Annotated in this window: 47 protein-coding genes and 3 tRNA genes (1 of these 50 cut by a window edge); 23 read left to right on the top strand and 27 right to left on the bottom strand. The window is 70.8% G+C overall.

What is annotated here, in order from left to right:
• Together IE239_RS14895 and IE239_RS14890 are read right to left on the bottom strand one after the other, a co-directional pair.
• Positions 1-1,386: the 5' portion of an amidase gene (locus IE239_RS14895; protein ID WP_190149780.1), read on the bottom strand. Its footprint begins 48 nt before the window's first position; only the first 1,386 of its 1,434 coding nucleotides appear in the window; it begins with the start codon at positions 1,384-1,386; the stop codon falls past the left edge of the window.
• 114 nt (positions 1,387-1,500) lie between these two features.
• Positions 1,501-2,274: an SDR family NAD(P)-dependent oxidoreductase gene (locus IE239_RS14890; protein ID WP_190149779.1), complete on the bottom strand. Its 774-nt coding sequence runs from the start codon at positions 2,272-2,274 to the stop codon at positions 1,501-1,503.
• Positions 2,275-2,582: 308 nt separating this feature from the next.
• Here IE239_RS14890 and IE239_RS14885 point away from each other — a divergent pair, with 308 nt between their 5' ends.
• On the top strand, positions 2,583-3,227 hold the full coding sequence (locus IE239_RS14885) for a TetR/AcrR family transcriptional regulator (protein WP_190149778.1): 645 nt from the start codon (positions 2,583-2,585) through the stop codon (positions 3,225-3,227).
• 89 nt (positions 3,228-3,316) lie between these two features.
• Here IE239_RS14885 and IE239_RS14880 read toward each other — a convergent pair whose 3' ends face one another.
• Positions 3,317-3,979: a TetR/AcrR family transcriptional regulator gene (locus tag IE239_RS14880; protein ID WP_190149777.1), complete on the bottom strand. Its 663-nt coding sequence runs from the start codon at positions 3,977-3,979 to the stop codon at positions 3,317-3,319.
• 111 nt (positions 3,980-4,090) lie between these two features.
• On the opposite strand from IE239_RS14880, the gene IE239_RS14875 reads away from it, so the two are divergent.
• Entirely contained in the window at positions 4,091-5,293 is a 1,203-nt protein-coding gene (locus IE239_RS14875; protein ID WP_190149776.1) for an FAD-dependent oxidoreductase, read from the top strand.
• Positions 5,294-5,739: 446 nt separating this feature from the next.
• Here IE239_RS14875 and IE239_RS14870 read toward each other — a convergent pair whose 3' ends face one another.
• The 4 genes from IE239_RS14870 to IE239_RS14855 form a co-directional block, all read right to left on the bottom strand.
• Positions 5,740-6,126, bottom strand: a complete 387-nt coding sequence (locus IE239_RS14870) for a helix-turn-helix domain-containing protein (RefSeq protein ID WP_190149775.1) — start codon at positions 6,124-6,126, stop codon at positions 5,740-5,742.
• On the bottom strand, positions 6,123-7,142 hold the full coding sequence (locus tag IE239_RS14865) for a carbon-nitrogen hydrolase family protein (RefSeq protein WP_190149774.1): 1,020 nt from the start codon (positions 7,140-7,142) through the stop codon (positions 6,123-6,125). Before IE239_RS14865 ends, IE239_RS14870 begins: the two co-directional genes overlap by 4 nt.
• A gap of 20 nt (positions 7,143-7,162) precedes the next feature.
• On the bottom strand, positions 7,163-8,530 hold the full coding sequence (locus tag IE239_RS14860; protein WP_190149773.1) for an amidase family protein: 1,368 nt from the start codon (positions 8,528-8,530) through the stop codon (positions 7,163-7,165).
• A gap of 216 nt (positions 8,531-8,746) precedes the next feature.
• Positions 8,747-9,010, bottom strand: a complete 264-nt coding sequence (locus tag IE239_RS14855) for a fibronectin type III-like domain-contianing protein (protein WP_229878099.1) — start codon at positions 9,008-9,010, stop codon at positions 8,747-8,749.
• Between IE239_RS14855 and IE239_RS14850 the strand changes: the two genes are divergently transcribed.
• The 6 genes from IE239_RS14850 (at position 8,922) to IE239_RS14825 (ending at position 14,294) form a co-directional block, all read left to right on the top strand.
• On the top strand, positions 8,922-9,398 hold the full coding sequence (locus IE239_RS14850) for a TetR family transcriptional regulator C-terminal domain-containing protein (protein ID WP_190149948.1): 477 nt from the start codon (positions 8,922-8,924) through the stop codon (positions 9,396-9,398). The genes IE239_RS14855 and IE239_RS14850 overlap by 89 nt on opposite strands.
• A 241-nt stretch (positions 9,399-9,639) precedes the next feature.
• Positions 9,640-10,962: an ABC transporter substrate-binding protein gene (locus tag IE239_RS14845; RefSeq protein ID WP_190149771.1), complete on the top strand. Its 1,323-nt coding sequence runs from the start codon at positions 9,640-9,642 to the stop codon at positions 10,960-10,962.
• Positions 10,959-11,687 (top strand): ABC transporter ATP-binding protein, encoded by a 729-nt coding sequence (locus tag IE239_RS14840; protein WP_190149770.1) that lies wholly within the window; start codon positions 10,959-10,961, stop codon positions 11,685-11,687. Before IE239_RS14845 ends, IE239_RS14840 begins: the two co-directional genes overlap by 4 nt.
• Positions 11,684-12,412, top strand: coding sequence for an ABC transporter ATP-binding protein (locus IE239_RS14835; protein WP_190149769.1), 729 nt, complete (start codon positions 11,684-11,686; stop codon positions 12,410-12,412). The genes IE239_RS14840 and IE239_RS14835 overlap by 4 nt, the downstream gene beginning before the upstream one ends.
• Positions 12,409-13,281, top strand: a complete 873-nt coding sequence (locus IE239_RS14830; RefSeq protein WP_190149768.1) for a branched-chain amino acid ABC transporter permease — start codon at positions 12,409-12,411, stop codon at positions 13,279-13,281. Before IE239_RS14835 ends, IE239_RS14830 begins: the two co-directional genes overlap by 4 nt.
• The gene (locus tag IE239_RS14825; protein ID WP_190149767.1) at positions 13,278-14,294 is read left to right on the top strand and encodes a branched-chain amino acid ABC transporter permease; all 1,017 of its coding nucleotides are present in this window, start codon (positions 13,278-13,280) and stop codon (positions 14,292-14,294) included. The genes IE239_RS14830 and IE239_RS14825 overlap by 4 nt, the downstream gene beginning before the upstream one ends.
• Before the next feature lie 1,139 nt (positions 14,295-15,433).
• On the opposite strand, the gene IE239_RS14820 is transcribed toward IE239_RS14825, so the two are convergent.
• Positions 15,434-16,135 (bottom strand): response regulator, encoded by a 702-nt coding sequence (locus IE239_RS14820; protein ID WP_190149766.1) that lies wholly within the window; start codon positions 16,133-16,135, stop codon positions 15,434-15,436.
• On the bottom strand, positions 16,132-17,415 hold the full coding sequence (locus IE239_RS14815; protein ID WP_190149938.1) for a sensor histidine kinase: 1,284 nt from the start codon (positions 17,413-17,415) through the stop codon (positions 16,132-16,134). The genes IE239_RS14820 and IE239_RS14815 overlap by 4 nt, the downstream gene beginning before the upstream one ends.
• A gap of 228 nt (positions 17,416-17,643) precedes the next feature.
• Between IE239_RS14815 and IE239_RS14810 the strand changes: the two genes are divergently transcribed.
• The 3 genes from IE239_RS14810 (at position 17,644) to IE239_RS42065 (ending at position 19,907) form a co-directional block, all read left to right on the top strand.
• Entirely contained in the window at positions 17,644-18,930 is a 1,287-nt protein-coding gene (locus tag IE239_RS14810; protein ID WP_190149765.1) for an alpha/beta hydrolase family protein, read from the top strand.
• A gap of 36 nt (positions 18,931-18,966) precedes the next feature.
• The gene (locus IE239_RS14805; RefSeq protein ID WP_373308102.1) at positions 18,967-19,233 is read left to right on the top strand and encodes an enoyl-CoA hydratase/isomerase family protein; all 267 of its coding nucleotides are present in this window, start codon (positions 18,967-18,969) and stop codon (positions 19,231-19,233) included.
• Between the two features lie 170 nt (positions 19,234-19,403).
• Positions 19,404-19,907 carry a hypothetical protein gene (locus IE239_RS42065; protein ID WP_229878098.1) on the top strand — a complete coding sequence of 168 codons (504 nt, stop codon included), beginning with the start codon at positions 19,404-19,406 and terminating at the stop codon, positions 19,905-19,907.
• 818 nt (positions 19,908-20,725) lie between these two features.
• On the opposite strand, the gene IE239_RS14795 is transcribed toward IE239_RS42065, so the two are convergent.
• The 4 genes from IE239_RS14795 to IE239_RS14785 all read right to left on the bottom strand — a co-directional run bounded on the left by IE239_RS14795 (position 20,726) and on the right by IE239_RS14785 (position 23,790).
• A complete protein-coding gene (locus IE239_RS14795; RefSeq protein WP_373308101.1) occupies positions 20,726-22,405 on the bottom strand; it encodes an MFS transporter in 1,680 nt (559 codons plus the stop codon).
• A gap of 161 nt (positions 22,406-22,566) precedes the next feature.
• The gene (locus tag IE239_RS42060) at positions 22,567-22,764 is read right to left on the bottom strand and encodes a hypothetical protein (RefSeq protein WP_229878097.1); all 198 of its coding nucleotides are present in this window, start codon (positions 22,762-22,764) and stop codon (positions 22,567-22,569) included.
• Positions 22,743-23,438: an aminomethyltransferase family protein gene (locus IE239_RS14790; RefSeq protein ID WP_229878096.1), complete on the bottom strand. Its 696-nt coding sequence runs from the start codon at positions 23,436-23,438 to the stop codon at positions 22,743-22,745. The genes IE239_RS42060 and IE239_RS14790 overlap by 22 nt, the downstream gene beginning before the upstream one ends.
• A gap of 130 nt (positions 23,439-23,568) precedes the next feature.
• Positions 23,569-23,790, bottom strand: a complete 222-nt coding sequence (locus IE239_RS14785; RefSeq protein WP_190149763.1) for a hypothetical protein — start codon at positions 23,788-23,790, stop codon at positions 23,569-23,571.
• 123 nt (positions 23,791-23,913) lie between these two features.
• On the opposite strand from IE239_RS14785, the gene IE239_RS14780 reads away from it, so the two are divergent.
• On the top strand, positions 23,914-24,909 hold the full coding sequence (locus IE239_RS14780; protein ID WP_190149762.1) for an Lrp/AsnC family transcriptional regulator: 996 nt from the start codon (positions 23,914-23,916) through the stop codon (positions 24,907-24,909).
• Positions 24,910-26,129: 1,220 nt separating this feature from the next.
• On the opposite strand, the gene IE239_RS14775 is transcribed toward IE239_RS14780, so the two are convergent.
• The gene (locus IE239_RS14775) at positions 26,130-26,879 is read right to left on the bottom strand and encodes a hypothetical protein (RefSeq protein ID WP_190149761.1); all 750 of its coding nucleotides are present in this window, start codon (positions 26,877-26,879) and stop codon (positions 26,130-26,132) included.
• 265 nt (positions 26,880-27,144) lie between these two features.
• Between IE239_RS14775 and IE239_RS14770 the strand changes: the two genes are divergently transcribed.
• The 5 genes from IE239_RS14770 (at position 27,145) to IE239_RS14750 (ending at position 33,092) form a co-directional block, all read left to right on the top strand.
• Positions 27,145-28,458, top strand: coding sequence for an ABC transporter substrate-binding protein (locus IE239_RS14770; RefSeq protein WP_190149760.1), 1,314 nt, complete (start codon positions 27,145-27,147; stop codon positions 28,456-28,458).
• A gap of 97 nt (positions 28,459-28,555) precedes the next feature.
• Positions 28,556-30,589, top strand: a complete 2,034-nt coding sequence (locus IE239_RS14765) for a branched-chain amino acid ABC transporter permease (protein WP_229878095.1) — start codon at positions 28,556-28,558, stop codon at positions 30,587-30,589.
• Positions 30,586-31,401, top strand: coding sequence for an ABC transporter ATP-binding protein (locus IE239_RS14760; RefSeq protein WP_190149759.1), 816 nt, complete (start codon positions 30,586-30,588; stop codon positions 31,399-31,401). Before IE239_RS14765 ends, IE239_RS14760 begins: the two co-directional genes overlap by 4 nt.
• Positions 31,398-32,111 carry an ABC transporter ATP-binding protein gene (locus tag IE239_RS14755; RefSeq protein WP_190149758.1) on the top strand — a complete coding sequence of 238 codons (714 nt, stop codon included), beginning with the start codon at positions 31,398-31,400 and terminating at the stop codon, positions 32,109-32,111. Before IE239_RS14760 ends, IE239_RS14755 begins: the two co-directional genes overlap by 4 nt.
• Positions 32,112-32,237: 126 nt before the next feature.
• Positions 32,238-33,092, top strand: coding sequence for an alpha/beta hydrolase (locus IE239_RS14750; protein WP_190149757.1), 855 nt, complete (start codon positions 32,238-32,240; stop codon positions 33,090-33,092).
• Positions 33,093-34,082: 990 nt separating this feature from the next.
• Here the strand turns inward: IE239_RS14750 and IE239_RS14745 are convergent.
• From IE239_RS14745 to IE239_RS14735, 3 genes are all read right to left on the bottom strand, one after another.
• Positions 34,083-34,156, bottom strand: a tRNA-Ile gene (locus IE239_RS14745).
• Positions 34,157-34,337: 181 nt separating this feature from the next.
• Positions 34,338-34,410, bottom strand: a tRNA-Asn gene (locus tag IE239_RS14740).
• A gap of 5 nt (positions 34,411-34,415) precedes the next feature.
• Positions 34,416-34,488: transfer RNA gene (locus tag IE239_RS14735), tRNA-Asn, on the bottom strand.
• A gap of 158 nt (positions 34,489-34,646) precedes the next feature.
• Here IE239_RS14735 and IE239_RS14730 point away from each other — a divergent pair.
• From IE239_RS14730 to IE239_RS14715, 4 genes are all read left to right on the top strand, one after another.
• Positions 34,647-34,952: a YtxH domain-containing protein gene (locus IE239_RS14730; RefSeq protein WP_190149756.1), complete on the top strand. Its 306-nt coding sequence runs from the start codon at positions 34,647-34,649 to the stop codon at positions 34,950-34,952.
• A 197-nt stretch (positions 34,953-35,149) separates the two neighbouring features.
• Positions 35,150-36,604, top strand: a complete 1,455-nt coding sequence (locus tag IE239_RS14725) for a xylulokinase (RefSeq protein ID WP_190149755.1) — start codon at positions 35,150-35,152, stop codon at positions 36,602-36,604.
• A 295-nt stretch (positions 36,605-36,899) separates the two neighbouring features.
• The gene (locus tag IE239_RS14720; RefSeq protein WP_190149754.1) at positions 36,900-38,633 is read left to right on the top strand and encodes an ABC transporter ATP-binding protein; all 1,734 of its coding nucleotides are present in this window, start codon (positions 36,900-36,902) and stop codon (positions 38,631-38,633) included.
• Positions 38,633-40,561 carry an ABC transporter ATP-binding protein gene (locus tag IE239_RS14715; protein ID WP_190149753.1) on the top strand — a complete coding sequence of 643 codons (1,929 nt, stop codon included), beginning with the start codon at positions 38,633-38,635 and terminating at the stop codon, positions 40,559-40,561. The genes IE239_RS14720 and IE239_RS14715 overlap by 1 nt, the downstream gene beginning before the upstream one ends.
• A gap of 156 nt (positions 40,562-40,717) precedes the next feature.
• On the opposite strand, the gene IE239_RS14710 is transcribed toward IE239_RS14715, so the two are convergent.
• The 5 genes from IE239_RS14710 to IE239_RS14690 all read right to left on the bottom strand — a co-directional run bounded on the left by IE239_RS14710 (position 40,718) and on the right by IE239_RS14690 (position 47,849).
• On the bottom strand, positions 40,718-41,977 hold the full coding sequence (locus IE239_RS14710; RefSeq protein ID WP_190149936.1) for an RNA polymerase sigma factor: 1,260 nt from the start codon (positions 41,975-41,977) through the stop codon (positions 40,718-40,720).
• A 158-nt stretch (positions 41,978-42,135) separates the two neighbouring features.
• Positions 42,136-44,034, bottom strand: coding sequence for a DNA primase (dnaG, locus tag IE239_RS14705; protein WP_190149752.1), 1,899 nt, complete (start codon positions 44,032-44,034; stop codon positions 42,136-42,138).
• Between the two features lie 207 nt (positions 44,035-44,241).
• Positions 44,242-45,507, bottom strand: coding sequence for an NAD(P)/FAD-dependent oxidoreductase (locus tag IE239_RS14700; RefSeq protein ID WP_190149751.1), 1,266 nt, complete (start codon positions 45,505-45,507; stop codon positions 44,242-44,244).
• A gap of 167 nt (positions 45,508-45,674) precedes the next feature.
• Positions 45,675-46,934, bottom strand: coding sequence for a deoxyguanosinetriphosphate triphosphohydrolase (locus IE239_RS14695; RefSeq protein ID WP_190149750.1), 1,260 nt, complete (start codon positions 46,932-46,934; stop codon positions 45,675-45,677).
• A gap of 135 nt (positions 46,935-47,069) precedes the next feature.
• Positions 47,070-47,849 carry a sirohydrochlorin chelatase gene (locus tag IE239_RS14690; protein ID WP_190149749.1) on the bottom strand — a complete coding sequence of 260 codons (780 nt, stop codon included), beginning with the start codon at positions 47,847-47,849 and terminating at the stop codon, positions 47,070-47,072.
• A gap of 230 nt (positions 47,850-48,079) precedes the next feature.
• Here IE239_RS14690 and IE239_RS14685 point away from each other — a divergent pair, with 230 nt between their 5' ends.
• Entirely contained in the window at positions 48,080-48,757 is a 678-nt protein-coding gene (locus IE239_RS14685; protein WP_190149748.1) for a SanA/YdcF family protein, read from the top strand.
• A gap of 172 nt (positions 48,758-48,929) precedes the next feature.
• On the opposite strand, the gene IE239_RS14680 is transcribed toward IE239_RS14685, so the two are convergent.
• The 3 genes from IE239_RS14680 to IE239_RS14670 are packed head-to-tail and all read right to left on the bottom strand — an operon-like array spanning position 48,930 to position 52,659.
• Positions 48,930-49,724: an enoyl-CoA hydratase-related protein gene (locus tag IE239_RS14680; protein ID WP_308435393.1), complete on the bottom strand. Its 795-nt coding sequence runs from the start codon at positions 49,722-49,724 to the stop codon at positions 48,930-48,932.
• Between the two features lie 29 nt (positions 49,725-49,753).
• Complete coding sequence (locus IE239_RS14675; RefSeq protein ID WP_190149747.1) at positions 49,754-51,001, bottom strand: FNR domain-containing protein; 1,248 nt, start codon at positions 50,999-51,001, stop codon at positions 49,754-49,756.
• The gene (locus IE239_RS14670; RefSeq protein WP_190149746.1) at positions 50,998-52,659 is read right to left on the bottom strand and encodes an AMP-binding protein; all 1,662 of its coding nucleotides are present in this window, start codon (positions 52,657-52,659) and stop codon (positions 50,998-51,000) included. The genes IE239_RS14675 and IE239_RS14670 overlap by 4 nt, the downstream gene beginning before the upstream one ends.
• A 411-nt stretch (positions 52,660-53,070) precedes the next feature.
• Here IE239_RS14670 and IE239_RS14665 point away from each other — a divergent pair, with 411 nt between their 5' ends.
• The gene (locus IE239_RS14665; RefSeq protein ID WP_190149745.1) at positions 53,071-55,149 is read left to right on the top strand and encodes a molybdopterin oxidoreductase family protein; all 2,079 of its coding nucleotides are present in this window, start codon (positions 53,071-53,073) and stop codon (positions 55,147-55,149) included.
• A 155-nt stretch (positions 55,150-55,304) separates the two neighbouring features.
• Here IE239_RS14665 and IE239_RS14660 read toward each other — a convergent pair whose 3' ends face one another.
• The gene (locus IE239_RS14660; RefSeq protein WP_190149744.1) at positions 55,305-56,009 is read right to left on the bottom strand and encodes a DUF6215 domain-containing protein; all 705 of its coding nucleotides are present in this window, start codon (positions 56,007-56,009) and stop codon (positions 55,305-55,307) included.
• A 214-nt stretch (positions 56,010-56,223) separates the two neighbouring features.
• Positions 56,224-57,220 (bottom strand): M4 family metallopeptidase (locus IE239_RS14655; RefSeq protein WP_190149743.1); only part of this gene is annotated, 997 nt, incomplete at its 5' end.

The raw sequence follows: 57,220 nt of genomic DNA, 5'->3' as shown, positions 1-57,220 counted from the left end.
GCCGAGACGTGCTTCGGCGGCCGCCCCGAGGCGGAACGCGGTCAGATCGTCGAACGGCCGGGCGACGATCTGCACGCCGGTCGGCACGCCGTTGGCCGCGCGGCCCGAGGGCACGTTGAGGACCGGATGCCGGCTCGCGATGTTGAAGAGCTGGGTCAGGCACTGGCTCACGAGGTTGGCGAACCGCACACCCTCGGCGAGCTCGACGGACTCTGCTGACATGGCGTCCGCCGGGTAGCCGGTGGTGGCCATCGTCGGGCAGATGACGGCGTCGTGGTCGCGGTAGATCTCGGCGAGCACGGCGTGCATGCGGGCCTCCTCTTCCACGATCCGCAGGGCGCCGATGTTCTCCAGGGCCGCCCCGCACGCCTCGACGACATCGAGGACGTCCCGGGACCAGCGCGGGTCGTCGGCCGGTGCCCACCCCAGAACCGACGGCCCGAGGAGGAGGCCGTAGTGCGCCATCGCGGTGGCCATGATCGACTGGCGGGTGATCGGGATCTCGACCGGGGTCACCTCGGCTCCGGCGTCCCGCAGGGCGCTCGCGAACCGCTCGATGTCGGCCGCCGCATCGGGAACGACGGGGAAGTCGCCGATGGTGACCGCGAGCGCGACCTTCAGTCCCGCGCACGACCCGAAGCTCGTCGGGAGCGGTGGAACAGCGGGTACCGAGGCGTGGTCGACGAGGTCCGGTCCGGCGATGACGTTCTGGAAGAGAGCGCAGTCGGTGACCGTGCGGGCCATCGGCCCGTCCTGACAGTAGGTGTCGAGACTGGTCGGCGGCAGCGCCGGCACGCGTCCGTAGGGAGGCCGGAACCCGACGACTCCGCACAGAGCCGACGGAACCCGGATGGAGCCCGCGATGTCGGAGCCGGTGGCCAGCGGGGCGAGTCCGGCGGCCAGTGCCGCACCCGAGCCGCCCGACGAACCGCCGGGGCTGTAGTCGAGGTTCCAGGGATTGCGTGTGACGCCCCACAGCTCGGAGTGGGTGGTAACGGCGATAGAGAACTCCGGCGTCGTGGTCCGCAGATGCAGGACCGCACCGGCGTCGATCAGCCGCTGGACCATCGGCTGGGTCTGCGTCGCGACGTTGCCCTCGGTCAGCAGGGAGCCGAAGCGATGGGACCTGCCGGCGATCGGCATCTCCTCCTTCACCGCGACCGGGACGCCTTCGAGCGCCCGGGGCGCCGGGCCCTTCCCCGCGTACCTGGCCTCGGCGGCCCGCGCGACCTCGTGGGCCTCGTCGAACATCTCCTCGGCGACCGCGTTGACCTCGCTGGTCTTGGCGACCCGTTCGATCAGCGAGTCCAGGACTTCCACCGGGGACAGCTCACGCCGCCGAAACGCTCCCAGCATCTCGTCGGCCGACATGTAGTTCAGGTCCATCCTTCGCTCCTCTTGACGATAGGCATAACGGGCAGACTGGAAAAAAGCGTGAACGGCCGACTGGCCGACTGGCCGACTGCTGTGCGAACAGCGTCAGGGGACCGTCTGCCGGGCTCAGTCGCGCTCTTCCTGGATGGAGTTGCCGCCGTCCACCACGAACAGCTGTCCCGTGACGTAGGACGACTCCGGTGAGGCCAGGAACGCCACCAGTGCGGCCACCTCGTCGGGACGCCCGGCACGACCGACCGGCGTCGCCGCCCCGAGGGCGTCGACACGCTCGTCGAGCCCCCCGGTCGCGATCCAGCCGGGCGCGACGGCGTTGACCGTGATGCCCAGCGAGGCCGTGTCCATGGCCGTCGAGCGGGTGAGACCGATCAGGCCGGCCTTGGCCGTGTGATAGGCGACGTCACCCCGGTAGGCCATCACCGGGCCCGAGAGCGACGCCATGTTCACCACCCGGCCGTACCCGCGATCGAGCATCGGCTGGAGCGCGGCGCGGGTCATGTAGAAGGTGGTGTCGAGGTTCCGGGAGAGGGCCGAACGCCACTGCTCGTCGGAGGCCGACGCGAGGCTCGACGGATCCTCGGGTTCGGCCACCGAGACCATGCCGGCGTTGTTGACGAGAACGTCGATCCGGCCGAAGGCGTCCAGCGCCTCGGCCACCACCGACTCGGCGAACCGGGGATCGGTGAGATCACCCGCGACCCCGCGGACGGGGCAGCTGCCCGCCAGTTCGGCCACCCGCTCGTGAATCCGCCCGGTGGTCGAGGTGATCAGCAGCGAGTAGTCCTCGGCCAACCGTCCGGCGCAGGCGAAGCCGATGCCGGACGCACTGCCGACCCCGGTGATGATCGCGACGGGCCGGCCGTCGGCGCTGGTCGGGTTCATGTGGTGCCCACCTTCGAATTCCCGCAGCCTCTTGATGTGACTGAGTTGAACGTTCGACACAGTAAGTGGAGTCGAGCTGCACGGCAATAGCCAGCTCACCTGCATACGCGCGGCTGAAACCGCAGAGGACCCGAGCAGAACGGCCGCCCTTTCCTCAACCGAGTGGTACGTTCGTTCCAGTTCCAACGATGAAGGACATGATGCCGCGGCGCACCACACAGGCAGGCTGCCCCGCGATTGCTACCGTGCGGCATTGCCGTCGGGCGACGCCCGGAGGTCACCCACAGGTGAGAAGGACGACGACAGACATGAGCCGGCCCGGCGGATCCGCCCAGCAACGAGACACCCCTGTCCTGACCGAGCGCGGCGGGGTCCGCAAAGCGGCCATTCTCGAAGCAGCCCTGCGGGTCATCGGGGACAAGGGACTGGCCGGGCTCTCCATGCGCGCCATCGCGGCGGAAGCGGGGCTGCCGCTCGGAGCCCTCGGCTACTACTTCAAGACCAAGGACGACCTGATCCTCGAGGCGTTCGAGTTGCACACCCGCCGGGAGGCGGACCGGGTCCTCGCCGCCTTCGCGGGCGTCGAGAACGGCGACCACGCCGACGACATCGCCGAGCACCTCACGGCGTTCATCCACCACGGTCTGACCGAGGCACGCACCAGCCTGGTCGCGGAGTACGAATTCCTGATCGAGTCAACCCGCAGGCCGGATCTCGCACGCGTCTCGCGGGCGTGGCGCCAGGCGCTGCAGATCCAGGTCGGCCATGTCGCGAGCCGACTCGGATCGGACGATCCCGAGACGGACTCGGAGATCATTCTCGCCGTCATCGCCGGTCTGGAGATCGACCACCTCTCCACACCGCTCGACCCGTCGACGACGCAGGCGATCCGCACCGCACTCCGCCGCACGATCACCAGGCTCGGGCTCCGCGGCAACGCCGCGCGGCACTAGGCCACCGTCTGCCGCGCTCACCGTCTGCGGCTCGGCTGTTGCTGTTGCTGTTGCTGTTGCTGTTGCTGTTGCTGTTGCTGTTGCAGTGATCAGACCCGGGGGCAGCCGCCGCCCAGCAGGTAGCGCACCGCCGTCTCCCCCATGTCGACGACGAACCGGTGGTCGTCGACCGGGACGGGCGTGGCGAACGCGGGCCCGTACGCGACCCGGATCATCGAGGCGCTGAAGAGGGTGTCGAAGCAGGACCAGAGGGCGGCCTCCGGATCGTCGTGCGTGATCACACCCGCCAGGCGGCGCAGAACCGTCGTGAACCTCTCTCCGAGCTCCCGGCCGTGACGGGAGCCGCGCCGCTGGACCTCCGAGTGCGCGGCCGAGGTGAGGACGACGGCCCGGAGGAACTCGGTGTGGCGGAGCGAGATGCCGACCATCTCCGCGACGGCCGAGCGCACGAGCGCGTCCGGCTCCAGTGCGGCCCAGCGGTCCGCGTCGGTGAAGACCTCCTGCTCGGCGCGCAGGCGCGCGATGCCGTGCTCGTACACCGCCAGGAACAGGGCGTCCTTCGTGTTCGTGCGGGCGTAGATGGCGGGAGGGGCGACTTCCGCGCGATCGCACACGGCCGCGATGGTGAACGCCTCGTAGCCGCCGTCCTCGAGGAGCGTCACCCCGGCGTCGAGGACCCGGTTCCAGGCTTCGCGGCTGCGGCGCTGTTTCGGCGGCCGGACCTCGAAGTCATCGGCGGCGACGTCTGCCACGACCCGTCCTCCCTGGTTGACGGCCTGAAACCTTGACAAAACTGTAGCGCCCACTACCGTTCAGCGCTAACAGTAGCAGCCGCTACTGTTTTGCCTCTCGGAAGGTGTCGTATGTCCTCCACTCCAGCCCGTCCCGGTCGGGTGGCCGTTCTCGGCGCCGGCCCCGCCGGCATGGCGGCCGCACTCGGCATCGCACAGGCCGGCCACGATGTCGTCGTCTACGAGCGCTACCGGGAGGCCCGTCCGGCCGGCAACATCCTCAACCTCTGGCCCCCGCCGCTGAAGGCGCTGCGCTCGCTGGGGGTGGACACCGACGACCTCGGCGCCCCCACCGACACCGAGTTCCGCAACCTCCGCGGCAAGGTCCGCGTGCACGTCAAACTCGACGAGGAGGTCAAGCGGGCCTACGGCGGCGGCTTCATCGGCCTGCTGCGTCCGGAGCTGTACGAGCGGATGCTCGCCGCCCTCGCCGAGGGCATGGTGCGGTTCGGCCGGCGCGTCGACCGCATCCAGCAGGACGACCGGGCGGTGACCCTGCACTTCGCCGACGGCAGCAGCGCCGAACACGACCTGCTCGTCGGTGCCGATGGCATCGACTCGCTGGTCCGCCGCACGCTGTGGGGCGACGCTCCCAAGCGGGAACACCGGCTGCACGTCTTCGGCGGCTTCACACTGACCGACGTCCCCGGCACTCAGCCGAACATGTCGGTCCTCACCCACAGTGCGACGGTCCAGGGCAGCTGGACCTCGATCCGGCACAAGGGCCGCGACGGCCACCAGTGGTGGATGCTCGCCGCCACCGACCCCGACGCTCTCCCGCCGGCCGACCTCAGGTCCGCCGCCGCCGCGCTCGCCGCCGGATTCCCCGCCCCGCTTCCCGGGCTGATCGAGGCGACCGACCCGGCGAACGTGCAGCGCTGGGTGCTGCGCGACCGCCCGCGTCTGAAGCAGTGGAGCAAGGGGCGGGCCACCCTGGTCGGCGACGCCGCCCATCCGACTTCGCCGTACGCCGCGTACGGCGCCGGCATGTCCATCGAGGACGGCTACTTCCTCGGCAGGTCACTGCGCGGCGTCGACCTCACCGACCTGGCGTCCGTCAGCGCCGCGCTGGAGGCGTACGAGGCCCCGCGCAAGCCGCACACCGCCCGCCAGGTTCAGCAGGCCTGGATGCTCGGCAAGGTCTTCCACCACACCCCGGCCCCGCTACGGCCCCTTCGCGACCTCGTGTTCGACCACACCCCCTTCCTGCAGATGGCCGCCGGCGACACCAACCCGAAGGAGATCAACAAACAGCTGGCCCTGATCGAGGACTGACTGAGCGTGGGGGCCGGTGATCTGTGCGTAGGTTCCGCGTCGACCACGGGTTCGCACCTCCAACACACGGCTGTCAGCCGTCGTTGCGCACGCGGGACCATGCGGGGAAGCCCCGCCGGCAGCCACGGGCGGAAGGGCTCGGCGCGCACCTCGCGTCGTCGGCGCGATGGCGAGGAAAGGGATCCGGCCCGTCAGTTCGCGGGTGCCGAACCGGAGCAGCACGCGAAGCCGGCCCAAGGCTGAGAGCCGCAACAACGGGAGTGGCCCTGCGGGGGCGCATTCGTCGTACCCGCCCCGAGGACGGGGGGCTGGACCGGCAGGGGCGGCGGCGACGGCCGTTTGCACTCCGGGCGAGCAGGGGGCGAGCAAGCGATCTTTACGGCTCTCGGGGGAGCCCTGACCCGTCGGGGTTTGACGCTCCCTGGCAGGTGAGAACGTTCCTGCGATCAGGCTCGCACATCTCGCTGCTGGACCTCCTTGAGGACTCCGGCCACCGTCACGAAGTCATTGTCCACATGAAGGACGGTGTGCCCATGGTGCACAGCTGTCGCACACACCAACAGGTCGATCGCTCCAGCCGCCCGATGCTGACCCTGCTGGGTCAGTTTGTACTGGGCGGTGTCGGCCCAACGCCAGGCGACCAGGTGGTGGTCCTGGAGGGTGCGCAGCAGCCGGTAGACGATCGAGCGGTGCAGCCCCATCTGCTGGCTCAGTTCGGCCAGCGTCAGCGGTACGTCCGACAGCGCGATCACTTCCAGGAGCCGGAGCCCCCGGTCCAGGGTCTGGACGGGGGGCCGGCTCGGCGGCGGAGAGTCTTCGGCAGGCCGGGTCATGGCTCGGGGATCTCGTCGTCCAGCACCGGAAACGCCGGCAGCACGGTCTCGGCGGGGCTTCCCTCCCGGACCACGGGCCGGCGGGCTTCGCGACGGTGAACGAGGTAGGTGGCGTCGGCGCGCGCGTAGTGCCCGGCCGGGTCGAAGGCGTTCTTCGCGAGGTCGATCTCGTCGAGGTCGATGTCGGCGTACACCAGTGCCTCCTCACCCTCGTCGACGTCCTTGGTGAGGGTACGCCCGTCGGGGCCGAAGATCCGCGAGCAGCCGCCGCCGACCGTGAGCAGGCGGCGCTGCTCGGGGGTGGACGCGAAGACGTCGATGCCGGCCGGGGAGATGACCTGGGTGGCCATCAGGACGAAGGCGCTGCCCTCGATGGCGTACACCTGGGTCGCGGCGATGTTGGCCTCGGCGCTGAGCTGGAAGGCGAGGTCGCGGTAGAGACCGAAACACGGCCAACTGGCTATGTGCACCTGCTCGTTCTGCGCGTACAGGGCGTACTTGCTGAGCGGCTGGACGTGCTCGGCGCAGTTCAGGGCGCCGAGCCGGCCGAGCGCGCTGTCGACGACCCTGAGGTCGCTGCCGTCGCCCTCGCCGAACAGGCTGCGCTCGACGTGGGTCGGCTTGAGCTTGCGGCGGTGCAGGAGCACGCTGCCGTCGGCGGCGATCACGGTCTGGGTGATGTAGAGGGTACCGTGGTCCTTTTCGCTGTATCCGAGCGCGACGGTGATGCCGTGCTGCCGGGCGGCGCGGCGGATCGTGGTCATCCCGTCGCTGTCGGGGGCGAGCGAGGCGGCGTGGCAGCGGCGGACGAAGGGGACCTGGTCGGCGACCGCGCCCAGCCACAGGAAGTGCGGGTAGCCGGGGATCCATACTTCCGGGAAGGCGATGAGAGAGGCGCCGTTACGTGCCGCCTCCGCGATCAGGTCGACGGTCTTGGCGACTCCGGCCTCCGCGTCGAGCCAGGCGGGCTCGGCCTGGACGGCTGCGGCCTTGAAGCGGCGAGTGGTCTCTGTCATGTCCGATCGTCTCCTTCTCTTCATGCTCCCGCTTCCAGGAGCTGTTCGACCAGCAGGCCGAGGCCCAGGAGCCGTCGGTCGGTGTTCCAGGGCGCGTCGAGCGCCACACCCACCGGGAGTCCCGGGCCTGCCGACCGGACGGGCACGGTAAGGCCGGGAAGAGCGGCGACGCTGCCGGGTCCCGTGTTGCGGATGTACGTGGGGAAGGCCGGGCACAGGTCACCGTCCAGCCGTACCTGCTCGGTGTCGGTGTCGATCCGTCCGGCGGGCAGGGGTGTGGTGGGGAAGAGCACGGCGTGTGCTCCGGTTTCGCGGAAGATCCGCCGGTAGCCGTCCACGAGGACACGGTCACGGATCTTGAGGGCGGCCCGGTACTCCGACTCGGTGACCGCCTGCGGGAACACGACCTGCTCCATCGTCGTGCGTACGTCGGGGTGGGTGATCCGGGCCAGGAGTTCCGCCGGTTCTGTGCCGCCCGTCGCCGTGTGCAGGTATCCGGGCAGCTGCCTGGCGGCCTCATAGAGGGTGATGGGGAATCCGGCCAGTTCTTCGGCCGTCTCGACCTCCGGCAGCCGTACCGGCACGAGCCGGACCCCGGCGGTCCTCAGGACGTCCAGGGAGTATTCCCACACCTCGGCGGTACGCGGGTGCAGCGGCTCGGTGAAGTGGTGTTCGGGGACGGCGAGCACGACCTCGCGCGGGTCGGGTGCCTCGGCCGGGCCCCGGTCGGCGGCGAGGACGGTGTCCAGCAGGACGAGGTCGGCGACGGTCGCGGCCATGGGGCCGATGGTGTCGCGCGTCCGCGACAGCGGCGTCACGCCCCCGGCGGGGTAACGGCCCGTGGTCGGGCGGAGACCGGCGATGCCGGTGAGCGCGGCCGGGACGCGGACCGAGCCACCGGTGTCGGTGCCCAGTCCGGCCGGGGCCAGACCGGCGGCGACGGCCGTGGCGGTGCCGCCGCTGCTTCCGCCCGCGAAGCGGTCGGGGGCGGCGGGATTGCGGGCGGGGCCGTACGGGCCGCCCGCAGTGGTGGCTCCCAGAGCCAGCTCGTGCATGTTGGTCTTGCCGAACACGACCGCGCCGGCCGCACGCAGCCGGGTGATCGCCTGCGCGTTTCGGTCCGGGACGAATCCGGCGAGCGCCTCGCAGCCCGCGGTGTTGGGGAGTCCGGCGACGTGGATGTTGTCCTTGACGGCGATCGGCAGCCCGTGCAGCGGGCCCCGGGCTGGGGTGCGGTCCGCTGCCGCGGCCTCGGCGAGAGCGCGGTCGGCGTCGAGGGTGACGAAGGCCCCCAGGTCGTCGGCCCGCTCGGCGCGCGCGAGGAGTTCCTCGGTGAGCGAGACGCTGGTGAGCGTCCCCGTGGCAAGCCTGGAGAGGGCGGTCTGCATGGGCGGACAATAAGGTCCTGTCCGCTGCTCATGAACATGGCTGTTTCTCAATGCGAGACTCCAGATGCGTCGGTCGGCACCGTCCGGCTCTCGCGAGGCGGCGGCGGGTGCCCGAGACGGCCTGAGCCTGCGGTACGCCGGTCCTCTGATCCGTGAGGCCACGAGCCCGCCGAGCCGCCGAGTTGAGAGGCCACCGTGCCGCCGGCCCCGAAGCCGTCAGAGCGCGTCGCATGTCGCCTCGACGCGCAGATCCGCGTACGACCGCCCGGCGCGCAGGCGATAGCGGCCCTGCACCGTGTGCCAGGCGTCCGACTCCGCGTCCCAGATCTGCGCGGCCCGGCGAGGCGCCGGTATCTCCACCACAGTCGTCCCTCCGGGGGCGGCCCGGGCGGTGGCGAAACCGGCGAGCCGGCGTCGGGGCGCACAGGCACTGCTCGCGGCCGTGCTGGCCGAGCGCGACCTGCGCGACCGGTACGGCATGGGGGTGGACGACATCTTCACCCTGCGCGGCCTGCAGGTGCTCGACATGCTGGACCGGCTCGTGGTGCGCAACGCCGAGCGCTCCGGGCTCGTACAGCTCTCCCATGTCCTGGCCGCCGAATCGGCGGGCGGCGACCACCCCGCGGCCGAGTACAGCAGGCGGCACTTCACGGAGGCGCGGACGCTGGTGCGTACGGCCCTGGAGGCGGGCATCGCCGACGGTGAGCTGCGCGGGGACCTCGACTGCGGGCTGCTGGCCACGCAGATCGTCGCCGTCATGGAGGGCCTGGAGAACCAGTGGCTGGCCGATCCCGGCCAGGTCGACCTGATGGGCGTGTTCCACGCGTACACCAGGGACCTGCGCGAACGGATCCGCGCGACGCCCTGACGCGCGCGGGCGCCGACCCCAGGAGCTCCAGGCGTCCCACCCGTCCCGGTTTGGGCGTGCAGTGACTCCTCTACGTCCCTCTGCGTACAGCTGATGTTTCATTAGGGTCACCGACGGCCCAGCCGTCTCGCATATCGAATCCGTGCCCTGTCCAGGCACGGACGGCGGGCCTACGTTCGCGGCCACTTCCTCCACTCGCCGCAGCCCGTGACCTGCGGCTCAAGGCCCTCCGGAGCCCGCCATGGAACACCCCGCGATCAAGCCCTCCCGCCGCACCGTCCTCAGAGGCCTCGGAGCCACTGCCGCAGCGGCCTCCCCGATCCTTTCCGCGTGTTCCTCCGGCCTCAAGGGCTCGGGCGACTCGACCGGCAACACCATCAAGATCGGTTACGTCAGCCCGCGCACCGGCGCCTACGCGGCCTTCGCCGAGTCCGACGCCTACATCCTCAAGCAGGTGCGTGCCTTCTTCGCCAAGGGGATCACGCACGACGGCAAGAAGTACGACGTGAAGATCCTGGACCGCGACACGGGCTCGGACCCGCAGCAGGCGGCCACCATCGCGGACGAGCTGATCTCCCAGCAGCGGGTCGACCTCGTCCTCGTCACCGCGACGCCGGACACGATCCACCCGGTGGCGGCCAAGTGCGAGAGCGAGGGCGTGCCCTGCGTCTCGACCATCGAGCCCTGGCAGGCCTGGTTCTTCGGGCGCGGCGGCACGCCGAAGAAGACCTTCAAGTACACGTTCCACTTCTTCGACGGCATCGAGCACCTGGCCAGGGTCGAGAGCGACATGTGGCGGCAGCACGACACCAACAAGAAGGTCGGCGTGCTGTGGCCGAACGACTCCGACGGCAACGCCTTCCGGGACAAGACCACCGGTTACCGCGCGCAGCCCTCGACCAAGGGCTTCACGTTCGTCGACCCAGGTTCCTACGAGCCCAGCACCAAGGACTTCTCGTCGATCATCGCGAAGTTCAAGAAGGAGGGCGTCGAGATCCTCGCCGGCGTGCCCTCGCCGCCCGACTTCTCGACGTTCTGGACGCAGGCCGCACAGCAGAACTTCAAGCCCACGGTCGCCACCATCTCCAAGGCCATCCTCTTCGAGTCGTCGGTGGCCTCCCTGCCGAACAACCTCGGCAACGGGCTGTGCACGGCGAGCTGGTGGGTGCCGCAGTTCCCGTTCACCTCCACGATCACCGGTCAGACCGCCACCGCACTCGCCGACGACTACGAGAAGTCCCCGCTGGCGAAGGGCCGAACGTGGAACCAGGGGCTCGGCCCCAACCACGCGCTGTTCGAGGTGGCCAACCACGTCCTGCGCAACGCGAACCCCAAGGACCGCGAGGCAGTCGCCGCCCAGATCGGGAAGACGAGCCTCGACACCGTCCTCGGCCACCTCTCCTGGACCGGCGGCGGTCCGGCCAACCCGGTCAAGAACGTCGCCACCATCCCCATGGTCGGCACGCAGTGGATCAAGGGCAGCGGTGACGCGTACGACCTGAAGGTCGTCAGCAACACCTTGCTGCCGCAGGTCAAGCCCGACGCCGAGGCGGCGGACCTGTGACCACCCCCCTGCTCGAAGTGGACCATCTCGCCGTGCACTTCGGTGAGCTGCGGGTCCTGGAGGACGTCGAGCTGAGCGTCCCCCGCGGGCAGGCGGTCGGCATCGTCGGCCCGAACGGCGCGGGCAAGTCCACCCTGCTCAGCGCGATCTCGGGCGTCGAGCGCGCGACCGCCGGTTCCGTGCGGCTCGCGGGCCGCGATGTCACCCGCACCTCCGCGGCGCAGCGATGTCGGCTCGGCGTCGGCCGCTCCTTCCAGATACCGCGCCCCTTCGGCGACCTGACCGTGTTCGAGAACGCCCTGGTCGGCGCCGAGCGGGGAGCCCGGCTGCGGGGCGGCCCCGCCCGCGAGCAGGCCCTGCGCGCGCTGGAGACCGCCGGGCTGCTCCACCTCGCCAACAAGCCCGCCGGTTCCCTGCCGCTCCTCGGCCGCAAACGGCTGGAGCTGGCACGGGCGCTGGCCACCGGTCCCGACCTGCTGCTCCTCGACGAGATCGCCGGCGGCCTCACCGAGGCCGAGGCAGAGGAACTCGTCGCCACCGTGCTGTCCCTGAAGGAGTCCGGCGTGACGATCCTGTGGATCGAGCATGTCGTCAAGGCCCTGGTCCAGGTCGTCGACCGTCTGGTCTGCCTCGCGTACGGCCGGATCCGCGTCGACGGCGACCCGCACGAGGTACTGGCCAGCGACGAGGTCGCGGAGGTCTACCTGGGAGGTACGGCGGCATGAGCACGCTTCTGCGAGTCGACTCCGTCGATGCCGGATACGGCGACTTCCAGGCCTTGTTCGGCATCGACCTCGAGGTGGCCGAGGGTGAGCTGCTCGCCCTCGTCGGCGCCAACGGAGCGGGAAAATCCACCCTGTTGAAAACCATCGCGGGAGCCCTGAAGCCCTTCCGCGGCACGATCGGCCTGGCCGGTGAGGACGTCACCGCCGAGCCGGACATCCGCCGGGCCCGCAAGGGCGTCTGCCTGGTCCCGGAGGGCCGCCGGCTCTTCCCGTCGCTCACCGTCGAGGAGAACCTCCAGGTGGGCGCCGCCACCGGGCGCAAGGGCCCCTGGAACCTGGCCAAGGTGTACGAGGCGATACCGCTCGTCGCCGACCGCCGTGCCCGTAAGGCGGCCCGGCTCTCCGGCGGTGAGCAGCAGGCCGTCGCCATCGGCCGCGCGCTGATGGGCAATCCGCGGCTGCTGCTCCTCGACGAGGTCTCCCTGGGTCTGGCCCCGCTCGTCGTGGACCAGCTCTACACTGCGCTGCCCGGTATCCGTGCCGAGGGCGCGACCGTGATCCTGGTCGAACAGGACCTCAACCGCACGTTCGCCGTGGCGGACCGCATCGCGTGTGTCCTGGAGGGCCGGATCGTGCTGACCGGCACGACGGCCGGACTCACCCGCGATCAGGTGACCGCCGCGTACTTCGGCACCGGTGCCTTCCCGGAGGTGAAGACCCCATGACCTGGCTCAACGCAATCCTGCAGGGCGTCCTGCTCGGCGGCATCTTCGCCATGGCCGCCGCGGGCCTGTCCCTCGTCTTCGGCGTGATGCGGATCGCCAACCTCGCCCACGGGGACCTGATGATCCTCGGCGGTTACGTGGCCTCGGTGACCGCGGCGCACTACGGCGTCCCGGTCCCCGTCACCATCGTCGTGTCGATGATCGCGGTGGGCGGGCTCGGCTACCTGGTCCAGCGCTCCATGCTGGACCGGGCGATGGGCCTCGGCGAACTCGCCCCGATGCTGGTCACCTTCGGCGTCTCAGTCATCATCCCGAACGTCCTGGTCCAGCTGTTCAGCAGCGACGCGCAGCCCCTGCCCATCGGCTCGCTCGGCACCGCGAGCATCGACCTCGGCGGTGGCCTGGCCATCGGCTGGTTCCCCCTGATCACGGTAGCGGCGGCGGTAGCGGTCCTTTCCTCCCTCCACCTCTTCCTCTACGGCACGCAGCCCGGCCGTATCGTCCGGGCCACATCCGACGACCGCGCGGTGGTCCGCCTGATGGGCGTCGACAACCGCCGCGTGTACGCCCTGACCTCGGTCATCGCCTTCGCGACGGTGGCCCTGGCCGGTGTCCTGTACACGATGCGGCAGGGCGGAGTCACCCCCTTCGAGGGTCAGCTCACCGTCCTGTTCGCCTTCGAGACGGTCATCATCGGCGGTCTCGGCTCGCTGTGGGGCACGCTCGCGGGTGGCGTGGTGCTCGGTGTGGCCCAGTCCGTCGGCGCCCAGATCTCCCCGGACCTTCCCCTGCTCGCGGGGCACGTGGTCTTCCTCCTGGTCCTGGTGTTCCGCCCGCAGGGCCTGTTCGGCAGGAGTGTCCTCGCATGACCGTCCAGACAGCCCCCGCCGCCGAGGCGACCGCACTGCCGGCCGTACACCGCGGTGGCCGCGCAACCGCCCTGGGCCTGGCAGGAACAGCCGTCGTCCTCATGACGATGGCGGCCCTCCCCTACGTCGTCGAATCGGGCGTCACGGCCCAACTGGTCAAGCTCTGCTACCTGGTGGCCCTCGCCTCCATGTGGAACCTGCTCGCGGGGTACGCGGGCATGATGTCGATGGGCCAGCAGGCGTACATCGGCCTGGGCGCCTACCTGCTGTTCATCGTCAACGACCACGGCGTGAACGTCTACGCGGGCACGCTCGTCGTCTCCGCCGTGGTGGCGCTGCTCGCCTGGCCGGTGTCGTACCTCGCCTTCCGGCTGCGCGGCGGCTACTTCGCCGTCGGCACCTGGGTGATCGCCGAGGTCGTCCGCCTGGTCGTGGTCCGCTTCGACTCCCTGGGAGCGGCGAGCGGACGCACCCTCTCGGACGTCACCGCCGATCCGGTGCTGCGGCGCGCCTTCACCTACTGGCTGGCGCTCGCTGTCATGGCCACGGCCGTGCTCGGCGCCTACGCCGTCCTGCGCAGCCGCCTCGGCCTGAGCCTCCAGGCCATCCGCGACGACGACACCGCCGCCGGTTCCCTCGGCGTGAACGTCACGCGAGGCAAGCGGATCATCTACATCACGGCGGCTGCCGGATGTGCCGCCGCCGGTGCGGTGATCTGCGTCAACAGCCTGGGGGTGGCGTCGCCGACGCAGATCTTCGGGGTGCAGTACTCGGCCCTGATGGTCTTCATGGTGATCATCGGCGGCATCGGCACGATCGAGGGCCCCTTCGTCGGCGCGATCGCCTACTTCCTCCTCGACAAGTACTTCGCACAGAGCGGCGTCTGGTACCTGATCGTGGTCGGCGCGGCGGCCATCGTGGTCTCGCTGTACCTGCCACGAGGGTTGTGGGGAACGCTCGCGCACCGCACGGGATTCGCCGTCTTCCCGGTGCGTCATACGGTCCGGCTGTAGACCCGGCATCAGGAAGAGGCGGCCCGGCCGGTGGCTCCTCTCCCTGATGTGCGCGCCGTCACCTCAAGCGATCCAGTAACCGATCACGATGTGGTTGACCCACACCGTCATGCCATCTCCCTCCGTAACGGGATTATGGATCTTGGCTCCGGAGGAAGGAGAGGTCCTGCGTGGAGGGCGTGGAGCAAACGCCACAACGCAGCCCTCCTCTGCCTTACCTGCCGCCGCATCGACGTCCTGCACGCCATGCTCAAACACTGGGCAATCCCCCCCAAGGTCCTCACCTCCGAGGCCGTCCAGGCGTCGGACTGCATCAGCACCATGGGAGGCGGCGACGCCCGCGTGACCGGCACCCACCAGAGCGACGGCGAAGCGGCCGCTCCTGCCACGCCTGTCGGTCCTCTCTGGGCCGTTTCCAGTACGGGCCGTTTTCGCGTCCCAACTCGGACCACACCCTCATTCGGGCAGCCCCCGTACCCACCCGCCGACCTGGCAGAGCCGCCGACCCGAAGGTTCCCGGGCAGAACTTCTGGATACTCGTGTCCAGCCGGCGTCCAGAATCCGGCGCCCAGGCCTCGTACACGCCACCTACGGAAACCTGCCCCATCGCCCACCCACGACATCTGTGCAGGTCAGAGCAATGTGAACCAACACCGACCGCAACGGGGCCGAACTCACGCGCAGCGGATTCAGTCCGTTCAGGCGAAGTTGACGATCCAACAGGACGAAATGAACGTTTCCGCAGGTCAGAGACCTACTAGGTGGGGCGGGTGGGACTCGAACCCACGGCCGACGGATTATGAGCCCTTGAGGATCTTGGCGGTCCTTGCTTTTCTACGCTGATCCATGACGTTCTTGCAGGTCAGGCGGGGCGAACCGTGCCGACACTCCCCTGCCTTTGTCGATCTGTTCCTATCCTTGCGTCCCCAACGCGTCCCCAACGCGTCCCCAGACGGACCTCGGCGGCCTCCGCCGGGAAACTCGGCCCGGTGAGCTGGCGTCGGCGGTACCCAGTTGCGGGATCGCACCACTCCAGGGCAAGGCCAGGCGGCCGACCCTCGCGGCCGCATCCCCGCTGACGGGGATCGCGACCATGGTTGTCCGGCCCGCCTGGCCTGCGTTGCCGACACGGGAGGAGTTCAGGGCAGTGCGTCGGCGGCCGACGGGGTGGTGTCGTCTCCGGTGGGGCTGACGAGTCCGGTCTGGTAGGCGACGATGACGGCTTGGACGCGGTCGCGGAGTCCGAGTTTGGCAAGGATACGGGCAACGTGGGTTTTGACGGTGGCCTCTGACAGGTGGAGGTGGTCGGCGAGCTCGGCGTTGTTCAGCCCTCGGGCCAGCAGTTGCAGGACTTCGAGTTCGCGTGGGGTCAGTGCAGCCAGGTCGCGGTGGATCGCGGCGGTGTTGGAGTCGTGTCGGGCGAATCGTTCTACGAGACGGCGGGTGATGGCCGGGGCCAGCAGCGCGTCGCCGGCGCGCACCATGCGGACGGCGGCGACGAGGTGTTCGGGTGTGGTGTCCTTGAGGAGGAACCCGGCGGCCCCCGCGGACAGGGCCGCGTAGACGTAGCGGTCGAGGTCGAACGTGGTCAGGATGATCACACGTGGTTCGTGGTCCGTTCCGGTCAGGATGTGGCGGGTGGCTTCCAGGCCATCCAGTTCCGGCATGCGGATGTCCATCAGGACCACGTCGGGTCGGGTGCGCCGGACCGCGTCGATGGCTTCCGTGCCGTTGGTCGCCTCGGCGACCACGTCGATGCCGTCGGCCGTGAGGATCATCCGGAAGCCGGTACGGACCAGTGCCTGGTCATCGGCGATCACCACGCGCGGCGAGCAGGTCACGAGGCCTCCAAGGGGATCAGTGCGGTGACGCGGTAGCCGTCGGCGCGGTGTGGCCCGGTGCGCAGGGTTCCCCCGTAGACGGCGAGGCGCTCGCGCAGGCCGATCAGCCCGCGTCCGGCTCCGGTGGCGCTGCCGTTGGTCCTGAACGTACTTGCTGTGCCGCCGGTGTCGGTGACCTCTACTCGGAGGTGGGTGGCTGCGTAGTCGACGGTGACCGCCGCGCTCGCGCCTGCCGCGTGCTTGACCGTGTTGGTCAGCGCCTCCTGCACCACCCGGTAGGCGGCCAGTTCGATCCCGGACGGCAGCGGACGCCTTTGCCCGGTCACCGTCAACTTGACCGGCATCCCTGTCTTGCCCACCCGTGCGACCAGCGTCTCCAGCTCGCCCAGCCCCGGCTGTGGCGCCAGATCCACCATGCCGGCCGGCCCGGGGCTGTCGGGGTCGGCAGGGGTGTCCGTGGTGAGCAGCCCCATGACGTGGCGCAGTTCGGTCATCGCCGCCCGGCCGCCGGCCTCGACCGCGAGGAGCGCCTCGCGGGCTTGGTCGGGGTGAGCGTCCATGACTTTGCGGGCGGCGCCGGACTGGATGACCATCACGCTGACGTTGTGCGTCACCACGTCGTGCAGTTCGCGGGCGATCCTGGCGCGTTCGTGTTCGACCGCGCGGCGCAGGGCCTCGGCTTGCTCACGTTCCATCGCGGACAGGCGCCTGCGGCCCTCGTCCGATCTGAGCTTCCAGGTGCGCAGGCCGTTGGCCGCCACGACGATCGGGACCAGGATCAGGTACGGGGCGTACTGGTCGGGGACAGTGGGCAACGCGGAGTCCGTGCTGACCAGGAGCACCGCCACCCCCAGGCTTGCCAGGGTGGGAATCCGGTGGGGACTGTAGGCGGCGGCGCTGTAGGCGGCGACGACGCAGGCGTAGAAGGTAAGCCGCGGGGCATCGTGTGGCGTCACCATGACCGCGGCCAGCACGATCCACAGCACGGCGAGCGGGTACCGGCGACGCAGCGTCAGAGGCGCCGAGGCGATGATCGCCACGATCACCGGACCGATCCACTCGCCCGGCGCGGGCCCGGGCCGGTCTCCTCGGTCGACGATGCCGGTCATGTTGTCGAGTACGTAATAGACGGAGCCGACGCCGACGGCCAGCGCCACCGCTGCGTCGAAGGTCCGGCCGCGCCGGGTGGGCCGCGGCAACGGACCGTTCGGGCGCGTCAGCAGTGTGAACCACTCCCCCAATCGGTCCGGTTTGACCCGCTCCAGCAGTCGGTCCGCCATAGGCACGGTCGTCACCGGCTCATTCTCGCCGACGTCCCCGGCGGCGACATCCGTCCATTTGATCACCGTGATCATCCGGGATACATCGATCGACTACACCGCGAGGATGACGCCGTACGGCCTCCTCCCGGCGAGGTATCGGAATCAGCCCCGGCGGCCGACGTGCCCGGACCTGCCCCGCTCCTAGCCTCCATGGAACCGGAGTTGGCGACCGAAAGAGAGACGAACATGACCGCGCCACTGACTGAAACGCCCGCCGTGAGCCGCGACAACGAGACCAGGACCCCGGGCAGCCCACCGTCGGCGCCCCGGAACCGGATCCTGCGCCGCGGCCTGGCCGCCCTCGCCGGGCTCCTCGTCATGGGGACATGCGTGCCCGCCTCCGCCGCAGACGCGTCCACCGCGGCTGATCCCGCCGAATCGCCGGCCGTATCGAGCGGCACGCCGCATCTGCCCGGGCCCACCGGCCCGCACCCGGTCGGCAGAGCCTCCCTGCATCTGAAGGATGCCTCCCGCCCCGACCCGTGGGTCCCCGGCGTGAACGCGAGGGAACTCATGGTCTCCGTGTGGTATCCGGCACATCCCTCGGGCGGGCGACGGGCCCAGTACATGACGCCGACGGAGTCGGAGCTCCTCCTCGAAGACGGCGGCATCACCGATGTGCCGCCCGACGTGTTGAGCACGGTGCGAACCAACGCGATCAGCGACGCCGAACCGGCAGGACGCCGACACGGTCTGCCCCTGATCGTGCTCTCGCCCGGCTTCACCAAACCCCGCGCCACGCTCACCTCGCTGGCCGAGGACCTGGCGAGCCGAGGTTACGTGGTGGCAGGAATCGATCACACATATGAGAATGTCGCCACCACCTTCCCCGACGGGCGAGTTGCCACCTGCGCCGCCTGCGAGGTCGACCATGACCAGGCGTTCTGGGAAAAGCTGGTGACAGGCCGAGCAGCCGACGTCTCCTTCCTGCTCGACGAACTGACCGGACCACGGCCGAAGTGGAAAGGCGCTCGGCTGATCGACCCGCACCGGATTGCGATGGCGGGCCACTCCATCGGAGGCGCGAGCACCAGCGCCGCCATGCTCGCCGACCCCCGGATACGCGCCGGGATCGACATCGACGGCACTACCCAAGTCCCGATCCCTGACAGCGGCCTGGCGCGGCCGTTCCTGTTCCTGGGCAGGCAGTCCACGTACACCCCGGGAGGTGGAGGCCCAGCCGTCACCTGGGAGCGCGACTGGGAGCACCTGACCGGGTGGAAGCGATGGCTCGTGGTCGCCGGCGCCGAGCACGCCTCCTTCACCGACGTCGGACTCCTCGCGGAACAACTCGGCCTCGACATCGGCGCCACCCTGCCCGCCGCCCGCACCTCACAGATCACCCGCCGCTACACACAGGCGTTCTTCGACCTGCACCTCCACAACACGCCACAACCCCTGCTGGACCAGCCGTCACCCCAGTACCCCGAAGTGGGGTTCTGCTCCGTGGACACGCTGGCCTGCGGTAACTGATCCCCTTTCTCGAAAGCACACGCTCATCGGCCACAAGTGGCACCGGCATGCCGTCATGACGACGAATGGCTGCCGGCAAGAAGGTCCCTGGCCTTCGACCTGCGCCACGCCAGCCTCAAGGAGGCGGTCTTCTGCCAGCCCGAGGTCGCGATCGGCATCGTCCCGGGCGGTGGCGGCAGCGACCGTCTGGCCCGGCTGCTGGGACGGGACCGCGCGCTCGAAGCGGTCCTCACCAGCGAGGACTACGACGCCGAGCGCGTCCCGGATTCCAGGCACGCGTACCCCAGCTCGGCAAGGCCATAGCCGAGAACGGCCTCGAAGAAATCGAGCGGAACCTCGGTCACTACGCCGGCCTCATCGACCAGCAGGCATAGCGGCCGACGGCGCACGGCCCCGGCGCCCCACGGCGGTGCGCCCAGCAACCGACTCCGACCACATCCTCGGGAAACGAGGGGTACGTCAGCCCGAGGGCATTGATCTGGATCACCAGCACGCACACGCTGGTGGTGGCCAGTCTGGTGCTGTCGGCCGGCACGCCGGGCAACCTCTTCGGCCGCAAGCGGATGTTCTGCGTCGGTGTGGTGGTCATGATCGCGGGAGGGCTGCTCGCCGCGACCGCCGACACCACCGCCGTGGTGATCGCCGCGCAGCTGATCTCCGGCCTCGGCGGCGCACTGATCCTGCCCGACAGCCTGGCCATGAACCTGGCGCTGAGTCTCCCCGTCGCCTACGTCGGCGCGATGGGCTCCCGTCGCACGCACGCGGACCGCATCCAGCGGCTGCGCGAGGCAACTCCCCGATCGGACTCGACCTCGGCGCCCGGCCCCCCGAGGAAACAGCGATCTCCATCACCGCGGAGATCATCGCCCACACCCCACTACGGCACCGGCTGGTCCCTGTCCAACGGCACGGGCCCCATCCACGCGACTCACGACCGCCCCCTCGCAAGAGAGGCCCCCCACTTCCTCAATGCCTGACCTACGTCCACCCACGGAGAAGACCCTGCGAGCGTCCTTCACGGTACGGCGTCACGAAGCCATGGGCTGCGCGGGGCGACGGCGGCACCTCACTCGAGCAGCTCATCGGACAGACCGGGCCGTTTTCTGTTCGGGCAGTTTCCGCCCAACGCACACCAGCCCCTCTACCGACGCGATCGGGCTCCTCGAAGGTGCGGCCGAACTCGGTCAGCAGTCCCGTACGGAAGCTGCCCGGGCGGCCAGACAGAGGGTCCGCGGACGGTGGTCAGCAGACACCACCGAAACCCTGCGTCCCCAACACGTCCCCAGGATCACGAAATGAAGCCGAGGGGATGCTGCCAGCTCGCCGGTACAGTTCCTGATCATCAGCATTTCCGCAGTTCAGCGCGGTGTCTGCTCGGCGAGGGAGTAAGAGTCTCGCCCCGCTCAGAAGTCGCGAGCAACGGATTCAGTCCGTTCAGGCAAAGTTGACGATCCAACAGCCCAAAATGAACGTTTCCGCAGGTCAAAGACCTGCACAGGTGGGGCGGGTGGGACTCGAGCCCACGGCCGACGGATTATGAGTCCTTTGAGGATCTCGGCGGCCCTTGTCAATCAGTGCCCGTTCGTGACGTTTTTGCTGGTCAGATGGGGTGCGCTGCGTCTCCGCTCCTCAGCCTTTGCCGGTCTGTTCCTATCCTTGCGTCCCAACTGCGTCCCGACACCGCTCCCGAACTGCCAGGGACACCGGCCTGTCGGGCGATTACGCCAGGGAGGGGCATCGTCCGCGGCTCGGTATCTGAACGGCGCGGACGATGCCCCTCCCCCTAATCGACCGGTCAGGCGCGCCGGTGTCCCAGGGGTTGGGCCGTGCCACCCTGAGCGTTCTCGGCGATGGTGGCCGGGCGACCCTGCCGCGGCGCGCTCCCGGTCGTCGCCGCGCCGTCTGTGACCTGCTGCTTCGGCTGCCGCAGCAGGACGACGGCGCATGCTGCGGCGAGCACCGCCAGTGTGGCGGCCACCACGAGACACAGCCGCAGGCCGTCGAGGAGGGAGTCGCCCAGGGCGCCGTAGACCTGACCGGCCGTGGAGCCGAGGTCCATCCCGGCGACCGCCCCCAGGCCGCCCTCCTCGGCGGTGGACACGATGGTGTGGGCCTGGGTGCCGGTCACCCCGGCGTCGGCGAGGTGGCCGGGCAGGGTGTGCACGGCTCGGGTGGACAGCAGGGCGCCGAGGACGGCCGGGCCGAGCGCGCCGCCGACCTGGCGGAAGGCGTTGTTGGCGGCCGAGGCCGTGCCCGCCAGATGGTGCGGCACGGCGGCGACGGCCGTGGCCGTCATCGGCGTGGTGACCAGTCCGAGGCCCATGCCCAGCACGATCAGCCGCCAAGCGATCGAGCCGTAGGAAGTGTCGACGGCGAGGTTGGTCATGGCCAGCAGGGACCCGGCGATCAACAGCAGCCCGACGGTGATCATCCAGCGGGCCGGGACGCGGTGCATGAGCCGTCCGGCAGGGGTTCCCGACACGATGGCGGCGACGGGGACCAGCAATAGCCGCGCGCCGGCTTCCAGTGTGCCGAGTTGTTGGACCATGCCGAAGTACAGGCTGAGGACGAAGAAGAAGCCGATCAGCCCGAGGAAGGTGATCAGGGCGACCAGGGCCGTGGCGGTGAAGGCCGCGCTACGGAACACCGCCAGGTCCAGCATGGGACTGGCGCTGCGCTTCTCCGCCACGACGAACGCGATCAGCGCCGCGACGCTCAGCGCGAGGGCGGCGACCACCTTCGGCGCGGTGAAGGAGTCGGCGCCGCCCTCGATCACGCCGTAGACCAGGGCGGTGACGGCGACGGCCGCGGTGATCTGGCCGGGCCAGTCGAGCTTGCGTCCTCCCCCACTCTCGGCTCCGCTCGAGCGGGGGGACCCCCATGGGGCGCGCGAGTCGGTCAGCAGCGGGGCGGCGACGGCCAGCACGAGCAGCGCAAGGGGGATGGACAGCAGGTAGATCCAGCGCCAGGCGAAGTGGTCGAGGATGACGCCGGCGATGACCGGGCCGACGGCCAGGGCCGCGAGCAGGGCCATGGCCCACATGCCGATGAACTTGCCGCGCTCCCGGAAGTCGGGCACCGCGTGGCTGATCAGTGCCAGCGTGGTGGGCAGCAGCGCGGCCGAGCCCAGGCCGGCCAGGGCCTGTCCGGCCCACAGGGTCTGGATGTTGTGCGCGGACAGGGCGACCGCCGCGCCGGCCGCGCAGAGGAACAGGCCCGCCTGGAAGACCTTCTTGCGGCCGTGGACGTCGCCGAAGACACCGGCGGTGAGGATGAAGGCGGCCATGGGCAGGACGAAGGCGTCCTGGACCCAGGACAGTTGGGCGGTCGAGGTGTGCAGTGCCCGCTGGATGGCGGGCAGGCTGACGGCGACCGTGGTGATCGGCAGGTAGGCGACGAACACGCCGAGGCAGGCCATGACGATGGTGGCCGTCCGTCGGTCAGTCGGCCTGATCGCCGTTGTGGTGGCGTTCACGGACATTCCGCTTTCTTCGCGTACGGCGTGGTGGTGCCGCAGTCGGTTGAGTGGGGCAGGGGTTGGTGCAGGAGGCTGCGGTGCCGGGGGCGGGCAGCCCTGACCTGCGGGATGTTGCCGATGGCGTCCCGCAGGCGTCGGTGGGTGGGGTTCTCCGCGGCTTACGCGGCCGGTCCGGACTCGGCCCGGTAGGTGGCCAGATGGTGGCGCAGGTCGACACGGGAGCGCACAGGCTTGTACGGGGCCTGCGCGACGGTGGCCCGGATCCGCTTGGCCGGGTCGCCCGGGTTGCCCCAGACGACCTCGACCTGTGCGCCGGTCTCGGCGTCGGCGGTGTTCAGCACGGACAGGGACAGCATCCGGCGGAAGTGGTAGCTGTAGCCGCGCTGGGTGGCCGTGCCGACGAGGACGCCGCCGCGGCCTGAGCAACCGTGTCGTACACGGCGGTGGCGATCTCGCGCGGGCCCTGCAGCTCGTATCCGACCTCGCCGGCCATGCCCTGTCGCAGCGCCCAGACGCGGTGCCCGGCGATGGTGGTGGGCACGGCGTGCATGTACGGGGTGTCCAGCAGCCGCTCGTCGCGGGTCAGTTCCAGCAACAGCGGGATCGACGCGGGGCCGGAGACCTGGTAGACGAACCAGTCCTCGTCCTCGGCGGTGGCCTTGAAGTCGCCCTGCTCCAGGTTGTAGCGGGTCCAGTCGCCGCCTGGCCCGTGGAACACGTAGTCCTCTTCATCCAGCCGGGTCAGGATGCCCTCGCTGATGACATGGCCGTGCGCGTCGGTCTGCACGACGTGCTTGGAGGCGCCCACCGGGAATGTCCCGAAGGAGTTCACCGAGATTCCCGAGAACAGCTCGGGCACGTCGGGGCCGCGGAAGCGGGTCTGCGGCAGGAACGACCAGTCACCGATGTAGCAGGTCCGCTTCCACGACACGCTCTCGTCGAGCCAGTCGGTGTGCTCCGGCTGTCCGAAGAGCTTGGCGAGGATGTCGAACGGGGGTGTCGAGCGGAAGGCGTCGACGGTGAAGTCCACGGGGGCGGATGCCTCTCTGGGGATGTTGGTTTCGGCGCGTGAGCGATGGTGTGGGCCGACTCGTCCGCGCACGCGGGGCCCGAGAGCCCGAAGCGCCCGCGGGGGATGCGAGGAAGACGCTCCGGGCCGGTCAGGGAGCGGCAGCGACACCCCACCGGGCGGCCGACCCGCAGACTGCCCGGAGCACCGCCGCGGGGACCGGGGGCACCACGCCGACCACCCGATGGGGGCGGGAGAGACCGGTGCGCGGGAGCGCCGCCTGGTGGGCTGGGGCGATGCCCGCCGTGGTGAGGTGCATCAGCACGACGAACGTGCCGATGCAGACCGCTGTCGACGCCGGCCGCGTGCTCATGGGAGTCACGTCCTTTCTTCAGGACATGACCAGCATCCGCCTCGGAGTCTTCGACCATGAACCCAGCAGCCCGAAGTGAACAAAAACCTCTACGCTACGAGGGATACGTGTAAGACTCCCCCCATGATCGACGCTGTGGACAGGAAAATCCTCCACGCGCTGCAGTGCGCGCCCCGCGCCCCCTTCCGGCGCATCGGCGAGGTGACCGGGGTGTCGGAACAGACGGCTGCCCGGCGTTGCCACGCGCTGCGCCGCAGCGGGGTGATGCGGGTGGTCGGTCTGGTCGACCCGGCAGTGCACGGGCAGGCCCAGTGGGTGGCCCGCATCCGTTCCCGCCCCGACCGGGTCGGTCCCCTGGCGGACTCCCTGGCCAAGCGTCCGGACATCGCCTACGCCAACCTGGCCTCCGGCGGCTCGGAGATCATCTGCGTGATCCGCTCCCCCGTGGAGACCGAACGCGACGACGTCCTGCTGCGCCGGCTGCCCCGCTCGGCCTCCGTCCTCGATGTCGGCATCGACCTGGTCCTGCACACCTTCGGCGAGACCGGGACCAGCGAATGGACCGGCTACGGCGCCGGCCTCTCCCCCGACCAGGTACGACAGCTCACCGGCGACGGGCCCCCCGTCCCCGCCGGCCCCCGCCGACCCCCTACGGACGAGGACAGCCCGCTGTTGGCCGCCCTCGCCGAGGACGGCCGCACCACCCACACCCGCCTCGCCGAGCTCACTGGCTGGTCCCACGCCCGCGTCGCCCGCCGCCTGGAGGCTCTGGAGACCTCGGGCACGCTCTTCTACGACGTGGATCTGCTGCCCGAGCGCCTCGGCCACACCCTCAACGCCACGCTCTGGCTGCGCGTCGCCCCCGCCCGGCTCAAACAGGCCGGGGAAGAACTCGCCCGGCACCCCGAAGTCGCCTTCGCCGGCGCGATCAGCGGCCAGCACAACCTGATGGTCAGCGTCATCTGCCGCGACGCCGAGGACTTCTACCGCTACCTCACCACCCGCGTCGCCGCCATCGACGGCATCGACGCCTACGAGGTCAGCATCCGCGTCCGCCGCCTGAAACAGGCCGCCTCACTCATCTTCCACGGCCGCCTCGTCCATCCGACACCCGGATGACAGCCGTGGCTCCGGTCCGGCGACAACGGGACGGCCGCGCGCTCCGGGCCGCCTCTGCGCAGCGTGAAGATGATCACGGGGTTGCCGCTACCGTCCAAGGGGCTGCCCGGAACGAAGGTTCGTTTGACGTCGTTCAGGCGGTGATGGATCTCGGGCGCGCGGCCCCGGGAGACCGTGACAGCAGGAGTGCGAGAGTCAAGCTTGTTCAGCGGCCAGCCCGCAAGTTGCTGCGCCGAGCGATCGGCGGGTCTCGGCGAGGTGAGCAGTTGCGGCGATACGCTCAGGCCGTCTTCGGGAAGGGCCGTTCCCCCGGCGCTCAGCTCCGGCCGCGGCAGCAGACCAGCGATTCCAGACGTTGCACAGCACCCCGGTGGCTGACCGTCACACACGGCCCCGACCTCTCCGCCCACGGCCAGAGCAGCGTAGGCGCAGGTCCCCAGGCAGCCACTTCCGCTGACCTGCGTCCCATCAGCGTCCCAACTTCGGCGTGCACCCGCTCGCAGAGTCCACCCGCGGCGGCTTGCGCCGACAGCGGGCTGATACGTCTATGCAGGTCAGAGTGGTTCCAACCAACGCCGATCACAACGCCCTCGAACTCACGAGCAGCGGATTCAATCCGTTGGCCCAAAGCCCTGAATCCGCACCTCAGATGAGACGTTTCCGCAGGTCACAGGGGTGCATGGTGGGGCGGGTGGGACTCGAACCCACGGCCGACGGATTATGAGTCCTTTGAGGATCTTGGCGGCCCTTGCCGATCATTGCCGATTCACGCCGTTCTTGCAGGTCAGACGTGCTGATCCGTGTCAGCCCTGTGCAGCGCTCGTCGGCCTGTTCCTGTCCTTGTGGCCCCTCAATGGCCCCTGGGAGCCAATGAGTTGGACGCATACCACAGCAGCAGCCGCGTCCGCCCAGTTCAGCCAAGGGGATAGAACCCTCGCAGAGCGGAGTCCCTTACCGACACGATGATGCTCCTTCCCAGGTATCGGGGTGGAGCATCATCCCTGACATCAAGAGGCGATCCTGTCCACGGACTGCGCATGGACCTGGGTCGCAGCGTGCCGATCGGATCAACCGAGGACGACCAGGATCACGGCCTGGCGGAACGCAACGGTGTTGAGTTCCGGGGGCTGCGGAGATCTTGCTTTGAGCTTGGTGACGCGCTCCGTCCGCGATCTGGCGGCCTTCGGCGCACTCATCGACGCATGGACGTGCGAACCCATCTACGCCGGTTCGGTGAATTGGTCGAACACCATCACGGCGGCGCGGGTGGCGAGGGACCAGCGGTCCTCTCCTTCCGGGTCCTCCAGGTTGGGGTGTCCGGCGATCCAGCGCATGTGGAAACCGTCGAGCAGGGCGGCGATGGTGGTGGCAAGGTGTTCGACCTTGTAAGGCGCGCGCATGCGCAGCCCGTAGACGTCCAGCAGCGTCTGATACGCCTCGCAGGCGACCTCGGTGAACGACTCGCCGTAGTGCCCCAGGGCGTCGCGGACGCGGGGGTTGGCGGCGCTGGCGTAGAAGCCGAGCAGCACGCGGTAGATCGGGTCCACTCGATGGTTCTCGTGGTTGTCCGTCAGGACGTCGTTGAGAGCCTCCTGCCAGGTCGTGCCACTGTCGACCGCCTCCTTGAAACGACGGACGCTCTCCGGCAGCCCCGGGACCAGTTCAGCCTGTCGGCCGGTGAGATGGAAGAGGAGATCCGCCTGGAAGTCGGCCTGCGCGGGCCAGATCTGGTAGATGGATCCGGTCGTGATCGCCGGTGCTGTGTCGTCGCCCAGTCGCTCCCGCATGATGCGGGTGGCTTCCTCGGTGACCCGCTTGACGCGGATATGAGCAAGGGCCGCGGAGACGGCCGCCTCACTCGTGTCGGAGGTGCCGGCGCAGACGAGCTTGGTGGCCGCTTCCAGCATGAGGGCCCGGGTCTCTTCGGGTGAGCGCCGAGGGAGCCTGCGTCTCACGGCGTCCGCCGTCATGTCCTTCCCCTCCCATTACATGATCGTTGATTCGGTGTGAACCGGGGCGTTGACAGGGCGCCAGCGTACACCTAGATTCCCGATCCGTAAGAAAGTTACGAAACTCGGAAGCCGCCAATCACCTGGCCTTTCGAAGTTCCTCGGGCTGGTCCGAGACACCGGTCACCCCAGTGCGCCCGCCTGCCTTCCTCTGCCTTCCGTGCTCTCCCCGCATGCCGTGCCAGGCACCGCCGCCCTGCCGTTTTCCGATCCAGGAGGATCCCGCATGCCCGTAACCTCACGTCCTCTGAGACTCGGCCTCGTCTCCGCCGCCATGGCGCCCCTGCTGGGTGTCGCCGCATGCGGCGGATCTGGCACCAACGCCCCCGCATCGACCGGCACCTCCGGGGGTGGCTCCTCCGCAAAGGCGGAGTCCCGCCAGGCGAGTGACATCGTGACCGACTACCTCGCCTACGTCGGCGGAAAGGCGGGCAAGGCCGACGCCGGCCTCGAACCGGTCACCCTGGGCTGGGTGAACGTCGAGGGCGGCCCCGGCGGCAACCCCGAAGCCACCCTGGGCGCCCGCGCCGCCGTGAAGTACGTCAACGACACGTTGGGCGGTATCGGCGGGCACCCGCTGAAACTGAACGTCTGCACGGTCGTGTCCGCCGAGGAGGAGGGGCAGAAATGCGGCCAGCAACTGCTCGGCGACAAGGAAGTCTCTGCCATCGGCGCGGGCAACCTCTACCTCGGAGACGCCTCCTTCAACTCCGTGATCGCGGGGAAGAAGCCCGTGCTGGTCGGAGTGGCGACCGGCCCGACCATGCCCACCGCGAAGAACACCTTCAGCACGTTCGGTGACCTGCCGCACATCTTCGGCACCTGGGGCACGTATGCCCGTGACGTGCTGAAGGCGAAGACCGCGGCGGTGATCCACACGAACACGCCCGGCGACAAGATCGCCTCCGGGGCTGCTGTGAAGGGCCTGGAAGCCGCCGGCCTGAAGGTGAAGTCCGTCGGATTCGACGCGCAGTCCACCGACCTGATCGGCCCGGTCACCGCGGCCGGGGCTAACACCGCGGATGTCGTGGTGCCCATCTCCATCGGTGGCGGATGCGTCGGGATCGCCAAGGCACTGAAGCAGCTCAGTGTCACCAAGCCGGTGGTCTCCACGCCGCTGTGCATGTCCCCCGATGTCGCCCAGGGTCTCGGAGGGGACCTGCCCACCTGGACGTACGGCGTCGCCCAGACGCTGCCGATGGACTCCTCGGCCGCCGACTCCCAGGCGTTCCTGAAGGCCTCGGCTCAGGCGGGGCTGGGCAAGGACGACCAGTCCAAGGTCTTCGCGCCGCTGGGCTGGAGCACTGTCCTGACGTACGCGAAGGTGCTCAACGCCATCGGCCCGGACAAGATCACTCCCGCGTCGGTGACCGAGCAGCTCAAGAAGTTCCCCGGGCCGGTCATCATGGGCGCCGCAGAGGTCAAGTGCGGCAAGTACCCGGACGCCGCCGCTGTCTGCAACGACCAGGCGAGGTTCTACCAGTACGAGGGCAAGGGCCAGTTCAAGCCCCTGACCGACTGGATCCGCCCGCCCCAGTGAGACCCGCCCGCCCCCGCCGCCGCTGAGGCTGCACGCCCTCGCGGGACGCAGCCTCAGCAGCGCGGATTCGCGGATTCGCGGACTCATGACAGGAGTCATGAAATTGGAACAGATCCTGCTCTTCGCCGTGCTCGGCCTCGGCCAGGGGGCACTGATCGCCGGCATCGCGCTCGGCGTCGTGGTCACCTACCGGGGCTCGGGCATCATCAACCTGTCCACCGGCGCCGTCGCCATGGTCTCGGCCTATGCCTTCTGGGCCCTGACCACCGGTTTCTTCGGGTTCACGCTGCCCGTCGGGCCCGCTCTCGCCGGGGCCCTCACGGTCGCGGTCGCCGTCGGAGTGCTCACGGAGGTGGCGGTCTTCAAGCCGCTGCGAACCGTCTCGCCCCTGGCCAAACTCGCGGCCTCCCTCGGTATCCTGCTCACCCTGCAGGCCACCGTGCTCCTGGTCTTCGGGGTTCAGCCGCAGCAGGCACCGAGCATCCTTCCGGCCGGCACCGTCACCATGCTGGGCATCACCACACCCTCCGACCGCTTCGTCCTGGCCGGACTGGTCGTCGTGATCGCCCTGGTCCTCGGGTCCTTGTACCGGTGGAGCCGCTTCGGCCTGGCCACCCGCGCGGCCGCGGAGAACGAACAGGCCGCTCTGCTGGCAGGCCTGTCACCCAACAGCGTCTCGATGGCCAACACACTCCTGGCCGCCCTGGTCGCCGGGCTGCTCGGTGTCCTGGCCGCGCCCATCGTCCAGGTCGACTCCATGACGCTCCCCCTGCAGGTGGTCCCGGCCCTGGCCGCCGCCCTCTTCGCCGGGTTCACCTCGCTGTGGATCGCCTGCACCGCAGGCATCCTCATCGGAGTGCTCCAGTCGATCGTGTACTACCTGTCCACACAGAGCTGGTTCCCGACCGACAACGGCAACGCGATGCCCGGCCTCCAGCAGCTCCTCGTCTTCGCCCTGATGGTCGTCGCCCTGTACGTGCGCGGCGCCGGTCTGCCGCGCCGCGGTGAAAGCGTCGAACAGCGGCTGCCCGAGGTGCCCCTGCCCGAGCGGCTGCTGCGTCCCGCCCTGATATCCGCCGCGGTCGCCGTCGCCGCACTGATCGTGCTCCCGTTCGACTTCCGCCAGGCACTCACGAACTCGATGATCGGCATGGTCATCGTCCTGTCGTACGTCGTCATCACGGGCTACGTCGGACAGATCTCCGTGATGCAGCTCGCGATCTCCGGAACCGCGGGCTTCGTCCTCTCCCACCTCTCGGTCGGGTGGGGGATCCCGTTCCCGTTCTCCGCCCTCGGCGCGATGGTGCTGGCCACACTGCTCGGAGTGGCCGCGGGCGTCTCCGCCTTGCGGGTGCGGGGTGTGAGCCTGGCCGTCGTCACCCTGGCCGCGGCCCTGGCCATGGAACAGGCGCTGTTCAACAACACCTGGTTCGGCGGAACGGCCGGAGTGTCCGTACCCCCGCCGCGCCTGTTCGGGACCGACCTCGGACCGAAGGCGGACTTCCGCGGCCTGGACGGCAACGAACCCAGCCCCATGTTCGGCTTCCTAGTCCTGGCCGTCACCGTCGCGCTCGGACTGTACGTCGCCCATCTCAGGCGCACCGGACTCGGCCGGCGGATGCTCGCCGTCCGCTCCAACGAGCGCGCCGCTGCGGCGGCCGGTGTCGACGTGCGGGCGGTGAAGATCGCCGCGTTCGCGATCAGTTCCTTCATCGCCAGCGCCGCCGGCACCCTCTACGGCTACAACTTCGGCTCGATCAGCGCCGCCCGCTTCACCGCTCTGGCCGCCCTCGGCCTGATCGGATTCGCCTACATCGGCGGCATCACGATGGTGTCCGGAGCCGTGACAGCGGGGCTGATGTCCACCGAGGCGCTGCTGCCCCACGCGCTGGACAAGTGGTTCGGGATCAAGGGGACCTGGGCCCTGCTCTTCGGCGGCGTCTCCCTGATCGTGACGCTGATCGCCAACCCCGACGGCATCGCGGGCGCCGCCCACCGCCGGAGGACGGCGAAGAGGGCGAAACGTGCGGCGGCCACGACGGGACCACCGAGCGACAGCGCATCCACCGTCGGCTCCCCGGAGATCCGCCTCGGCCGTACCGCTGCCGACGCCAAGGAGGTCGCATCGTGAACGTGCTCTCTGTCCAGCAGTTGGGCGTCAGCTACGGCGGCGTCCACGCGCTCAGCGATGTCTCCCTGCAGGTCGGCGAGGGCCAACTCGTGGGGCTCATCGGCCCCAACGGGGCCGGCAAGACCACGTTCGTGGACGCGGTCACCGGCCTCGTCACCGCCCGGGGAAGGGTGGAACTGGACGGCAAGGACCTGACCGGACGGCCGCCCCATGTACGGGCCCGCCGAGGGCTCGCCCGCACCTTCCAGAGCAGCGAACTCTTCGAAGACCTCACGGTCACGGAGAACCTCCAGGTCACGGCGGACCCTTCGACGTGGTGGACCGCGCTCGGCGAGACCTTCGGCCGCCGCCCGCTCTCGAACCCCGCTGTCCCGGAGGCCCTCTCGGCCCTGGGGCTGGAGGACCTGGCCGACGCCTCGGCAAGCGAGCTGTCCCAGGGCAGACGCAAACTCGTCGGTGTGGCGCGGGCGTTGGCGGCCCGGCCCCGCGTCATCTGTCTCGACGAACCCGCGGCCGGCCTGGACACGACGGAGAGCGCCGAACTCGGACACAGACTGCGCGCGGTCGCTGACGCCGGCACCGCGCTGCTCCTCATCGACCACGACATGAGCCTCGTGATGGGGATCTGCGACCACATCGTCGTCCTGGAGTTCGGCAAGGTGATCGCCTCCGGGACACCGGCACAGGTCCGAACCGACCCAGCCGTCATCGCCGCCTATCTCGGGGCTTCCGCCGCCCAGCCCGCCACCGCGTCCGGCACTTCGGGCAATGGCTCCGCCAAGGCCCCCACCAGCACACCGGAGACACCATGAGTACCCCAGTCCTGGAGGTGGCCGGCCTCACCGCCGGATACGACGGAGCCGCTGTCATCCGCGGGATCGACCTCGAAGTGGGCGAGGGAGAAGTCGTCGCCCTCCTCGGGGCCAACGGAGCGGGGAAGACCACCACACTCAAGGCCGTCTCCGCCCTGCTGCGCCCTCTTGCAGGCACGATCACCTTCAACGGAACGGACCTCGGCAGGATTCCGTCAGCGACGCGCGCCCGCCTCGGCATCGCCCACGTCCCGGAAGGACGCGGCATCTTCTCCGGCCTCACGGTGGCGGAACACCTGCGCCTCAGTCACCGGGGCGAGCGCCTCGACCAGACGGCCGCCGAGCGTTACTTCCCCGCCCTGTCCCGCCTCCAGGACCGCAAGGCAGGACTGCTCTCCGGCGGCGAGCAGCAGATGCTCGCCATGGGACGAGCCCTGGCCCGCGGCCCCAAGCTGCTCCTGCTCGACGAGCTCAGCCTCGGCCTGGCACCCATCATCGTCGAGGAGTTGCTGCCCATCGTCAGGCGCTATGCCGACGACACCGGCTGCGGGGTGCTGCTCGTCGAACAGCACGTCGGGCTCGCCCTCGACATCGCCGACCGCGGCTACGTCCTGTCCCACGGCGAGATCACCACGCATGCCACGGCCCGGGAACTCCGGGCCGACCAGTCCCGGATCGTCGCCGGCTACCTCGGCGAACAGCACGCCTGACCCGGCCGGGCGGCCCCAACCGCCCGACACCACGACCCCCGTGAGCCCGAACCGCTCGGGCAGCCCACCCCCTACGACCCGGCGGGGCACTCAGGGCTGCCCCGCACACCCAGGACAAGGAGTCCGATGTTCACCTTCGACAGCGAAGACGGCGTCCAGATCCACGTGCACGTATGGAAGCCGGACACCCCACCGCGAGCCGTCGTCCAGATAGCCCACGGCATGGGAGAGCACGCCGGCCGTTACGCCCCCCTCGCGGCGGAGCTGACCGCTCAGGGATACACCGTCTATGCCAACGATCACCGCGGACACGGGCTGAGCAGGCACGCCGAGCCCGGTCATCTCGGGGACGACGGCTGGAACCGACTCGTCAGTGACATGGCCACCCTGTCGGAGACCATCCGCGAGCAGCACCCCGGCCTGCCCCTGGTGCTGCTCGGGCACAGCCTCGGTTCCTTCGCCTCGCAGCAGTACGTCCTGGACCACTCCCACTTGATCGACGCGCTCGCTCTCGCCGGCACCACCGCGGTCGACGTCATGCTCGCGGCACAGGCGCGGGACGCCGCGGAGGGAGGAAACCCGTTGCTCGCGCTCAACCAGGCGTTCCAGCCCAGCCGCACGCCGTTCGACTGGCTCAGCCGGGACGAACCGGCCGTCGACGCCTACCTCGCCGACCCCATGTGCGGCTTCAGCCTCGACGCCCAGGGCATGGCCGACATCACCATCGCCTCGACGTCACTTGCCCAGCCCAAGGGAATCCCGGCGGATCTGCCCATCTGCGTCCTGGTCGGGGATCACGACCCGCTGAACGCCGATCTCTCACTCAGCAACCTGCTTGTCGAACGCTACGGCGAGGCCGGCCTCAACGACGTGACGTATCTCAGATACCCCGAAGCCCGCCACGAACTGTTCCACGAGACGAACAGACAGGAGATCGTCAGCGACCTGCTGGCCTGGCTGAACCGCGTCCTCGCCCGCTGACCCCGGCGCTGGGGACAGCGTCCCGGGGACCGCGAACGGTTACGGGGCGGGCGGCTGCCAGGCAGACGGCCACATGCGGGTTGGCCCCTCGCCGTCGACGCGGTGAAGGTGTCCTTGTTGGCAGGCTTGCCGGTCACATTGCCCCGGACGACGTCGACTCGGGCCAACTTTGATATCACCGCGCCCAGCTGGGGTCGCCGGTCAGGGCCACGTTGACGGTCCGCGTGACCTTGGTGTCCTCCGAAGCGCGCTCGTGTCCTTGACGTTTTCGCAGGTCAGATGAGGTTGCCCATACGGGGGCCGCCCGATTGCCTCCGCCCCGACGAACTCCAGCCCGTGTCAGCCTGTTCCTTCGAAGGGCCTGTGAAGTCGGAGATCAACGGGATGGCCAGAGGTCGTCAGTTGTGCCCCGGGCCCGGCCGCTGAGGGTTTCCGGTCGTCACATCGTCCATGACGCCGACAGCAGCCGACCCCCTGTCGGCGCGGATGCCGACTGCTCCCTCGACGACCGGCCGGGCCAACCCCACTGACCGCCCGGCGATCTGGCCAACCGAACCATGGGGAGCCCGGCGAGAGCTCGGTGTGCCCCTTCAGGACCGTTTCCTCTTCGGGCCGTTTCCTCGCCTCGGGCCTGCGCACCAGGCGTACGGCATCCTCGCCGCCTCCACTGTCGGCGCCATGGACGGCAGCCCATGCCGCGTGCGTAGCAAATGAGACAACGATTCGGCCCGGCGACACCCTCAGCTGGACCCACCTTCGCCGTCCCGGCCCCTGTACGGCCCCTGAGTCTTGGCATCGCGCCTCAGGGCAGTCGCCCGGACAGCGAGCGACAACCAAGATCACCCACTTCGCCGCAGGTCAGACGGGTTGGAGCTCCCCCGACCACCACCGGACCCCAAACCCACGAGCAGCGGATTCAGTCCGTCCAGGCAAAGTTGACGCTCAGACACCCAAAAACAAACGTTTCCGCAGGTCAGCGACCTGCACAGGTGGGGCGGGTGGGACTCGAACCCACGGCCGACGGATTATGAGTCCGCTGCTCTAACCGGCTGAGCTACCGCCCCATAGCGGCGTGTCGCGTACATGCGTGCGCGCCGTCTGCCGCAGCATAGCCGCTCATACGATCTCACGCTCCGGCTGGCCGACCTTGCCGCGACCGCGAGGCCGACACCTCTGGCCTGCACGGTTGTCATCCACGTGACACCCACATGAAAAAGGACCCCCACGGGGTCCTCGTTCACGATGCTCCCCCGACTGGACTCGAACCAGTAACCTGCCGGTTAACAGCCGGCTGCTCTGCCAATTGAGCTACAGGGGACCGAGCTCCCCCGACTGGACTCGAACCAGTAACCTGCCGGTTAACAGCCGGCTGCTCTGCCAATTGAGCTACAGGGGAATGCCTCGTTGCATCGATCGTGCCTGCCTGGGTAATCGCCAGGAAGCGCTCGCTCGCTGCGACACATACATTAGCGCAAGCAGGGGGGTGCTCCGCCAATCGGTTCCCCCCGGCACCGTCGCCGTGCCAGGGACCAGCACGAGGGAAGGGTGGCAGTCATGCGCTACAAGCTCACGTTCGTCGTCGGACTGGCTCTGGGTTACGTACTGGGCACGCGTGCCGGGCGCGAGCGCTACGAGCAGTTGAAGAAGTCCGCCCGGCAGGTCGCGCAGAACCCCGCCGTGCGCAACACCGCCGAGACCGCCGCCCAGCAGGGCCGGCAGTACGCGGGCAAGGCGTACCACGCGGTCAGCGACAAGGTCGGCGACCGGATGCCCGAGTCGGTGTCCAGCCGGGTGCGCTCGCTGAAGGAGCGCAGCACCCACAACGGCGGGGACGACGACTGGGGCAGCAGCACCACCTAGCCGCGCCCCCCGGCTCCCACGTCCGGCTCCACGGTGCGGCAGTCCTTTTCTACGGGGAAACGCCACGCCCCCGGAAACCTCTGGGGGCGTGGTGAGCTGCGCCACCAGGCACGACGCGGCGGCGCCCGCCGGACAGCCGTGACCCCGGCGGCGCCGGACGGCGAGACCCGAGCGGAGAGTGCGGCAGAATTTTCACCATGGGGATAGTCGCCGGGTTGGACAGTTCGCCCGATTTCACTCGTATCGTCGTCTGCGACGCGGACACCGGAGCCGTGCTCCGGCAGGGATACGCGCCGCATCCGGTGGAGAGCGCCGAGGGCGGCGGGCGGCCCTCCGACGTCGATCCGCAGGCCTGGCTGCTGTCCCTGGGCGAGGCCGCGGGCGGCGGGCTGCTGGAGGGGGTGCAGGCCATCGGCGTGTCCTCACAGCAGAACGCCCTCGTGCCGCTGGACCCGCAGGGCAACACCGTGCGTCCGGCGATGGTCGGCGGGGACAAGCGCGCGCAGGTCGCGGCGGCGGACCTGGTCGACGCGCTCGGCGGGCGCGAGGCGTGGGCGCAGGCCGTGGGGTGCGTGCCGCAGGCCGCCCATCCGGTGACCAAGCTGCGCTGGCTGGCGAAGAACGAGCCCGAGGCCGCCGCGCGGACCGCGGTGCTGCTGCAGGCCCACGACTGGCTGGTGTGGCAGTTGCTCGGGCGGCCCGTGAGACGCACCACCGATCGCGGCGGGGCCTCCGGGACCGGTTACTGGTCGCCCGCCACCGGCGGTTATCGGCCTGATCTCGTGGAGCTGGCGCTGGGTCACCAGGTGATGCTGCCCGAGGTGATCGGGCCGTCCGACGCGGCCGGCACGACACCCGAGGGACTGCTGATCTCGGCCGGGACGGGCGAGACGATGGCCGCGGCCCTGGGACTGGGCATCGGGCGGGGCGACGCGGTCGTGTCGCTCGGCGCCTCCGGCTCCGTGATGGCCGTGCACCCCGAGGCGCTGGTCGACCAGAGCGGGATGATCACCTCCCTGGCCGACGCGACGGGGATGCATCTGCCCGTCGTCACCACCCTGAACGCGGTGCGGACGCTGCGGGGGGCCGCCGAGCTGGTGGGAGCGCCCGATCTGGAGGCGCTGTCGGATCTGGCGATGAAGTCGACTCCGGGGTCGCACGGCCTCGTCATGCTGCCCTATCTGGAGGGCGAGCGGACCCCCAACCTGCCGCACACCGCCGGGACGCTGGCGGGGCTGCGACGTGAGTCCATGAAGCCCGAGCACTTCGCGCGGGCCGCGTTCGAGGGCATGCTGTGCGGGCTCGCGGACGCGCTGGACGTGCTGCGCGGCCGGGGGGTCGACGTGCGGCGGATCTTCCTGCTCGGGGCCGCGGCGGAACTGCCGGCGGTGCAGGCGGCGGCACCGGCGCTGTTCGGGGCCCAGGTGGTCGTGCCTCAGCCCGCGGACTACGCGGCGATCGGGGCGGCCCGGCAGGCCGCGTGGGCGCTCGGCGCCTCGCAGGGCACCCTGGATCCACGGACCCCGCCGGCCTGGCAGGGGGCGGCGGCGCAGGTTCTGGACCCGGGCGAGGAGCTGGCGGTGGGCCAGGCGGTGCGTCAGCAGTTCGTCTCGGTGCGGGAGCAGACGCATCCGGGGGCGTTCCGCGCGTGAGGGGCTCGCTCGACCGCACCGGGGCACGGGAAGCACCGGATGCACCGGGCGTATCCGGAGTACCGGGTGGACCGGGAATACCGGGTGGACCGGGAGTACCGGTGGGAGCGGGAGCGCTGGGGGTGCGGGGGGAGCATCGGGGTCACCGGGTGCGCCCGGTGCACCACCGTGCGCGGTCCACGGCCGTAAAAGGGCTGCCTTCGGCTTAATCGGTTGAGGTAACGCGGGGTAGGTGTCCGACGATAGGGGCCAGGGGCAACGAATGCCTCTCCCCGCCGACTCCGAGAGACGTAGCGTGCTCATACGACTGCTGAGGACCTACCTCAGGCCCTACCGAAAACCCATCAGCCTGCTGGTGCTCCTGCAACTGCTGCAGACCTGCGCCACCCTCTACCTGCCCACGCTGAACGCCCACATCATCGACAACGGCGTCGTCAAGGGGGACACGGGGTACATCCTGTCCTTCGGCGGCGTGATGATCGCCATCTCGCTGGCGCAGGTCGTGTGCAACATCGGCGCCGTGTACTACGGCGCGAGGACCGCCTCCGCGCTCGGCCGCGACGTACGGGGGGCCGTCTTCGACAGAGTGCAGTCCTTCTCCGCCCGCGAGGTCGGCCAGTTCGGCGCTCCCTCGCTGATCACCCGGACCACCAACGACGTCCAGCAGATCCAGATGCTGGCCCTGATGTCGTTCACGCTGATGGCGTCGGCGCCCATCATGTGCGTGGGCGGCATCGTGCTGGCGCTCGGCCTCGACGTTCCGCTGTCCGGGGTGCTGGTCGCCGTGGTGCCGACCCTGGGCATCTGCGTGACGCTGATCGTGCGGCGGCTGCGTCCGCTGTACCGGTCCATGCAGGTGCGGCTGGACACCGTGAACCAGGTGCTGCGCGAGCAGATCACCGGCAACCGGGTGATCCGCGCCTTCGTCCGGGACGAGTACGAGCAGCAGCGCTTCCGCAAGGCCAACGCCGACCTCACCGACATGTCGCTGAAGAGCGGCAACCTGCTGGCGCTGATGTTCCCGGTGGTCATGACGACGGTGAACCTGTCGTCGATCGCGGTGGTCTGGTTCGGGGCCCACCGGATCGACAGCGGCGGGATGCAGATCGGCGACCTGACCGCGTTCCTCGCCTATCTGATGCAGATCGTCATCTCCGTGATGATGGCCACCTTCATGTTCATGATGGTGCCGCGCGCGGAGGTGTGCGCGGAGCGCGTCCAGGAGGTGCTGGACACCTCGTCGTCCGTGGTGCCGCCCCTGGCCCCGGTCACCGAGCTGCGCCGGCACGGGCATCTGGAGATCCGGGGAGCCGGGTTCCGCTACCCCGGGGCCGAGGAGCCCGTCCTCAAGGGCATCGGGCTCGTGGCCCGCCCCGGCGAGACGACGGCCGTGATCGGCTCGACCGGCAGCGGCAAGTCCACGCTGCTCGGGCTGGTCCCCCGGCTGTTCGACGCGACCGAGGGCGAGGTCCTCGTCGACGGGGTCCCCGTGGCCGAGGTCGAGCCCACCCTGCTGGCGAAGACCGTCGGTCTCGTACCGCAGAAGCCGTACCTGTTCGCGGGCACGATCGCGACCAACCTGCGCTACGGCAATCCCGACGCCACCGACGGGGAGCTGTGGCACGCGCTGGAGGTGGCGCAGGCCAGGGACTTCGTCAGCAAGCTGGAGAACGGGCTGGACTCCCCCGTCTCGCAGGGCGGCACGAACGTCTCCGGCGGCCAGCGGCAGCGGCTCGCCATCGCCCGGACGCTCGTGCAGCGGCCGGAGATCTACCTCTTCGACGACTCCTTCTCCGCTCTCGACTACGCGACCGACGCGGCGCTGCGCGAGGCGCTCGGCCGGGAGACCGCCGAGGCGACCGTCGTGATCGTCGCCCAGCGGGTGGCGACCATCCGCGACGCCGACCGGATCGTCGTCCTCGACGAGGGCCGGGTCGTCGGAGTCGGCTCGCACCACGAGCTGATGGCGGACAACGAGACCTACCGGGAGATCGTGCTCTCCCAGCTCACGGAAGCGGAGGCAGCCTGATGGCCGGGCCCATGGGGCGCATGATGGCCGGCGGCGGTCCCGAGACCCGCTCGCTGGACTTCAAGGTGTCCGGCAGGCGGCTGCTCGCCCGGTTCCGACCGGAACGGCTCACCCTCTACGCGATGCTGTTCTGCGTCGTCCTGAGCGTCGGCCTCAACGCGGTGGGGCCGAAGATCCTCGGCAGGGCCACCGACCTGGTCTTCGCGGGCATCGTCGGGCGGGAGATGCCGGCCGGGGCGAGCAAGGAGCAGGTGCTCGACTCGCTGCGCGAGCGCGGCGACAGCGGTGTCGCCGACATGCTCAGGGGCACCGACTTCACCCCCGGCAAGGGAATCGACTTCGACGCGGTCGGCGAGGTCCTGCTGTTCGCGCTCGGGGTGTTCCTGGTCGCCGGTCTGCTGATGGCGGTGGCGACTCGCCTGGTCAACAGGGCCGTCAACCGGACGATGTTCCGGATGCGCGAGGACGTGCAGACGAAGCTGTCGCGGCTGCCGCTGTCGTACTTCGACAAGCGCCAGCGTGGCGAGGTCCTCTCCCGCGCGACGAACGACATCGACAACATCGGGCAGACGCTCCAGCAGTCTCTGGGGCAGCTCGTCAACTCCCTGCTGACCATCGTCGCCGTGCTGGCGATGATGTTCTGGGTGTCCTGGCTGCTCGCGCTGGTCGCGCTGGTGACGGTGCCGCTGTCGGCGCTCGTCGCCACGCGCGTGGGCAAGCGGTCGCAGCCGCACTTCGTGCAGCAGTGGCGCTCCACCGGCAAGCTCAACGCCCACATCGAGGAGATGTACACCGGCCACACGCTGGTGAAGGTGTTCGGCCGCCAGGAGGAGTCGGCGCAGCAGTTCGCCGAGCAGAACGACGCGCTCTACGAGGCCGGCTTCCGGGCGCAGTTCAACAGCGGGGTCATGCAGCCGCTGATGATGTTCCTGTCCAACCTCAACTACGTGCTGGTCGCGGTGGTGGGCGGGCTGCGCGTCGCGTCGGGCGCCCTGTCCATCGGCGACGTGCAGGCGTTCATCCAGTACTCCCGCCAGTTCTCGCAGCCGCTGACGCAGGTCGCGTCGATGGCGAACCTGGTGCAGTCGGGCGTCGCGTCGGCGGAACGGGTCTTCGAGCTCCTGGACGCCGACGAGCAGGGGGCGGACCCGGTGGCGGCGGAGCAACCCCGCGAGCTGCTCGGACGGGTGGCGCTGGAGCACGTGTCCTTCCGGTACGACCCGCAGAAGCCGCTCATCGAGGACCTGTCGCTGACGGTGGAGCCCGGCCACACGGTCGCCATCGTCGGACCGACGGGCGCCGGCAAGACGACGCTGGTGAACCTGCTGATGCGGTTCTACGAGGTCTCCGGCGGGCGCATCACCCTCGACGGCGTGGACATCGCGCGGATGTCCCGCGACGAGCTGCGCGCCGGGATCGGCATGGTCCTCCAGGACACCTGGCTGTTCGGCGGCACCATCGCGGAGAACATCGCGTACGGCGCGTCCAGGGACGTCACCCGGGGCGAGATCGAGGAGGCGGCGCGGGCCGCGCACGCCGACCGGTTCGTGCGCACCCTCCCCGACGGCTACGACACCGTGATCGACGACGAGGGCAGCGGGGTCAGCGCCGGTGAGAAGCAGCTGATCACCATCGCGCGGGCGTTCCTGTCCGATCCGACGATCCTGGTGCTCGACGAGGCCACCAGCTCCGTCGACACCCGCACCGAGGTGCTGATCCAGAAGGCCATGGCCAAGCTGGCGCACGGGCGGACGTCGTTCGTCATCGCGCACCGGCTGTCGACCATCCGGGACGCCGACACGATCCTGGTGATGGAGAACGGCTCGATCGTCGAGCAGGGCGCGCACACCGAGCTGCTCGAGGCCGACGGCGCCTACGCGCGGCTGTACAAGGCGCAGTTCGCCCAGGCGGTGGCCGAGGTGGACTAAGCGGTGACCGAGGTGGACCAGGCGGTGACCGAGGCGGACCGGGCGGCGGCCGGGGCGGGCCGGCACCGTCCGGCGCCTCGGGGCGCGCCGCGTCGGACGCCTCGGGGGGCCGCTCGCGTCGGGGGACGACGAGCGGCTCCGCGGGGCCGCCCCGGCTCAGTCGAGGTAGCCGCGGAGCTGGTCCGCGAACGCGTGGTCCCTCAGCTTGTTCAGGGTCTTCGACTCGATCTGCCGGATCCGTTCGCGCGTCACGCCGAAGATGCGGCCGATCTCCTCCAGGGTGCGCGGCCGTCCGTCCGCCAGCCCGTAACGGAGCTGGACGACCTTCCGCTCGCGTTCGCCGAGTGTGGAGAGCACGGCGTGCAGGTGCTCGCGCAGCAGCAGGAAGGCCGCCGACTCGACGGGGCTGGCGGCGTCGCCGTCCTCGATGAGGTCGCCGAGGGCCACGTCGTCCTCCTCGCCCACCGGGGCGTGCAGGGAGACCGGTTCCTGGGCCAGGCGCAGCACCTCGCCGACGCGCTCGGGCGGCAGGTCCAGCTGCCCGGCGACCTCTTCGGGGGTGGGTTCGTAGCCGCGCTCCTGGAGCATGCGGCGCTGCACGCGCACGACCCGGTTGATCAGCTCGACGACATGGACCGGGACGCGGATGGTGCGGGCCTGGTCGGCCAGCGCGCGGGACATGGCCTGGCGGATCCACCAGGTGGCGTAGGTGGAGAACTTGTAGCCGCGTGCGTAGTCGAACTTCTCGACGGCGCGGATGAGGCCGAGGTTGCCCTCCTGGACGAGGTCGAGCATGGTGAGCCCGCGGCCGACGTAGCGCTTGGCGACGGAGACGACGAGGCGGAGGTTCGCCTCGATGAGGCGGCGTTTGGCCATCCGGCCCATGACGACCAACCGGTCCAGGTCCAGGGCCAGTTCACTGTCCAGGTCGGACGCGCCGCTCAGTCTCTCCTCGGCGAACAGGCCCGCCTCCACCCGCCGGGCGAGCTCGACCTCCTCGGCGGCGGTGAGCAGCGGGATCCGGCCGATCTCGCGCAGGTACTGCCGGAACAGGTCCGAGGAGGGGCTGCCGCTCTCGGTGGCGCGGGCGCGGGGCGGACTCTCGACGGGCTCCGGTTCCGGGCCCTCTTCGAGAGCCTCGGCGGGCGGGTCGGCAGGCTCTGCCCCCGTCTCGGCCTCTGCGTCCGTCTCTGCGTCCGTCTCGGCCTCTGCGTCCGTCTCGAGTGCTGGCTCGGCCTCGGCCTCTGGTCCGGCCTCGATCTCGGGGTGGTGCGCGGTGCGGTTCTGCGGCGGGACCGCGGCCAGGACGTCGGTGTCGGCGTCCGGTTCCGTGGCGTCGGTCGGGCTTTCGGCAGTGCGGTCGGTCTGGGTCAGGGTCCGGGTCTGGGTCTGCACGGGGGCGACCTCCAGGATGATCGCTGCTGAGGTGAGCGGCGGCGCTGCTCCGGGGGCCGCTCCGAGGACTCAGGCACCGGGACCAGTGTGGGGTACGACACAACCTCGCCACGAGGGGCGTGCGGTGACTTTTTGCGTCCGGACCGTGACCACGCGGTTACCGTGCCGCGGGCGGCTGCTCAGAGCGCGGACGGCCCCTCGTGCTGCAGCGCCCTGTCGTACCTGGTCAGAATCATCATCTCGTTCTGGACGGCGGCCGACTGGGCCGGGTCCGTGTGGCCGAGGCGGGCCAGTGTGCTCTGCAGTTCGGTGAGCCGCCGTTGCACGGCCCGGCGGCGGACGGTCACGAGCTGCTCGCCCGCGTAGTTCTCGTCGACCGTGCGACGCATGATCGCCTCGACGGCGAGCTCGGTCACCATCGCCCGCACCGCGTCGTCGGGCGCGGCCTCCCGCACCCGCACGAGGTACTCCGGCCCGTCCTTGACGCCCCATTCGGCGCCGCCCGCGTCCATGACGGCCTGGCGGACGGCGGCGTAGGGGGCGGCGGTGAACTCGTCGACGCCGTACGCGTCGAACGCCGGGGAGACCAGTTCGGGGCGCTGCAGGGCGAGTTTGAGCAGCTCGCGCTCGGTGGCGTAGACGGCGTTGCGGAGGTTGAGGGCGGGACCGCCGGCGGCGGACCGGGGAGCGGCGTCGTAGGGCTGGGGACCTCGCCCGGCCGGCGCGGGGCCCTTGCCGCCGCGGTCGCGGACCCAGCGGGCCAGCTGGGCGACGCGCTTGACGACGAACTGGGTGTCCAGGATGCCGAGCATGCCCGCGAGCTGGACGGCGACCTCGTGCTGGGCGCCGCTGTTCTTGATGCGGGCGACGATCGGCGCGGCCTCGTCGAGGGCTGCGGCGCGGCCCGCCGGGGTGTCGAGGTCGTAGCGGACGACGATCTGGCGGAGCGCGAACTCGAAGAGGGGGGTGCGGGGTTCCACGAGGTCGGCGACGGCCTCGTCGCCCTTGGCGAGGCGCAGATCGCAGGGGTCCATGTTGTCCGGCGCGATGGCGATGTACGTCTCGGCGGCGAACTTCTGGTCGTCCTCGAAGGCGCGCAGGGCCGCCTTCTGGCCGGCCGCGTCGCCGTCGAAGGTGAAGATGACGCGGGCGCTGCCGTTGTCCATCAGCAGCCGGCGCAGGATCTTGATGTGGTCGCCGCCGAAGGCCGTTCCGCAGGTGGCGATGGCGGTGGTGACGCCGGCGAGGTGGCAGGCCATGACGTCGGTGTAGCCCTCGACGACCACCGCGCGGGACGACTTGGCGATGTCCTTCTTCGCGAGGTCGATGCCGTAGAGGACCTGGGACTTCCGGTAGATCGCGGTGTCGGGGGTGTTGAGGTACTTCGGCCCGTTGTCGGTCTCGTAGAGCTTGCGCGCGCCGAAGCCGACGACCTCGCCGCCGATGTCGCGGATGGGCCACATCAGACGGCCCCGGAAGCGGTCGATGGGCCCGCGGCGGCCCTCCTGGGCGAGCCCGGACAGGAGGATCTCCTTGTCGGTGAAGCCCTTGCCGCGCAGGAAGCGGGTGAGGTGGTCCCAGCCCTGGGGGCTGTAGCCGACGCCGAAGTGGACGGCGGCGGCCTGGTCGAAACCGCGCTCCGCGAGGAAGATCCGGCCGGTGTCGGCCTCGGGGCTCACCGCGAGCTGTTCGGCGTACCAGTCGGCGGCGGCCTTGTGGGCCTCGACCAGGCGGATGCGTTCGCCGCGCTGGTGGGCGGGGTTGTAGCCGCCCTCCTCGTAGCGCAGGGTGATGCCGGCCTGGGCGGCGAGGCGCTCGACGGCCTCGGAGAAGGTGAGGTGGTCGACCTTCATCACGAACGTGATGGTGTCGCCGCCCTCCTGGCAGCCGAAGCAGTGGAAGAGCCCCTTGCTGGGGCTGACCTGGAAGGACGGCGACTTCTCGTCGTGGAAGGGGCACAGGCCCTTGAGATTGCCGCCGCCGGCGTTGCGCAGCTGGAGGTACTCGGACACCACGGCGTCGATCGGGACCGCGTCCCGAACAGCCTTCACGTCCTCGTCGTTGATCCGTCCTGCCACGTGGCGATTCTACGGGGGTGCGGCGACATCCCCGGCGAGCGGTGACGGTGCGCGGGCCGTGACCTGCACGGTTCCGCCGCGCGGACGCGACCTGCCGCAACCGGCCCACGCCCCGCCCCGAGCCGGGCTCGGCTCGGGGCGGGGCGGGGCGGGGCACCGGGGCGCGGGGCCGGGCACCGGGTGCCGGGCGCCGAACGGGGGTGGGTGCTAGGCGCTGAGGCTTTCCAGCGGTACGTGGGGGTCTGCCAGGGCCTCGGTGTCCACGGCGGTGCGCGAGGCGATCAGCTTCTGGATCGGCTCTGTGACGTCCCACACGTTCACGTTCATCCCCGCCAGGACGCGGCCCTCCTTGACCCAGAACGCGATGAACTCCCGCTTTCCCGCGTCGCCCCGGATCACCACCTCGTCGTACGTGCCCGGCGGGGCCCAGCCGCTGTATTCCATGCCCAGGTCGTACTGGTCGGAGAAGAAGTAGGGCACGCGGTCGTACGCGGCGGCCCTGCCGAGCATGGAACGGGCGGCCGCCGGGCCGCCGTTGAGGGCGTTGGCCCAGTGCTCCACCCGCAGCCGGGTGTCGAAGAGGCCGTGCGGGAAGGACGCGACGTCGCCGGCCGCGTAGACGTCCGGGTCGGAGGTGCGCAGCGAGGAGTCCACCGCGACGCCGCCGCCGTGGGCGCGGTCGGCCAGCTCCAGGCCCGCCGCCTCCGCGAGCGCGGTCCGCGGGGCGGCGCCGATCGCCGCGAGGACGTCGTGGGCCGGGTGCTCCTCGCCGTCGTCGGTGCGGGCGGCCAGGACCATGCCGTCCTGGCCGACGATCTCGGTGAGCCGGGCGCCGAAGTGGAAGCGGACGCCGTGCTCGCGGTGCAGGTCGGCGAAGAGTGCGCCCAGCTCCGGGCCGAGCACGCCGTGCAGCGGGGTGGGCTCCGGTTCGACGACGGTGACCTCGGCGCCGTATTCGCGGGCCGCGGCAGCGACCTCCAGGCCGATCCAGCCGCCGCCGGCGATCACCAGGTGGCCGTTGTCGCGGCCGAGGGCGGCCAGGACGCCCTTGAGGCGCTCGGCGTGCGCGAGCCGGCGCAGATGGTGCACGCCCGCGAGGTGGGTGCCGGGGACGTCGAGCCGGCGGGGCTCGGCGCCGGTGGCGATGAGCAGCTTGTCGTAGTGGGCGAGCGTGCCGTCGTCCCCGAAGCGGACCGTCTTCGCGACGCGGTCGATCGCGTCGACGGTCTGCCCGAGGTGCAGCTCGACGTCGTTCTGCGCGTACCAGGCGGGCTCGTGCACGAAGACGCTCTCGCGCGTGTCCTTGCCGAGCAGATACCCCTTGGACAGCGGCGGCCGCTCATAGGGATGGTCGCGTTCGTCGCAGATCAGTATCACGCGGCCCGTGAAGCCCTCCGTCCGCAGCGTCTCGGCCGCCTTGGCGCCGGCCAGGCCTCCTCCGACGATGACGAATGTCTGATCCGCGTCGACCACGTGATGCCTCCTACCCGGGGGTCTGGGGGGTGTCCCCCAGATGACACTGTGCGTGCCGCCGCATCCGAGCGTCCCGCACGGAGCGTGATGGGGGAAGGGGGACGTGCCCGATCAAGGCACGCGGGCTCTCGTTCGGGCCCGTTTGGACGCATCGGGCGCGCCCTCGGTCACGGTCTCGGGCGCCCGGTGAGACGAGCGTGCAGCGAGCGGGCCGAGGCGTCGGTGAGGGAGGCGATCTGGTCCACGACGACGCGCTTGCGGGCGCGGTCGTCGGGCGCCCGGTCGAACAGGGCGCGGAACTGGGGGTCGAGGCCTTCGGGGGCGCGCGCGGTGAGGGCGTCGGCGAGCTCGCTGATGACGACGCGCTGGTCGGCGCGCAGCAGTGCCTGTTCGGCGCGCTGCATGACGTACCGGTCGGCCACCGCCTTGAGGACCGCGCACTCCAGGCGCGTCTCGTGCGGCACGACGAGTTCGGCGTCGTAGCGGGTGAGCGGGCCCGTGCCGTGCCGGGCGCGGGTGGCGCCCTCGGCGGCGAGGCAGAAGCGGCCGATGAGCTGGCTGGTGGCGTCCTTGAGGCGGGCCTGGGCGACCGCCGTGCCGTCGTAGACGTGCGGCCACCATTCCTGGTCCTGGAGGCGGTCGAGGGCTGCCGCGAGTTCGGCCGGGTCGGTGCCGGCGGGGACGTAGCGGCCGACGGCGACCCGGAAGACCTCCTGGCGTTCCGGCTCGGCGTGCAGGCAGCCGGGGTCGATGTGCCCCGCGTGCAGGCCGTCCTCCACGTCGTGCACCGAGTACGCCACGTCGTCCGCCCAGTCCATGACCTGTGCCTCGAAGCAGGTGCGGGTGCCGGGGGCCTCCTTGCGGACCCAGTCGAAGACGGGCCGGTCGTCCTCGTAGACGCCGAACTTGGGGGACGCCGGGTCGGTGGGGTGGGCGCCCCGGGGCCAGGGGTACTTGGCGGCGGCGTCGAGGGTGGCCCGGGTGAGGTTGAGGCCCACGGAGCCCTCGGGCGTGAAGCGCTTGGGCTCGATGCGGGTGAGGAGCCTGAGCGACTGGGCGTTGCCCTCGAAGCCGCCGCAGTCCCGCGCGAAGTCGTTGAGCGCCTGTTCGCCGTTGTGGCCGAAAGGGGGGTGGCCGAGGTCGTGGGAGAGACAGGCCGCCTCGACCAGGTCGGGGTCGCAGCCCAGGGCCGCGCCGAGTTCACGCCCGACCTGGGCGCACTCCAGGGAGTGGGTGAGGCGGGTGCGCGGGGTGGCGTCCCAGGCGTCCGTGCGAGCGCCGGGCGTCACCACCTGGGTCTTGCCGGCGAGTCTTCTCAGCGCCGAGGAGTGCAGGATGCGGGCGCGGTCGCGTTGGAAGGCGGTGCGGCCAGGGCGTTTGTCGGGCTCCGCCGCCCAGCGTTCCGTTGACGGCAAGTCGTAGGGCATGCCTCGACAGTAAGCGGCGGCGGTGACAATCGGGCGCCGCCCGGCTGCCCGGATGCGGTGCTCCGGCGGCTCACGGAGCGCGTACGGGCGGTCTCACCCGCGGCGGGCCGCACCCCGCCCCGGTGCGGCGCCCCGTCAGGCCGCGCTGCTCTCGGCCCCGGCCGCGAGCGCCCGGTCGTAGCGGTGGAGCAGCAGCTCGGCCATCGCCGGGTGGGTGCCCAGGGGAGCCGACGCGATCCGGTCGGCCGCCTGCGCGCATTCCGTCGCGAAGCGGCCGGGAGCGGTGAAGCAGGAGGCGACCGCCACCCTCTCGCGGCCCCTCGCAGCCAGCGCGCGGACCGCCGTCGTGACCGTCGGGGCCGCCGTCGACGCGTAGGCGGGGACCACCGGGACGCCGAGCCGTCCGGCCAGGAGCCGGGCGGTGCGGCGGGTGTCGACGGCGGAGTCCGGGTCGCGGGAACCCGCGGCGGCGAGGACGACCGCGCTCGCGGCGCGCTCCGCCGGCGTCATGTCGGTGCGCCAGCCCGCCTCGACGAGCCGGGCGAGGAGGGCGTCGGCCAGCAGGGGGTGCGGGCCCAGCGGCGCGGCCACGCGCGTGCGTACCCGGGCCGCCGCCGCCGTCTCGGGGATGTCCCGCTTGACGTGGTGGCCGCGGGCCAGGAGCAGGGGGACCAGGACGGCGTCCGCCGTGCCGCGGGCGTCGAGCTCGGCGAGGGTGTCCGTCAGCAGCGGCTCGTTGAGCTCGATATGGCCCAGGCGCACCGGCAGACCGGGCCGGCGGGCGCGGACGTCGTCCAGGAGGGCGCGGACGGTGCTCAGCGCACGAGGGTCGCGGCTGCCGTGGGCGACGACGACCAGCGTGGGCCGGCAGGCGTGCCGGCGGACGTCGAGCTGGACGAGGCTTGGCTGGCTCATGCGTCCATCCTGACGGCACGAGGTTGCACTCCCGTTGCCTGACCGTCACGAGTGTTTTCCGGCCGTTCACGGCGGTCCCGCCGCCGGTGTGAGATGCGGCGCGCGGTGCGGGCGCGAACCGGATCACCGCCGGCTGCGTCTTCCAGGCCGGAAGGATCTTCCGAACCGTCCGCTCGTCCGCTCGTTCTGCTTTCCGGGCGGTTCGAGCCGTCCGACCTGGGGGACCCCGTATGAACATCCGTCGGCCGCGGTTGCCGCGCACCCGCGCCGGTCGGCGCCGCTGGGTGCAGGCCGTGATGGCGGGGTGCGTGCTGGCGCTGCTGCCGGCCACCTGGCTGTACGTGTCCACGGCCGGGCGGCTGGGCACCACCGCCGACGCGCCGCGCACCGATGTCGCCGTCGTGTTCGGCGCCGGGCTGTGGGACGGCGAGCCCTCGCCGTATCTCGCGCACCGGCTGGACGCGGCGGCGAAGCTCTACCGGGCGGGGCGGATCGAGGTCGTCCTCGTCACCGGCGACAACAGCCGCGAGGACTACGACGAGCCCGACGCGATGCGCGCCTACCTCACCCGGCACGGGGTGCCGGACGCGCGGATCGTCAGCGACTACGCCGGCTTCGACACCTGGGACTCGTGCGTGCGGGCCAAGAAGATCTTCGGTGTGGACCGGGCCGTGCTGATCAGTCAGGGCTTCCACATCCGGCGCGCCGTCGCCCTGTGCGAGGCGGCGGGGGTGGACTCCTACGGCGTCGGCGTCGACGCGAAACACGATGTGACCTGGTACTACGGAGGCGCCCGGGAGATCCTCGCGGCCGGCAAGGCGGCCCTGGACGCGGCGTTCGAGCCGGACCCCCGCTTCCTCGGGCCGAAGGAGCGGGGAGTGGCGCGCGCGCTCGGCTCCGCGGGGTGACTTCACCTGCCGATCGGCGGGACGGCTCCCTGGGGCGGCCGATCGGCGAGTGGGGGCCGTGGGCGACGACCGGACCTGGGGCCGGGCGGCCGGGTCGCCCAGCCACCCAGCCACCCGGCCGCCCAGCCACCCGGCCGTCCTGCCGTCCTGCCGTCCTGCCGTCCTGCCGTCCTCAGCGTCCCCGGAACACCGGAGGCCGCTTCTCCAAGAACGCGGCCATCCCCTCCTTCTGGTCCTCGGTCGCGAACAGGGCGTGGAACACCCGGCGTTCGTAGCGGATGCCGTCGCGCAGGCCGCTCTCCAGGGCGTGGTCCACGCACTCGCGGGCCGCCCGGACGGCGGTGCGGCCGTAGGAGGCGACGGTCGCCGCCGCGGCCAGCGCCTCGGGCAGGACCCGCTCGTCGGGCACCACGCGGGAGACCAGACCGCACGCCTCCGCCTCCCGTGCGCCCATCGTGCGGCCGGTGAGGACGAGGTCCATCGCCTTGGCCCGGCCGATCAGCCGGGTCAGCCGCTGGGTGCCGCCGATCCCCGGGATCACCCCGAGCCCGATCTCCGGCTGGCCGAACACCGCCGACTCCCCCGCGATCACCAGGTCGCACATCATCGCCAGCTCGCAACCCCCGCCCAGGGCGACGCCGTTCACGGCCGCGATCTTCGGGATGCGCAGATCGGCGAACTCCTCCCACGCGCGGAAGTAGTCCTCCTGCGCCATCTCCACGGCCGTCTTGGCCGCCATCTCCCTGATGTCGGCCCCGGCGGCGAAGGCCCGTTCCGACCCGGTGACGACGAGGCAGCCGACCGTCGGGTCCGCGTCCAGCGGGCGCAGGACCGCGAGGAGTTCGGCGAGCAGTGCGGAGTTCAGGGCGTTCAGCACGTGCGGGCGGTGCAGACGTACGGTCACGACCGCGCCCTCGCGTTCCAGCTTCAGGTTGTCCGTCGTCACCGTCACCGGCATCGTCTCCATCTCTGTCTCCCTGTCCGTCTCCGTGGTCCTCACGAGTCCCAGATCGCGCCGTACGCCGGAATTCCGCGTCGTTCCAGCCCGTGCACCACCTGCCAGGTCAGCTTCTTGTTCGAAATGCAGATCACCGCCTCCGCGCCGAAGTCGCGGTACGCGGCGTAGGCGAGCGCGACCATGTCCGGCTTGCCGTCGCGGGAGGTGTCCCAGACGACGGCCTGCGGCTGCACGGCGAGGATCTCGTCGACGAGGGCGTCGCCGTAGGTAGCCCGGGGGTCCCGCGTCGCCCAGACCAGGCGGGAGGGCACCTGGGCGGCCAGCAGGTGGGGCAGACAGGGCCCGATGCCGCTGCCGGTCGCCACGTACACCACCTTCGTGAACAGGACCTCGATGTTGGCGACGCCCGCGGTGGTGATGCCCTTCGTCCACACCTTCGACGGCAGGTCGTCGATGAAGGAGCCGGTCCAGTCGCCGGCCCGGGAGATCGTGAGCCGGAAGCCGGACTCACCGGGGGCGGGGACGTTGGCGAAGGAGTGCCACTCCTTGAGGGGGCTGCGGCTGATCGCGGTCGAGGAGCCGGCGAACGGGGTCACGCCGTAGTCGAAGCGGGCCAACGCCACGTGCCGCGAAGGGCGTTCGGTTCGGACGTCGACCCGGCGCAGCCGCAGCCAGGGCAGCGCCACGCTGAACGTGACGAGCGTGAGGACCGACAGGGAGAGGGGTCCCGGCGCCGCCATCAGGGTGTGCGTCCAGAAGAGGGCGAGCGCGCTCCAGCCGCCGAAGCGGTGGATCCTCTCGAAGGCGTCGTGGCGGCGGGAGCGGAAGGGAGGCAGCGCCGTCGCGACGATCACCGCGAGGAGGGCGGTCAGCGTCCAGCTCACGGCCGCCAGGGGCCCGTCGGTCGTCCTCAGCGTCAGCGCCAGGAACCACGCCGCTCCGGCCAGCGCCGCGCCCACGTGCAGTCCGCCGAAGTGGTAGACCTTGCCGAGCGTCCGGCGCAGCCGCAGCGGCCAGTGCGTGGGGGCCGAAGTCGCCAGCCGGAAGAGGAGGTTGACGACGTACTGCTGGCGGATCAGCACGGCCAGCGCGAGGTTGGCGAGGGCGGCGTGGCCCAGGGAGCGGTCGGACAGGGGCCGGCCCGCGTACACGTATGCCAGGTTGAGGGCGACGACCAGGGCCGCGAGACGGTTGTGGTGCATCAGCCGGGGGTGCGCGAGAAGGCCGCGCAACTTTCCCTTCGGGGGCGGGAGTTCGGTCTCGGTCCGGTTCAGCGATGTCGTCACCGGGCACCCACCGTCGGCCGCTCCTGGACCATTCGCAGCAGCGCCTGCTTGTCGATCTTGCCGCGATCGGTCTCGGGCAGAAATGGCAGGGGCATGACACTCTCGGGCACGCAGTAGTACGGCAGCGCCTCGGCGACCGCGCGGCGGGCCGCGGCGGGGTCGACGTCCGCCGGACAGACGAAGGAGACCAGGGTGCGCGCGTCCCGCCGGAGGGTCACCGCGCGGGCGCAGCCCGGGACGCCCTCCAGGACCGAGGACACGGAGTCCAGTTCGACCCGGAAGCCGCGCACCTTGACCTGGTCGTCGGTGCGGCCGAGATGCTCCAGCTCGCCGTCGGCGGTCCAGCGGCCGAGGTCGCGGGTGCGGAACATCCGGTGGTCGCCGCCGAGGAAGGGGTCGGGGGCGTACCGCTCGGCGTTCAGCGCCTCGTCGCCCAGATAGCCCGCGGAGACGCAGTCGCCCCCCGCCCACATCTCGCCGACCTCGCCGATGGGCAGCGGGCGGCGGTCGGCGTCGAGGACGTAGACGGTGTTGTTGGGGGTGGGGCGGCCGATCGTCAGCAGCGGGGCGGCCGGGTCGTGACGGCTCATCGTGTTGACGATCGTCGTCTCGGTGGGGCCGCAGCAGTTGAAGAAGTCGGCGCAGCGGGCCCAGCGGTCGGCCAGCGGGCGCGGGCAGGGCTCCCCCGCGACGGCCACCACGCGCACCCGGGGGCAGGCCGCCGGGTCGATGCCGGACAGGACGGTCGGGGTGGCGATCAGCACGGTGGCCGTGCGCGCGGTCGCGGCGATGTCCCTGCCCCGGACGACCAGGGTGGCGCCCTGCGCGAGGCAGCCCAGGATCTCCCAGGCCGCCATGTCGAAGGCGATGTTGAGGAGTTGGGCGACCCGGTCGCCGGGGCGGATGCCGAGGTCGCCGGGAGCGGTCAGGAGGAGGTTGGCGACGTTGCGGTGGGTGACCTTCACGCCGTTGGGGCGTCCGGTGGTGCCCGAGGTGAACAGGACGTAGCAGCCGTCGTCGGGGGTGACGCGGCGGCGAGGGGCCGGGGCGGGCCCGGCGGACTCGCCGGAAGATCCGTCGAGCGGGTGGCCGGAGAAGCCGTCGAGCGGATCGCCGAAGGGGCCGCCCAGGGAGTCGGCGAGGGGGGCGGCGAGCGGGCCGGCGACGGTGTCGGCGAGCGGGCCGCCGCGGGGGCCGTCGAACGGGTCGTCGAGGGCGATCACGCGCGGGCCGGGCGGGATCTTCGACGCGTGCTCGCGCCCGGTGAGGACGACGGCGGTGGCGGCGGCGCGGACCACGTGCTCGAGCTGGCCGCGGGGGGCGATGCCGACGTCCTGCGGGACGTAGGCCGCGCCCGCCTTCAGGACGGCGAGCAGGCCCACCACCATGGCCGTCGAGCGGCGGACGAAGAGGCCGACGTGGTCGCCGGGACGGACGCCCTCGCGGGCCAGCCGGGCGGCGAGGGCGTCGGCGCGGCGGTTCAGCTCCGCGTAGGAGAGGGTCGTGCCCTCGTGTTCCACGGCGATCGCGTGCGGGGCGGCGAGCGCGTGCCGTTCGACGGCGTGGTGGATCAGCGGATCCGGGACGGGGACGGCCGGGCCGTGGCCGTACTGACGGAAGAGACGCCGGTCGCGGGGGGTGAGGTGGCGCAGAGGCATGACGGAGAGACCTCCAGGCTGCTTCGAGTGTCGGTGACATGTCCGGGGGCGGCGGCAGGCCCGGAATTTCGAACGCCGTGCGGGGTCGTGCGATGCCGTGCGGTCGCGCGGGACCGTGCGGGGTCGTGCAGGCTCGCGCGGGGTCGTGCGGGTTTTGAGCGTCGACTGTACTGCCGCCCCTTCATCTTTCAACCAGGTGCGACCGGCCAACTACCGACAGGGAATGAGTCACGTGTGGCGTCTTCCGCCGCAGCGGCAACTTCCGCACGGCCCATGACGACTCCCGTGGGGTGCTGTGCGCCCGGCGCGGGAGCTCCTCACGCGCGCCGACGGCGGGCGGGGAGGGCACCACCACACCGCCGTAACAGGAGACCGCACGGCGCGTAACACGGCCGAAGCACGCTGAAACGCATGCAGACCGCCTCGACGCCCACTCACTGCCCGTACTGCGCCCTGCAGTGCGGGATGACCCTGTCGCCCCTGCCCAAGGGGGGCGTCGAGGTGGTCGAGCGCCCCGACTTCCCGGTGAACCGGGGCGCGCTGTGCGGCAAGGGCCGCACGGCGGCGGCGGTGCTCTCCTCCCGGGTGCGGCTGACCTCCCCCCTGGTGCGCTCCGGGGGCTCGCTCGTACCGGCCACCTGGGAGGAGGCCCTGGACCGGATCGCCGGGGAGCTGGGCCGGGTGCGGGACGCGCACGGGGCCGACGCGCTCGGCGTGTTCGGCGGGGGCGGGCTGACCAACGAGAAGGCGTACACGCTCGGCAAGTTCGCACGGGTCGTGCTCGGCACCTCGCAGATCGACTACAACGGCCGCTTCTGCATGTCGTCCGCCGCGGCGGCCGGTGTCAGGGCGTTCGGGCTCGACCGGGGACTGCCCTTCCCGCTGGAGGACGTCCCGCGGACCGGGTGCGTGATCCTCGTCGGGTCCAACCTCGCCGAGACCATGCCGCCCTCGCTGCGGTTCTTCAGCGAACTGCGGGAGAACGGCGGCACGTTGATCGTGATCGACCCGCGCCGCACGAAGACCGCCGAGCAGGCCGACCTGCATCTCGCGCCCCGGCCCGGCACCGACCTCGCGCTGGCTCTCGGCCTGCTGCACCTGATCGTGGCCGAGGGGCGGGTCGACGAGGAGTACGTGCGCGAGCGCACCGTCGGCTGGGAGGAGGCCCGGGCGGCCGCGATGGCCCACTGGCCGGAGTACGTGGAGCGGATCACGGGGGTTTCCGTTCCGCAACTGCGGGAGACCGTACGGCTGTTCTGCGAGCCCGAGGCAGCGATGGTGCTCACCGCGCGCGGGCCCGAGCAGCAGGCCAAGGGGACCGACACGGTCGGGGCGTGGATCAACCTGTGCCTGGCGACGGGCCGGGCGGGACGGCCGCTCAGCGGGTACGGCTGTCTCACCGGCCAGGGCAACGGACAGGGCGGACGCGAGCACGGCCAGAAGGCCGACCAGCTCCCCGGCTACCGCAAGCTGGACGACCCGGCGGCGCGGGCGCACGTGGCCGGGGTGTGGGGCGTGGACCCCGACTCGCTGCCCGGCCCCGGACGCAGCGCCTACGAACTGCTGGACGCGCTGGGCACGGACCTGCGCGCGCTGCTGCTCATGGGGTCGAACCCGGTGGTGTCGGCCCCGCACGCCGCGCACGTCGAGAAGCGCATCGGCTCCCTCGATTTCCTCGCTGTCTGCGATGTCGTGCTGTCGGAGACGGCGGCCCTCGCGGACGTCGTCCTGCCGGTCACCCAGTGGGCGGAGGAGACGGGGACGACCACCAGTCTGGAGGGCAGGGTCCTGCTGCGCCGGCAGGCGGTCACCGCCCCCGACGGCGTGCGCAGCGACCTCGAGGTGCTGCACGAGCTGGCGGCCCGGCTGGGCGTCGAGAAGGGTTTCCCGGTCGAGCCCGAGGAGGTCTTCGAGGAGCTGCGGCGGGCCAGCGCGGGCGGCGTCGCGGACTACTCGGGGATCACCTACCGCAGGCTCGCCGAGGAGAACGGGGTGTTCTGGCCCTGCCCGGCACGGGACGACGAGCCGGCGCCCGGCACGCCCCGGCTCTTCCTCGACCGGTTCGCCACACCGGACGGCCGGGCCCGCTTCGTGCCGGTCTCGCACCGGCCGAACGCCGAGGAGCCGGACGACGACTACCCCGTGCTGCTCACCACCGGGCGGGTCGTCGCGCAGTACCAGTCCGGCGCGCAGACCCGGCGTGTCGACGAGCTGAACGCCGCGGCCCCCGGCCCGTTCGTGGAGCTGCACCCCCGGCTGGCCGCCCGGCTCGGGGCCGCCGAGGGCGACCGGGTGGCGGTCGTGTCCCGGCGCGGACGCGCCGTCGCCCCGGCCCGGATCACCACGGGCATCCGCCCGGACACCGTCTTCATGCCGTTCCACTGGCCTGGCGAGGGCCGCGCCAACACCCTGACCAACCCGGCCCTGGACCCCACCTCCCGCATGCCGGAGTTCAAGTCCTGCGCGGTACGCCTGGAACTCGCCGAGTAGAGGCCCGCCGACCTGCCGGGGTCTGCCGGGGCAGCCTGCCGTCGTCTGCCGTGGTCTGCTCGGCCTGCCTGGGCCCTCCGCGGCCGGCCGGGGCGAGCGGGTGGTGGTCAACGGCATCCGGCGGCCGGCATCCGGTGACCGTCAGGCGGTGACCGTCATCCGGTCGTCGTCCAGCCCGGGATCGTGGGCAGGACCTGCTGCGCGACGCGCAGCAGTGCCGTGTCGTCCGGGCGCATGCGGTCCTGGCGCCAGATGGTCAGCTCGTACGAGCCGCCGCGGTCCTTGGCGTCCGGGGCGACGATCAGCGCCCGGGCGACGCTGCCGGGGCCGGTCTCCGACTTGCCCCCGCCGAGGTCGAAGCGGATGGCGATCGTCTGGGTCGAGTAGAGCACCGCCGGGTGGCCCGCGACCGTCTGCTCCCGCGCCTCGCTCAGCAGGTCCGCCGTCCCGGCGATCGGAAGGTGGTCGTAGGAACGCGACAACTGCACCGTGTAGGTGTCCAGTTGGACGGTCGCCTCGGGCGTCGGGATCTGCTTGCCGCCCTTCGGGCCGACCGAGCCGTCACTGCCGTAGGCCGTCAGCGCGCGCTCGCGCGGGGTGCCGAGCAACGTCGGCAGGTCCGCCCGGTTCAGCGCCGTGCACAGCTGCGTCCCGGAGACCCGCCGCGCCGCCTTCGCGGCCGCGTCGGCCTTGCGGTCCTCGTCGTCGGCCGAGCAGGTCGCCGGCTTGTCGTCGGCCTTGGCGTCGTTCTTCTGGAGCACGAACAGCGCGCCTCCCAGCGCGCCGACCACCACCAGCGCCGCTATCGCCTGAGCCCACGGGTTCGGACCCTTTTCGGGCGCGGCAACGTCTTCGCTCATGTCCCCCACTGTCCCCACTGTCCCGGGTGCCTCCGGCACCCGGCCCCCCCTGCTCGCGCCGGATGTGCGCGGAGGGAGCGTAACGGGTGACCCGGCCGCGGGGAAGCGGGATTTCGACCATGGGGCGACGCAGGAGCGGCCCACCGTGTGTGCGAGGCGGGCCGCTCGGATTCCCGGGCGCCCGGGGACGCTTCCCCGGGCGCCCGGGGCGGACTCAGTTGACGTTGACCGCGGCCCAGGCCGCCGCCACCGCGTTGTACTCCGTGCTGCCCGCGCCGTAGAGGTCCTTGGCCGCGCTCAGGGTGGCCGTCCTGGCCCCGGCGTAGTTCGTCGAGGACGTCATGTAGACCGTCAGGGCGCGGTACCAGATCGCGCCGAGCTTGTCGCGGCCGATGCCGGTGACCGTCGAGCCGTTGGACGTCGGGGAGTTGTAGGTGACCCCGTTGACCGTCTTCGTGCCGCTGCCCTCCGCCAGCAGGTACGCGAAGTGGTTGGCGACGCCGGAGGAGTAGTGGACGTCGAGGCTGCCGACCGAACTGCTCCAGTAGTCGGCGGACTTGCCGTCCTTGCTGGGCTTGTCCATGTAACGCAGGGCGTCCTTGCCGAACCCGGAGCGGACGATCTTCTCACCGATCAGGTAGTCGCCGACGTCCTGTGCGTTGGCCGCGTGGAACTCGACCAGCGTTCCGAAGATGTCCGACGTCGCCTCGTTGAGGCCGCCCGACTCGCCCGAGTAGGTCAGCTTGGCGGTCTTCGAGGTCACGCCGTGCGACATCTCGTGGCCGGCCACGTCCAGGGCGACCAGCGGGCCCAACTGGGTGCCGTCGCCGTCACCGTAGGTCATGCAGAAGCAACTGTCGTCCCAGAAGGCGTTGTTGTAGTTGTTGCCGTAGTGGACGCGGTTGTAGGAGCCCTTGCCGTCGTTCCCGATGCCGTTGCGGCCGTGCACGTTCTTGTAGTAGTCCCAGGTCGCGTCGGTGCCGTACTGGGCGTCCACCGCCGCCGTGGAGCGGTCCGCGGCGGCGCCGGTGCCCCAGTGGTTGTCGGCGTCCGTGAACAGGGTCGCGGGGGCGCGGCTGATGCAGATCCCGAAGATGCACAGGTCGGTCTTGTTGGCCGCGTCGCCGGTGTAGGTGTTGCCGCGCGTGGGGTCCTTGAGCTGGTACGCCGATCCGGAGAGGGTCGTCTCCAGCGGAACCGTGCCGCCGTAC

The organism is Streptomyces humidus (assembly GCF_014649655.1).
Classification (GTDB): domain Bacteria; phylum Actinomycetota; class Actinomycetes; order Streptomycetales; family Streptomycetaceae; genus Streptomyces; species Streptomyces humidus.
This window is presented reverse-complemented; position numbering and strand designations above follow the sequence as displayed.

Excerpts from the sequence above, each read along its gene's own strand:
- IE239_RS14665 (WP_190149745.1), top strand. The coding sequence starts at position 53,071 with ATGCAGACCGCCTCGACGCCCACTCACTGCCCGTACTGCGCCCTGCAG.
- IE239_RS14765 (WP_229878095.1), top strand. The coding sequence starts at position 28,556 with ATGAAATTGGAACAGATCCTGCTCTTCGCCGTGCTCGGCCTCGGCCAG.
- IE239_RS14780 (WP_190149762.1), top strand. The coding sequence starts at position 23,914 with ATGATCGACGCTGTGGACAGGAAAATCCTCCACGCGCTGCAGTGCGCG.
- IE239_RS14885 (WP_190149778.1), top strand. The coding sequence starts at position 2,583 with ATGAGCCGGCCCGGCGGATCCGCCCAGCAACGAGACACCCCTGTCCTG.
- IE239_RS14690 (WP_190149749.1), bottom strand. The coding sequence starts at position 47,849 with ATGAGCCAGCCAAGCCTCGTCCAGCTCGACGTCCGCCGGCACGCCTGC.
- IE239_RS14890 (WP_190149779.1), bottom strand. The coding sequence starts at position 2,274 with ATGAACCCGACCAGCGCCGACGGCCGGCCCGTCGCGATCATCACCGGG.
- IE239_RS42060 (WP_229878097.1), bottom strand. The coding sequence starts at position 22,764 with ATGCTGTCCCTGTCCGTGCTGAACACCGCCGACGCCGAGACCGGCGCA.
- IE239_RS14865 (WP_190149774.1), bottom strand. The coding sequence starts at position 7,142 with ATGACAGAGACCACTCGCCGCTTCAAGGCCGCAGCCGTCCAGGCCGAG.
- IE239_RS14680 (WP_308435393.1), bottom strand. The coding sequence starts at position 49,724 with ATGGAGACGATGCCGGTGACGGTGACGACGGACAACCTGAAGCTGGAA.
- IE239_RS14860 (WP_190149773.1), bottom strand. The coding sequence starts at position 8,530 with ATGCAGACCGCCCTCTCCAGGCTTGCCACGGGGACGCTCACCAGCGTC.
- IE239_RS14775 (WP_190149761.1), bottom strand. The coding sequence starts at position 26,879 with ATGACGGCGGACGCCGTGAGACGCAGGCTCCCTCGGCGCTCACCCGAA.
- IE239_RS14825 (WP_190149767.1), top strand. The coding sequence starts at position 13,278 with ATGACCGTCCAGACAGCCCCCGCCGCCGAGGCGACCGCACTGCCGGCC.
- IE239_RS14685 (WP_190149748.1), top strand. The coding sequence starts at position 48,080 with ATGAACATCCGTCGGCCGCGGTTGCCGCGCACCCGCGCCGGTCGGCGC.
- IE239_RS14835 (WP_190149769.1), top strand. The coding sequence starts at position 11,684 with ATGAGCACGCTTCTGCGAGTCGACTCCGTCGATGCCGGATACGGCGAC.
- IE239_RS14755 (WP_190149758.1), top strand. The coding sequence starts at position 31,398 with ATGAGTACCCCAGTCCTGGAGGTGGCCGGCCTCACCGCCGGATACGAC.
- IE239_RS14715 (WP_190149753.1), top strand. The coding sequence starts at position 38,633 with ATGGCCGGGCCCATGGGGCGCATGATGGCCGGCGGCGGTCCCGAGACC.
- IE239_RS14725 (WP_190149755.1), top strand. The coding sequence starts at position 35,150 with ATGGGGATAGTCGCCGGGTTGGACAGTTCGCCCGATTTCACTCGTATC.
- IE239_RS14695 (WP_190149750.1), bottom strand. The coding sequence starts at position 46,934 with ATGCCCTACGACTTGCCGTCAACGGAACGCTGGGCGGCGGAGCCCGAC.
- IE239_RS14670 (WP_190149746.1), bottom strand. The coding sequence starts at position 52,659 with ATGCCTCTGCGCCACCTCACCCCCCGCGACCGGCGTCTCTTCCGTCAG.
- IE239_RS14870 (WP_190149775.1), bottom strand. The coding sequence starts at position 6,126 with ATGACCCGGCCTGCCGAAGACTCTCCGCCGCCGAGCCGGCCCCCCGTC.
- IE239_RS14660 (WP_190149744.1), bottom strand. The coding sequence starts at position 56,009 with ATGAGCGAAGACGTTGCCGCGCCCGAAAAGGGTCCGAACCCGTGGGCT.
- IE239_RS14875 (WP_190149776.1), top strand. The coding sequence starts at position 4,091 with ATGTCCTCCACTCCAGCCCGTCCCGGTCGGGTGGCCGTTCTCGGCGCC.
- IE239_RS14770 (WP_190149760.1), top strand. The coding sequence starts at position 27,145 with ATGCCCGTAACCTCACGTCCTCTGAGACTCGGCCTCGTCTCCGCCGCC.
- IE239_RS14815 (WP_190149938.1), bottom strand. The coding sequence starts at position 17,415 with ATGGCGGACCGACTGCTGGAGCGGGTCAAACCGGACCGATTGGGGGAG.
- IE239_RS14830 (WP_190149768.1), top strand. The coding sequence starts at position 12,409 with ATGACCTGGCTCAACGCAATCCTGCAGGGCGTCCTGCTCGGCGGCATC.
- IE239_RS14855 (WP_229878099.1), bottom strand. The coding sequence starts at position 9,010 with ATGCCGTACCGGTCGCGCAGGTCGCGCTCGGCCAGCACGGCCGCGAGC.
- IE239_RS14785 (WP_190149763.1), bottom strand. The coding sequence starts at position 23,790 with ATGAGCACGCGGCCGGCGTCGACAGCGGTCTGCATCGGCACGTTCGTC.
- IE239_RS14845 (WP_190149771.1), top strand. The coding sequence starts at position 9,640 with ATGGAACACCCCGCGATCAAGCCCTCCCGCCGCACCGTCCTCAGAGGC.
- IE239_RS14750 (WP_190149757.1), top strand. The coding sequence starts at position 32,238 with ATGTTCACCTTCGACAGCGAAGACGGCGTCCAGATCCACGTGCACGTA.
- IE239_RS14810 (WP_190149765.1), top strand. The coding sequence starts at position 17,644 with ATGACCGCGCCACTGACTGAAACGCCCGCCGTGAGCCGCGACAACGAG.
- IE239_RS14730 (WP_190149756.1), top strand. The coding sequence starts at position 34,647 with ATGCGCTACAAGCTCACGTTCGTCGTCGGACTGGCTCTGGGTTACGTA.